This is a genomic window from Variovorax sp. JS1663 (assembly GCF_002157355.1).
Classification (GTDB): domain Bacteria; phylum Pseudomonadota; class Gammaproteobacteria; order Burkholderiales; family Burkholderiaceae_C; genus Variovorax.
The window spans coordinates 1-45,965 of sequence record NZ_LYMK01000051.1; the positions used below are offsets into that span (position 1 = coordinate 1).

Sequence of the window (45,965 nt, forward strand, 5' to 3'; positions counted from 1 at the left end):
GCGGCAAGAACGCCATCGCGATGGGCAACGGCGCGGAAGCCACCGGTGACAACTCCATCAGCATCGGCACGGGCAACAAGGTCAGTGGCAAGAACTCCGGCGCCATCGGCGACCCCAACGATATCAAGGCCGATGGGTCTTACTCCCTGGGTAACGACAACACGATCGGCACTGGAGCCGACGGCTCGTTCGTGGTCGGCAACGGCTCCACCGTGAACCTCGGCGCTGCCGGTGCGCTCGTGTTCGGCAGTGGCGTGGTGATCGGCGCTAACGTCACCAATGCGCTTGCATTCGGCAATGGCTCCAGTGTCAACGCCAACAACGGCGTGGCGATCGGCAATGGCGCCAGCGTCAGCACTGCCAACGGCGTGGCCCTGGGTTCGGGTGCCACCGCCACGGGCGCCACGCTGGGCAATCCGGCCTATCTGGTGGGCGGGGCGGCCACGGGTGAAGTAAGCGTCGGCGCCGCGGGTACCGAGCGCCGCATCACCAACGTGGCGGCCGGCTCGGGCGACACCGATGCAGTCAACGTCGCGCAGTTGAAGGCGGTGAACGCCCAGGCCAACGCCGGCTGGAACCTGAGCGCCAACGGCGGGGCTGCACAGAACATCGCGCCGGGCGGCACGGTGGACTTCGCCGAAGGCAGCAGCAACGTCGTGGTCACCCGCAACGGCAATCAGATCGTGGTGGACACGGCCAAGAATGTGGCTTTCGACACCGTGACCACCGGTCAGACAGTGATGGACAACACCGGCGTCACGGTCGGCGCGAACGTAAAGCTGGGCGACACCGGTCTGACCATCACAGGTGGTCCGAGCGTGACGACCGTCGGAATCGACGCAGGCAACAAAGCCATCACCAACGTGGCTGCTGGGGTGAACGCCACTGACGCCGTCAACGTGAGCCAGCTCAAGTCGGTGAGCGACGGCGCGGTGAAGTACGAGATCGTCAACGGCGCGGTCGACTACAAGAATGTCACGCTGCAGGGCGCGGGCGGCACGATCATCCACAACGTCGCAGACGGTGTGGCACCGACCGATGCCGTCAATTTCAGCCAGCTCACTGTGGCGGCCAACAAGTGGGTCACGGGCAGTCCGTCGGTGTACCGCGCACCTGAGTCGAAGGGGGTGGACAGCATGGCCGTCGGTTCGGGTGCGAAAAGCACCGGCAAGAATTCGGTGGCCTTGGGTGGCAACTCCGACGATGGTGGCCGCGACAACGTGGTCTCCGTCGGCTCCGGCCAAGGTGGTGAGCGTCAGATCACCAACGTGGCCGCTGGCTCGACTTACACCGATGCGGTGAACGTTGGCCAGTTACGCCCCTTCGCCGATGCGCTGGGCGGCGGCATGAAAGTGAATGCCGATGGCACGATCACCGGGCCGACCTTTAACATCAACCGGGTCGAGCAGGATGGCAAGCTCACGCAACAAACTTACAACAACGTGGGCGATGCACTGGGAGGTGTCAGCTACTCGCTGGAAAACCTCACCCAGGACATCAAGGGCGAACAGGCCAACACCAAGTACTTTCGAGCCAACTCGACGGCGGCCGGTGCGGCGGCCATCGGTGCTGAAAGCACGGCGATGGGCCCGCAGTCCACGGCGGGCGGCGCCAGCGCCGTGGCGGTCGGCGACCGGGCGAGCGCGGGCGGCGCGGGCAGCGTGGCGATCGGCCAGCAAAGCAACAGCTCGGGTGCGTCCTCGGTGGCGATCGGCCAGAACGCCCAGGCGACCAACGTCGGTTCCATCGCGCTGGGCCTCAACAGCGCGTCCAGCGGGCTCAACACCATTGCGATCGGCACGGGCGCGGTGGCGACCAACTCCGTGGCCGTCGGTGCCGGCGCGCAGGCCGGTGGCGGCAGTGCGGCTTTCGGTGACAACGCGATGGCGCTGAATGCCCTGCGCGGCACGGCGCTCGGCAATGCGGCGACGGTCACCAGTGCCGGCGGTGTTGCGCTCGGCGCGGGTGCCGTGGCAGACCGAGCCGGCATGAACGGCCAGCGCGAAGCGTTCTCTCGTACCGTGGTCGATTCAACGCAAGGGGCGGTGTCCGTGGGGAGTCCTGGCGGTGAGCGGCAGATCACCAACGTGGCGGGCGGTACGGCCGATACCGATGCGGTCAACGTACGGCAGCTGCGAGCGGTGGCAGTGGAAGGCAGTGTCCGCTACGACACCAACCAGGACGGCACCACCAACTACAGCAACGTGACCATGGGCAACGGCCAGGCGCCGAACGGTACCCGCATCTCGAACGTGGCGCCCGGTATCGCCGGCACCGATGCAGTCAACGTGAACCAGTTGAATCAGGTCCGGAGTGACCTCAATACGGTGAAGCGGAACGCCTACGCGGGTGTGGCCGCGGCGATGGCCACGCAGATGCCTGGCAGCAATGTGCCTGGCAAGACGGTCATGCGGGTCGGCGCAGCCGTCTACAAGGGCGAGACCGCCATGGGCGTGAGCCTCCGCCGCACGGCGGAAAACAACGCGTGGAGCCTCACCGGCGGCGTGGGCGTGAGCCGGGGCGGTGTGGCCGCCACGGTGGGCGCGGAATGGGTTTTCAACTGATTCGACGAGGGGTGTTGGCAATGACGAAAAAAGCACAAAAGACCACTGCCGGTCGCCGATTTCAGGCGCGTTTGGCCGGATTTCACGTCCTGGCATCGGTCCTGCTCCTGGCGGGCTGCGCGCCCGGCCGCCCCATCGATCCGCAGGCGCAGGCTCGCGCGATGGCGGCCAAGCCAGCGGAGCCGACGCCCAACGAGTTTCCGGCGATCGAGACGGCCAAATGGAAGGAGGGCGCCTTCCCGAACCTCGAGAACCTGCGCCTGATGAGCACCGGCATGGGGAAGGACCAGGTTCGGCAGCTCCTGGGCTGGCCGCACTTCAGCGAAGGGCTTTGGGGTGCGCAGGAATGGAACTACATCTTTCATCTCCGCACCGGCAAAGGGGCGGAGTTCATTACCTGCCAGTACATGGTGCGCTTTGACGATGCGATGCTGAGCACCGGTTCGTTCTGGAAGGTGCCGGGATGTGCGGATCTGCTGCGCGCAGCGGCCAAGCCGAAGATGCCAGAGCCGGCGGCGGCCAAGCCTCCGGTGGTGGTGCAACCCCTGCCATCGCCGGCGACCCCTCTCGCGCCGCAGAGGATCAGCCTGGGCACGGATGGCCTGTTCCGTTTTGACGGTGGGGCTTTGTCCGACTTGCAGCCACAAGGGCGGCAGAAGGTCGAGCAGCTCGCTCAGGAGATTCGTCGCAACTTCCGCACGATCCAGTCGATCTCCATCACCGGTCACACCGATCGCCTGGGCAGTACCGCCTACAACGACGCCCTGTCGATCAAGCGTGCGAGCACGGTGCGCGATCTCCTGGTCAGCGCGGGCATCGACGGAGCATTGATAAAGACCTCGGGTGCAGGCAAGAGCCGGCCGGTCGCAGACTGCTCTGGTGCAAAGAAGACGCCGGCGCTTGTGGCCTGTCTGCAGCCGAATCGCCGTGTGGAAGTCGAGGTGCGCGGGGCATCGTAGACCGCCCTGCATGTGATATAGGCAAAGCCGCTCGACGTCCTGCGTCGAGCGGCTTTTTCTTGGGGCTGTCTCAGCAGTAGCGGCTGAGCTCGCTGGTGTGGGCGCTGACGAGGTCGATCATCGGCTGCCAATTGTTCTCGAAGCGGGATTCAACGCCGATCATCGCGCCTTCCGCGTGACCCAGGGCCACGAAGACCCCATGCGCCAGGCTCATCGGCGTGGTGCGATGGTGACCCGCACGCTCGAGCAGGTGAGCCAGGCCCACTTGCTGCTCCAGCAGATGGGCTTCCATGTGAGCGAGCCATGCTTCGATGTCCGCCCGGTACGCCGGGAGATCGCTTTCCTTCGGCACATTGCAGAGCTGCTCCACCATGGCGTGATGAAAGCGCTCACTACGCTCGAACAGCGTTGACAGGAGGTCGGTCTTCGTGAGACCCGGTTCATGCAGGGCCGGGTGAGCGAGTAGAGCCGAGTGCGATGCGTGCTGCATCGGATACCGAGGCGTGCCGCCTCCGAGCACCGGTACATTTGCGTGATAGACGTTGAGGGACGCCTGGAGCAGGTGGCGGACGGTGCCCTCCGGCCTGGGGTCGCCGCGATCCAGGAATCTGTCAGGCACGCCGATCATGAGGCCCTGGAGGCTGCGGTAGGTTCGTTGCAGCTGGTGCAGCGAGCGCTGGATGCGCGTCGCCGATCCGCGGCGATGGCCGCTGATGGTATTACCGATGTGGATCAGATGTTCCTGGGTGTTGAGGGCCCGGTCGTGCAGCTCGACGAGCCCGCCACGACGGCGTGGATGGACATGCGAATCGTGGCTGTCAGGCAGCCGGGCCAGGGTGTCGCAGAAGCGTGCCACGCTGCGGGCCAGCGGCTTCATCGCGTTGTTCACGATGCGCGATGGGCGTTCGGCGCGGTAAGAAGCGAGCATTTTCAGCCCAGTTCGCCTGGTTGAGTCAGGTCGATCCAGCATGCGAAGAGAGGATGCCCGTTGATGATTTGGGGTGGACCGGCGCGGTAGGCCACGAAGTCCAGTTTTCGGAGCAGTCGTTCGACGCCAAGTGGGGACACAGTGATCAGGCGATTCACGCCATGCCGAAGCGCGCAGGACCGCACCGCGTCCAGCAAACCCACGGTCGTTGGCGATGAGAACTGGCCCGACGACACGTTGGAATGGAAGTCGATCGCCGCAAACCGCGACAGCTCCCAAACACCCTCAGAACTGGGTAGCGGCGCATCTCCCATCAGTTGCGGGAACACCTCGCTGAGCAGATAGGGCCGCACGGTCGGTAGCAACCGGGCGATGCCGACATACCTCTCCTCTTCGCGTGCGGCCACATAGATGGTGTCTGGCCGATCGAATTGATCGAGTTCCAGGCCGGCCTGCGTGGCCAAGTCCCACCCCAAGGTTTCGACAAACACCTCGTGTCGGTATCGGGCGAGGCCGACGAGAACTTCGTCGGACAAGTTTTTCGGTGTGCCGGCAATGATTTCCACCCTGACTCCATTTCATTTGAATGGAGTCATTTCACCCAACTCCGCGCTGGGCGGTAACTACCAAAGTTGGTAGTTTGAGAAAAGTTCAGAAACGGTGCGGCAGGACGGCGTATTGAAGGTGCAAGGCTCTGCAGGTGGACTCGGCCCACGCCATGACATCCACTCGGGCAGCAAGACATTCCAGGCTGCGCTGCCAAGGAAGATCCCGTTGGTCGTCACCGACGAGCAGCAGGTTGGTGAAAGGGAGGCCGACGCGATGCCAGCGCACCTGGCCGGGCACGCAGCGGATTTCCCAGTCCCAGCCCAGCGTTGCAGGTGATCCGGCTGCATCGATCCATTCCGTGTAGCCGGCGATCCTCGTTGGGCGACCACATGCTTGCAGCGTTGGCGAACTGTGCTCTTCGTAAATGCCCGATACCAGGTGCGTCAGCTGCAGCGTTTGCAGGGCTGGGGCGGAAAGCCGCAGAAGACCGTCGAGAGAACGTGGTGCACCAAAGGCGGGATGTCTCATGGATTGCGCCCGGTCCCCACGTCAATTGAGCAGTCCGAGTATCACGGCCCTCACGACGGCGGCAGTCTTGTTGGTCGCGCCAAGCTTGGCGGTGGCATTGCGGAGATGAAAGTTGACCGTGTCGACGGAGATGGCAAGTATCTGTCCGATCTCGGCTGCTGTTTTGCCGTCAGCGGTCCACTTCAGCGCTTCGATCTCGCGACCGGTCAGCAGGATGTTCTCGACTTCGAGAAGTTTGGGCATCAGTGTCTGAGTCAGTGCCTGGTGCGCAACGTTGACCAGCCATCGCATCCGGGGTTCATTGACCTTGAGCTCGTTCGCCGAAATCGCCTCGCTCGAACGCGACAAGCTCAGCATGCCGACGACGCCATTGGCGTCCAGGTTCGATTGGGCCCAGCCGACGCGCAGTCCGAAGGATTTCGCCTCTGCCCAGAGCTGCGGAGTCGGTGCGAACAGTCCATCGCTCCAGACCAGAGGCGTCCTGCTGCGCCGGGCGTGCAGGACTGTGGGATCGGTAGCGACATAGCCCGCCTCATGGTAGCGCCTGGCCCAGTCGAGCGGATAGTCGAACAGGGTGTGCACCTTGGGCTGTGATAGCGGAAACGGAAACTGGATCCCGTAGGCGCAGTACTCGAAGCCCAGGCCACGCGCTGCGGCCACGATCTCGTCGAAGATGTTCTGCTCGCCGGGAGCGACGGCGACGATGCGCAGCAGATCCTCCTGCCAGTTTTTCATGACGCGCCTCTCTTGGGGACTTCGGATCGAAAAGAGTCTGCCTGCCCCGTCGTTCTGCGCGGCTTCTCAAGCAGAAATAATCACCATTTTGGAGATCTAGTTTGCACATTCCCGATCTTGCGCCGCTGTCCCTCTTGCGCTTCGAAGCAGCCATCGTCGATCTCGACGGCACCATGGTCGACACGCTCGGCGACTTCGTGGTGGCGCTCAACCGCATGCTCGCCGAGCTTGCCTTGCCGCCGATCACCGCCGAGGCGATCGGCCAGATGATCGGCAAGGGCTCCGAGCACCTGATCCGCTCCGTGCTGGCCCATGTGCGCTGTGGCGAGACACCCGATGCCGCGCTCTTCGATGCCGCCTGGGCGCGCTACCAGCACCACTACCTGGCCATCAACGGCCAACACGCGTCGATCTACGCCGGCGTCGCCGAGGGCTTGGCCGCGCTGCGCGCACGTGGTTTGCGCCTGGCCTGCCTGACCAACAAGCCCACCGCCTTTGCGCGCCCGTTGCTGGCGATCAAGGGCCTGGACGTGCATTTCGAGCATCTGTTCGGCGGCGAGGCCTTCGAGCGCAAGAAGCCGGACCCGCTGCCGCTGCTGAAGACCTGCGAGGCCTTGGGCAGTGCGCCGGCACGTACGTTGATGATCGGCGACTCCAGCAACGACGCGCAGGCCGCGCGTGCCGCCGGCTGCCCGGTGGTGCTGGTGAGCTACGGCTACAACCACGGACAGCCCGTGAGCGAGGTGGATGCCGACGGCTATGTGGATTCCCTCGCCGACCTGGCCCGCATGCTTGGCCCGGGTTGACGATAGTTGACAGGCGAATTGATGAAAAGTAATGTAATAACAGGCCCGCTGACTTTCCGGCGGCCCGTGGCCCTCAACACTTTTCCTTACTATGAACATCGCGATCCTGGGCGGCGGCCATGGCTGCTATGCCGCTGCCGCTGACCTCTCCGAAGCCGGCCATTCGGTGCGCCTGTGGCGGCGTGACGCCGATGCGCTGGCGCCCGTGCGCCAGGCGGGATCGATCCGACTGAAGGACGCGAAGGGCGCGCGCGACGTGCCGATCGCGCTGGCCACGGCCGACATCGGCGAGGCGCTGCGTGGCGCGGCGCTGATCGTGATTCCCACGCCCGCGATCGCGCAGGAGGACATCGCCCGCGAGATGGCGCCGCACCTGGTCGACGGCCAGGTTGTATTTCTGCCGCCCGGCACCTTCGGCAGCTTCGTGATGGCCCGCATCGTGAAGGCGGCCGGCAACCATGCCGACGTGGCCTGGGCCGAGACGGGCACGTTGCCCTACCTGGCGCGCAAGCACGGCGACCGCGAGGTCAACGTGACGATCCGCGCGATCCGCCTGCCCACCGGCGTCTATCCGGCGCGCAAGGAGCGCGAGGCGCTCGAGGTGATCCGCCAGGCCTACCCGAGCGTGCACGGATGCGGCGATGCCCTCTCGGGTGCGCTGATGAATGCCGGGCCGGTCATCCATCCGCCGCTGATGGTGATGAACGCTGCGCCGCTGCAGCATTTCGAGCGCTGGGACATCCACAACGAAGGCACGCAGCGCGCCGTGCGCGACGTGACCGATCGGCTCGACCAGGAGCGCATCGCGGTACGCGAGGCCTTCGGCCAGGTTGCGCCGCACTACCCGCTGGCGGACCACTACAACAACGACCAGTGGATGTACGGCGATGCCCACAAGCAGCTGGTCAAGTCGGGCGATTGGCGCGAGAACATCGACCTCTATGCGCACCGCTACATCACGGAAGACACCGAGCTGGGCCTCGCCTTCCTGGCCTCGGCGGCGCGCTACGCGGGCGTGGATGCGCCGATCGCGCACGGGCTGCTGGCCATCGTGGGAGGCTTCCTCGGCCGCGATCTGCGCCAGGGGCCGCGCAGCTTCGAGGCCCTGGGACTCGCCGGCCTGGATCGCGACGCGCTGAAGAAGAGGCTGCACGATGGCGAATGAGGCCGCGCCCCCGCGCTTTGCCGCCGTCGGCGCGGGCCGCATGGGGCGGGGCATCGCGATCGCCTTCGCCTACGCGGGACACCGGATCGCGCTGGTCGACCTGCGCGTGCGCAGCGAGCAGGCCTGGCAGAAGCTGCGCAGCGAGGTGCTGGCCGAGATCGAGGGCAGCCTCGCCGGCCTGGCGCAGCTTGGCGTGCTCGATGCGGCGCAGGTGCCTGCGATCGCCGCGCGCGTCGAAGTCGTGCCGGTGTCCGGGGCGCCGCGCGCGCTGGCGGGCGCCGAACTGGTGTTCGAGGGGGTGCCCGAAACGATGGCGGCCAAGCGCGAAGCCTTCGAGCAGATCAACCGCCATTGCCGCGAGGACGCGATCCTCACCTCCACCACCAGCAGCATCCTGGTGACGCAGATCGCCGCACTGGTGAAGAAGCCGGAGCGCTTCCTCAACATGCACTGGCTCAACCCGGCCTACGTGATCCCGGTGGTGGAGCTCAGCACGCACCCGGGCACCGATGCCGCGGTGCTGGCGCGCACCAAGGGGCTGATGGAGCAGATCGGCAAGCTGCCGGTGGTGTGCGGCCCGACGCCCGGCTACATCGTGCCGCGACTGCAGGCACTGGTGATGAACGAGGCCGCGCGCATGGTGGAAGAGGGCGCCGCCACCGCCGAGGAGATCGACAAGGCCACGCGCTACGGCATGGGCCTGCGCTTCGCCGCGCTGGGCGTGGTGGAGTTCATCGACTTCGGCGGCGCGGACATCCTGCACCACGCGAGCCGCGAGATGTCGGGCTCGATCGATGCCGCGCGCTATGCCGCGCCAGCGGTGCTCGACCGCATGATGGCCGAGGGGCGGCTGGGACTGAAGAGCGGCAGCGGCTTCTACGACTATGCCGGCCGCGACGTCGGTGCCTACAGGCGCGACGTGCTGGCGCGCACGCTCGGCATGTTGAAGCACGCCGGGCTGTGGCGGCCGCCGGCCGACGAGACACGGCCATGAGCAGGATCCGCCGCGCCTTCGCGGACCTGTCGGTCGGGCAGGTCCACTACGCGAGTTGCGGCGATCCGCGCGCAGAGACCGTGCTGCTGCTGCACCAGTCGCCGCGCAGCTGGGCCGAATACCGGCATGTGCTGCCTCTCCTCGGCGAGCGCTTCCGCGCGGTCGCGATGGACACGGCCGGCTTCGGCGATTCCGAGGACGGCGGCGTGCCGGCCAGCATCGAGCAGTGGGCGCGCGTGGCCATCGAGCTGCTCGACGCGCTGGGCGTTGCCCGTGCGCATGTGGTCGGGCATCACACGGGCGGCGTGATCGCGATCGAGCTGGCCAGCGCCTTCGCGCAGCGCGTGCACGGGCTGGTGTTGTCGTCCACGCCGTACGCCGATGCGACCTTCCGGCGCGCGCGGGCCGAGCGCCCGCCGATCGACGAGGTGGCGATGAGCCAGGACGGCAGCCATCTCGCGGCGCTGTGGGACAAACGCCGGGGCTTCTACCCGCCGGGGCGGCCCGAGCTACTCGAGGCTTTCGTGCAGGACGCGCTCAAGGTCAGCGGCCGCATGGAGGAAGGCCACCGCGCCGTGGCCGCCTACCGCATGGAGGACCGCATCGCCAAGGTCCGGCAGCCTACGCTGATCCTGCGTGCGACCGACGATCCCTTCGCCGCGCCGCATGCGGTCGAATTGAAGGAACACATTCCGCAAGCACGTATCGTCGAGATCCCGGGCGGCATGGTGCCCTTGCCCGACCAGATGCCGGCGGCCTTCTCCGCAGCGGTGCTGGCCTTCCTGGAGGCGCTGCGGTGAAGGCGGTGCGCATCGCCGGCTTCGGCGCGGCACCGGTGCTGGAGGAGATGCCCGATCCGCAGCCGCGCGCCGGCCGCACGATCGTGCGCATGGCCGCCGCCACGGTGGGTCACATCGACCGCACGGTCTGGACCGGCGCCTTCCTGCGTCATCCGCCGCTGCCCTACGTGCCGGGCGTCGAGGCCGCGGGCATCGTGGTCGCGAGCGACCGCCATGCGCCCGGCCAGCGCGTGTGGGTGCGCGGCAGCGGGCTCGGCACCATGGAGAACGGCACCTGGTGCGAGCTGATCGATGCGCCCGACGAGGCGCTGGGCCTGTTGCCCGACGGGATCGACATGGCCCTGGGCTCGGCCTTCTTCTCGCCCTGCACCTCGGCTTGGGTCGCGCTGCACGAGGTGGCGAAGCTGCAGCCCGGCGAGCGGGTGCTGGTCACCGGCGCCACCGGCGCGGTCGGTTCCATGACGGTGCAACTGGCGCGCGATGCCGGTGCCATCGTGCTCGCCAGGATCGAAGACGCCGCGCTGCAGCCCGCGGACCTCCTCGTCGACACGGTGGGCGGCCCGGTGCTGGAAGCGGCGCTGCCCTGCATCGCGCCCGGTGGCCGCGCGGTGCTGGTGGGCTACACGGCCGGCAACGCGCTGCCGCTGAACCTCGCGCATTTCCTGCAGCGCGACGTGGCGCTGCTGCCGCTCAACATGTTCCGGCGCGAGGCCGCTGGTCGCGCGGCCGTGCCCGAACTGCTCGCGCGCCTTGCGGATGGAAGATTGAAGCTCGAGGTCCGGCGCTTCGGCCTGGCCGAAGCCGCCACCGCGCTCGAATGGATCGCGCAGCGCGGCCACCGCGGCCGGGCGGTGCTGGTGCCCTGAGGGTGGTGCCCGCCACCAGGATCTGAGATCCTTGCGCCCGGCGCCGCTGTCCGGCGCAGGAAGGCATCGACATGGAGACCCATCCCTGGCTGTCCCTGAGCACACCGGTGGCCGCCGCGCGCGCCGCCGGCCGGCCGCTGGTGGGGCTGGAGTCCACCATCATCGCGCACGGCATGCCGTACCCGGAGAACCTGCGCACCGCGCGCGAGGTGGAGGCGTTGATCCGCGGCATGGGCGCCGAGCCCGCCACCATCGCGGTGATCGGCGGACGCATCCGCATCGGGCTGTCCGACGAGGAACTGGAGCTGCTGGCGCAATCCGGCCGCGTGCACAAGGTCAGCCGGCGCGACCTGCCGGCCGTGCTGGCCAGCGGCGAGCCCGGCGCCACCACGGTGGCCGGCACGATGATCTGCGCGGCGCTGGCCGGCATCGAGGTCTTCGTCACCGGCGGCATCGGCGGCGTGCACCGCGGTGCGCCGCAGAGCTTCGACATCTCCGCCGACCTGCAGGAGCTGGCCAGGACCTCGGTCGCGGTGGTGTGCGCCGGCGCGAAGTCCATCCTCGACATCGGGCTCACGCTGGAGTACCTGGAGACGCATGGCGTGCCGGTGCTCAGTTGCGGGCAGGACAACTTCGCGGCCTTCTACACGCGCGACAGCGGCTTCCGCGCGGACTACCGGCTGGACGATGCCCAGGCGCAGGCACGCTTCATCCGCACCAAGTGGGACCTGGGCCTGGCCGGGGGCGTGGTGCTGAGCACGCCGGTACCGGAAAACGCGGCCATGCCGCGCGAGGAGATCGATGCAATCACGCAACTGGCGCTGACCGAGGCCGATGCGCGGGGCATCGCCGGCAAGGCCGTCACGCCCTTTCTGCTGGCGCGCATCCAGGCACTGACCGGCGGGCGCAGCCTGGCGACCAACATCGCGCTGATCAGGCACAACGCCGAAGTGGGTGCGCGGCTGGCGCTGGCCCTGGCGCGCGCGTAGCGGCCTACTCCTCCTCGCTCTCGTCGCTGTCCTGCGGCGCCCGCGCATGCAGCTCGATCATCTGCCGCAGGGTGGTCTTCAGCTCTTCGGCGCGCAGCAGGCCGAAGGGCTCCAGCACGCGCCGCTCGTGCTCGCGCGCCAGATCCATCAGGTGCTCCACCGTCTTGGCGCCCTTGCGCGTGATGCGCACCAGCGTGATGCGGCGATCACTGCCGTGGGGCAGGCGCTCGACCTGGCCCTTGGATTCCATGCGGTCCAGCAGGCGCGTCACCGTGGGCTGCTTGGTCACCGTCACCTGCGCCAGCTGGCCGATGCTGATGGGGTCGCCGCCCGCCAGCGAGGCCATGACCCGCCATTCCGACACCGAGAAGCCGTGCTGCCGCGCGACCACGTGGAACTCCGACGAGATCAGCTGGCTGGCCTGCGCGAGCAGGGCCGGCAGGTAGTCCTCGACGAAGCGAAGCGGCTTTCTAGACGCGGTCGATGCCATGAAGACTCCCCGGGGTTCTGGCAGGCACGCAGCTTGCGTATCTAGGGTTATTCATGATTGTGGATACATTCACTTGTCAACATTATAGGGACCGCACGATGAGGCGGCCCATCGCCGTCACGGGAAAGAAACGACATCATGGCTGAACGATCATTCGTTGAGGAGGTCAAGAAGCTCCGACTTTCGGAGGGGGAGCTGTTCCGGGGCGAGGGCATCCTGGCGGTGACCAAGGCGCTGCTCGAATCCGGCGTCTCCTACGTGGCCGGCTACCAGGGCGCGCCCATCTCGCACCTGATGGACGTGCTGGCCGATGCCCAGGACATCCTGGCTGAGCAGGGCATCCGTTTCGAGAACAGCGCCAGCGAGGCCACGGCGGCCGCCACCCTGGCCGCCTCGGTCAACTACCCGCTGCGAGGCGCCGTCACCTTCAAGGCGACCGTGGGCACCAACGTGGCCTCCGACGCGCTGGCCAACCTGGCTTCCGGCGGCGTGACAGGCGGCGCCCTGATCATCGTGGGCGAGGACTACGGCGAGGGCTCCTCGATCATGCAGGAGCGCAGCCATGCCTTCGCGATGAAGTCGCAGATCTGGCTGCTGGATCCGCGGCCCAACCTGCCTTCCATCGTGGAGGCGGTGAAGAAGGGCTTCGAGCTGTCCGAGGCCAGCCGCACGCCGGTCATGCTGCAGCTGCGCATCCGCGCCTGCCACGTGCACGGCCAGTTCGTCACCGGGGCCAACCGGCGCGCCGACTTCACGCTCAAGGACGCGCTGGAGAACCCGCAGCGCGACGTCAGCCGCATCGTGCTGCCGCCGGCCAGCTTCGTGCACGAGCAGGAGAAGGTGAAGGAGCGCTGGCCCGCCGCGCTGCGCTTCATCGAGGAACACCAGCTCAACGAGTTCTTCTCGGCCGATGCCGACGACATCGGCATCATCGTCCAGGGCGGCAGCTACAACACCCAACTGCGCGCGCTCGAGCGCCTGGGCCTGGCCGACGTGTACGGCAACACGCAGGTGCCGCTGTACGTGATGAACGTGGCCTACCCGCTGGTGGACAACGAGGTGCTGCGCTTCTGCGAGGGCAAGCGCGCGGTGCTGGTGGTCGAGGAGGGCCAGCCCAACTTCGTCGAGCAGAACCTCGCGACCATCCTGCGCCAGGCCGGCTCGACCACCGTCCTGCACGGCAAGGACATGCTGCCGGTCGCCGGCGAATACACCGCGGCCGAGCTGCTCAAGGGCACGCGCGCCTTCGCGGAGCGCTACGGCCGGTTGGCCCCGTTGCCGGTGCCCGCGCCGGTGCGCAAGGTGATCCCGCTCAAGGAAGTCGCCGAGATCGGCGTCGATGCCGCACCCGAGCCGGCCCTGCCGCTGGGCGACAGCGTCCACGCTCGCCCGCCGGGCTTCTGCACCGGCTGCCCCGAGCGCCCCATCTTCGCCGCGATGAAGCTCGTGGAGCGCGAACTCGGCCCGCACCACGTGAGCGCCGACATCGGCTGCCACCTGTTCTCCATCCTGCCGCCCTTCAACATAGGCAACACCACCATGGGCTACGGCCTGGGCGGTGCCGGCGCGGCCGCGCTCAATGCGCCGGCCGGCAAGCGCGCCATCTCGATGATGGGCGACGGCGGCTTCTGGCACAACGGCTTGACCAGCGGCGTCGCCAACGCGGTCTTCAACCGGAGCGACAACCTGACCATCGTGGTCGACAACAACTACACCTCGGCCACCGGCGGCCAGGACATCCTGTCGTCGAAGGCGCAGAACGCGACCCGCAGCACCGGCCATGCGATCGAGCGCGCGGTGCGCGGCGTCGGCGTGGAATGGGTGAGGACACTGCGCCGCACCTACGACGTGGCCGGCATGCGCGACGCCATCAAGGAGGCGCTCACCACGAAGCAGAAGGGCCCCAAGGTCCTGATCGCGCAGTCCGAGTGCATGCTCAACAAGCAGCGCCGCGAGAAGCCGCTGGTGCGCAAGGCCATCGCCGACGGCAAGCGCATGGTGCGCGACAAGTTCGGCGTCGACTCCGACACCTGCACCGGCGACCATTCCTGCATCCGGCTCTCCGGCTGCCCGTCGCTGTCGATCAAGGCCAACCCCGATCCGCTGCGGACGGACCCCGTCGCCACCGTGCTCGACAGCTGCGTGGGCTGCGGCAACTGCGGCGACGTCTCGCATGCCGCGGTGCTGTGCCCCTCCTTCTACAAGGCGCAGATCGTCAGCAACCCCACGGGCTGGGACCGCTTCCGCCAGTGGGTGCGCACGGCCGTGATCGGCTGGCTGCAGCGCGGCGAGGCCAGGCGCCGAGAAACCTATGCCTTCTGACCCGATGACCCAAGCACAACCGATCAAAGTTGCGATCCTCGCCATGGGCGGCGAGGGCGGCGGCGTGCTGGCCGACTGGATCGTCGACCTGGGCGAGGCCAACGGCTACGTGGCGCAGACCACCTCGGTGCCGGGTGTGGCCCAGCGCACTGGCGCCACCATCTACTACGTGGAGCTCTACCCGCTCGCCCAGGCGGAGGCCGACGGCGGCCGGCCGGTGCTGGCGCTGATGCCGCTGCCTGGCGACGTGGACGTGGTGCTCGCCTCCGAGCTCATGGAAGCCGGCCGCGCGGTGCAGCGCGGCCTGGTCACGGCCGACCGCACCACGCTGATCGCCTCCACCCACCGCGTCTATTCGATCGCCGAGAAGAGCGCGATGGGCGACGGCCGCGTCGACAGCGGCGAGCTGCTCGCCCATGCCGGCCGCGCGGCGAAGCGCTTCATCCGCTTCGACATGGCGCGTTCGGCCGAAGCGGCCGGCAGCGTGATCAGCGCGGTGATGTTCGGTGCGCTGGCCGGCGCCGGCGTGCTGCCCTTCAGCCGCGCGCAGTTCGAGGCGACCATCGAGCGCGGCGGCGTGGGCGTCAAGCCCAGCCTCAAGGCCTTCGATGCCGCCTTCTCGCGCGCCCAGGCTGGCACCGCCGACGAGCCCGCCGTTGCCGCGCCCATCGCCGCGCCGCAGCCGCGCCATCCGGCCGTGCGCGCCCTGGTCGAGCGCGTCCAGCGCGAGTTCGCGCCGGCGCTGCAGGGCGTGCTGCTCGAGGGCGTGCGCCGCCTCATCGACTACCAGGACCCGGACTACGCCGCCCTCTACCTGGACCGCATGGCTGCCGTCGCCGCGCTGCCGCAGGCCGGCGAGCACCGTCTGCAGCACGAGACCGCGCGTCACCTGGCGTTGTGGATGTCCTACGAGGACACGGCCCGCGTCGCCGCCCTCAAGACCCGCGCCACCCGCTTCGAGCGCGTGCGCGGCGAGGCCGGCGTGCAGGACGATCAGCTGCTCGCCATCCACGAGTACATGCATCCCCGGCTGCAGGAGATCTGCGAAACCCTGCCCGGCGGCATCGGCCGCTGGCTGATGAACTCCGGCGCGCCGCGCCGGCTGGTGGAACGCATGACCCGCAAGGGCCGCGTGATCCGCACCAGCTCGCTGCGCGGCTACCTGATGCTGCGCATGGTGTCCTCGGCCAGGCGCTGGCGCCGCAGCACCACCCGCTATGCCGACGAGAACCGCCGCATCGAGGAATGGCTGCAGCGCATCGCCCAGACCGCGGCGCAGCATCCGGAGTTGGCGGTCGAGCTTGCCCAGTGCCAGCGCCTGGTCAAGGGCTACAGCGACACCCACGAGCGCGGCCTGCGCAACTACGACACCCTGATGGCCGCCTTCCAGCGCGCCGGCACCCGCATCGCGCCGGCCACGCTGCGCGAACTGCGCGATGCCGCACTGGCCGACGAGCACGGCCACCAGCTGCGCGCGGCGCTGACGCGCCATGCTCTGGCCTGACTGAGAAACGGGAGACACGAAGGATGACCGCCACCCTGCAACTGCGCGTCGCCGAGGCGCACCAGCTCAACCCGCTGATCCGCCAGTTCCGCCTGCGCGCCGACGACGGCCGCGCGCTGCCCGGCTTCGCCGCCGGCGCGCACATCCGCATCCAGGTCGAGCTGCCCGGCGGCGGCAAGGACTGGCGGCACTACTCGCTCATCAATTTCGCCACCGCGCGCAACGCGACCGTGGCGCCCACCGAGTACGTGATCGCGGTGCGCAAGGAGGACGATGGCCGCGGCGGCTCGCGCTTCATGCACGAGCGGCTGCAGCAGGGCGACGAGGTCACCATTGAGCTGCCGAAGAACGACTTTCCCCTGCACACCGGCCCCGGCGGCACCGTGCTGCTGGCGGGTGGCATCGGCATCACGCCGCTGACCAGCATGGCCGCGCGCCGCCGCGCCGAGGGCGAGCGGGTGCGCCTGCACTACGCCGGCCGCAGCCGTGACCTGATGGCCTTTCTGCCCGAGCTGCAAGCGCTGCTGGCGGACGACCTGCGCGTGCATGCAGACGCGGAGGCCGGCGGCCCGCTGGACATCGACGGCGTACTGGACGCAGTGCCGGCCGGCGACCGGCTCTACGTCTGCGGCCCGAAGGTCATGCTCGACGCCGTGCTGGCCCGCACCCAGGCCCGCGGCTGGGAGCACGACCGCGTGCATTTCGAGCTCTTCACCGAGGCCGTCGTCGAAGAGGGCGACCAGGCCTTCGAAGTCGAGCTCGCGCAATCGGGCCAGCGCTTTACCGTGCCGGCGAATCAGAGCATCCTCGACTGCCTGATCGAGCATGGCTGCGACCCGATGTTCGACTGCAAGCGCGGCGAATGCGGCGTGTGCACGACGGCGGTGCTGGAAGGCGAGATCGACCACCGCGACTACGTGCTGAGCGCGCGCGAGAAGGCCGAGGGCAACGTCATGCAGATCTGCATCTCGCGCGCCAAGGGGGCACGCCTGGTGCTGGACATCTGAAGGAGAGCGACACGATGACTTCCTACAGAGGCAACCCCGACGCGGTGCGCGCCCTGGTGCAGAACGACCGCGTGCACCGCGACCTCTACATCAGCCAGGAGCTGTTCGAGCTGGAGCAGGAACACTTCTTCGCCAACACCTGGAACTACGTCGGCCACGAGAGCCAGATCCCCAAGCCGGGCGACTACCTGAGTGAGCAGGTCGCCGGCCGGCCGCTGATCGTGGTGCGCCACACCGACGGCACGGTGCGCGCGATGATGAACCGCTGCGCCCACAAGGGCTCGCGCCTGGTGAGCGCGCCCTGCGGCAACACCGGCAAATTCTTCCGCTGCCCCTACCACGCCTGGACCTTCAAGACCGACGGCTCGCTGCTCGCGATCCCGCTGAAGAACGGCTACGAGGGCACGCAGCTGCACGAGTGCGAGGCGTCCAAGGGACTCACCACCCTCCCGAACGTGCGCAGCTACCGCGGCTTCATCTTCGTCAAGATCAACGACGCAGGCCCCGGCTTCGAGGACTACTTCGGCGACTCGCTCAGCTCCATCGACAACATGGCCGACCGCTCGCCCGAGGGCGAGCTGGAGATCGCCGGCGGCTGCCTGCGCTTCATGCACCAGTGCAACTGGAAGATGTTCGTCGAGAACCTCAACGACACCATGCACCCCATGGTGGCGCACGAGTCCTCCGCCGGCACCGCCAAGCGCATGTGGGCCGACAAGCCGGCCGATGCGCCCAAGCCGATGGCGGTCGAGCAGTTCGCGCCCTTCATGTCGGACTACAAGTTCTTCGACGACATGGGCATCCGGACCTACGACAACGGCCACAGCTTCACCGGCGTCAATTTCAGCATCCACAGCGCCTACTCGGCCATCCCGGCCTATGACCAGGCAATGAAGGCGCGCTACGGCGAGGAGCGCAGCGCGCAGATCCTCGGCATGGCGCGGCACAACACCGTCTACTACCCCAATCTCACGATCAAGGGCGCGATCCAGGCGATCCGCGTGGTCAAGCCCATCTCCGCCGACAGGACGCTGATCGAGAGCTGGACCTTCCGCCTCAAGGGCGCGCCGCCCGAGCTGCTGCAGCGCACCGCCATGTACAACCGGCTCATCAACTCGCCCTTCTCGGTGGTGGGTCACGACGACCTGCAGGCCTACCGCGGCATCCAGGCCGGCCTGCATGCCACCGGCAACGAGTGGGTGAGCCTGCACCGCAACTACGATCCGGCGGAACTGAAGGGCGGCGAGATCACCACCGGTGGCACCAACGAGCTGCCCATGCGCAACCAGTACAGGTCGTGGGCGCGCTACATGACGGAGACCATGTGATGAGCCTCACCCGCCAGGACCTCATCGACTTCGTGGTGCAGGAGTCGCGCCTGCTCGATGCCAAGCGCTACGAGGAATGGAACGCGCTCTTCACCGACGACGCCTTCTACTGGGTGCCGGCCGCGCCGGACCAGGCGGACGGCATCAACCACTGCTCGCACATGTACGAGGACAAGCTGCTGCGCGAGCTGCGCATCGAGCGCCTGAAGAGCCCGCGCGCCTTCTCGCAGCAGCCGCCCAGCCGCTGCCACCATCTCCTGCAGACGCCCACCGTCGAGCAGTTCGACGACGCCGCCAACGCCTTCGTCGTGCGCACCGAGTTCCACTACACCGAGTCGCAGGGCGACGAGCTGCAGTTCTACGTGGGCACCTTCTTCCATCACCTGACGCAGGTGGACGGCGCGCTGCGCATCACGCTCAAGCGCGTCGACCTGCTCAACTGCGACGCGGCGCTGCCGGCGGTCCAACTCTTCATCTGACCCCCATGCCGCACCGCACCGTCCATCAATGCTTCAGCGCGACGGCGGCACGCACGCCTGACGCGGAGTTCCTGTTCACCGAGTCGGTGACGGCCAAGGCCTATGGCATTGCGCCCGGCGCGATCCGCTGGGGCGAGGCCGCAGCGCAGATCGAGCGCCTGCGCCAGGCCTACTCGGCCGCGGGCTACGGCCATGGCCACCGCGTCGGCCTGCTGCTGGAGAACCGGCCGGCCTTCCTCCTGCACTGGCTCGCGCTCAACGCCCTGGGCGTGAGCGTGGTGCCGATCAATGCCGAGATGCGCTCGGCCGAGCTGGTCTACCTGATCGGCCACAGCGAGATCGCGCTGGCCGTGACCCTGCCCGAGCGTGCTGCCGACCTGCGCGCCGCGGCGGCGCAGGCCGGCATCGCCTTCGAGACGATGGGACCGGACGATGCAGTGCCAACGGCGCAGACGCCAGCACCGCGCGCGCAGGAAGCGATCGGCCTCGACACCGAATGCGCGCTGCTCTACACCTCCGGCACAACCGGCCGGCCCAAGGGCTGCATCCTGGGCAACGACTACTTCCTGCGTGCCGGCGCGTGGTATGCCGCGCTCGACGGCGTCTGCGGCATCCGGCCCGATGCGGAGCGCGTGATCACGCCGCTGCCGCTGAACCACATGAACGCCATGGCCTTCTCCACCATGGTGGTGCTGACGGCCGGCGGCTGCCTGGTGCAGCTGGACCGCTTCCACCCGAAGAGCTGGCTGGCCAGCGCACGCGAGAGCCGCGCGACCATCGTCCACTACCTGGGCGTGATGCCCGCGATGCTGCTGGTCGCGCCCGAGTCTGGCGCCGATCGCGACCACGCGATCCGCTGGGGCTTCGGCGCCGGCGTGGACCGCAAGAACCACGCGCCCTTCGAGTCGCGCTTCGGCTTCCCGCTGGTCGAGGCCTGGGCCATGACCGAGACCGGCGCCGGCGCCTGCATCATGGCTCACCGCGAGCCGCGGCAGGTGGGCACCAGCTGCTTCGGCCGCGCGCAGGACTACGTCGAAGTGCGCCTGGTGGACGACGAGGGGCGCGAGGTGGCGGCCGATCAGCCGGGCGAGCTGCTGGTGCGCTCGGCCGGCACGGATCCGCGGCGCTATTTCTTCTCGGGCTACCTGAAGGACGAGGAAGCGACGCGCGAGGCCTGGGCCGATGGCTGGTTCCACACCGGCGACCTGGTGCGCCGCGATGCCGACGGCAACTTCTTCTTCGTCGACCGCAAGAAGAACGTGATCCGCCGCAGCGGCGAGAACATCTCGGCCGTGGAGGTGGAAAGCGTGCTCAACCAGCATCCGGCCGTGAAGGCCTCCGCCGTCGCCGCCACGCCCGACGCGGTGCGCGGCGACGAGGTGCTGGCCTGCATCGTGCTGCGCGAGGACGCCGACGCTTCCGACCGCACACGCGCCGCCGCGAGCATCGTCGAGCATGCGCTGGCCCAACTGGCCTACTACAAGGCGCCGGGCTACGTTGCCTTCGTCGATGCGCTGCCGCTGACGCCCTCGCAGAAGATCCAGCGCGGCCAGCTGCGCGAGCTGGCCCATGCGCTGCCGGGACAGGCCCATTGCATCGACACGCGGTCGATGAAGAAGAGGCAGCCATGACGAGGTCGTCGCGCCAGTCCTACGAAGGCGTCGCGGTCGCGGTGCCGGTGACCGTGCCCTACGTGCGCTATTCGACGCACAGCGCCCACTGGTTCATCGGCCAGGCCGTCGAGGCGCTGGTCAAGGCCAGCGGCGTCGCGAAGGAAGAGATCGATGGCCTGAGCCTCAGCAGCTTCTCGCTGGCGCCCGATACCGCCGTCGGCGTGACGCAGCACCTGGGCCTGAGCCCACGCTGGCTGGACCATGTGCCCACCGGCGGCGCTTCGGGCGTCATGTGCCTGCGCCGCGCGGCGCGCGCCGTGCAGGCCGGCGATGCCGACATCGTGGCCTGCGTGGGCGCCGACACCAACCATGTCGACTCCTTCCGCCTGACGCTCGGCAGCTTCAGCAACTTCGCGCGCGATGCGAGCTACCCCTACGGGTCCGGCGGGCCGAACTCCATCTTCGCGATGATCACTGCCAACTACATGCGGACCTTCGGCGCGAAGCGCGAAGACTTCGGCCGCATCGCGGTGGACCAGCGCACCAACGCGCTCGGCAATCCGAACGCGATGTTCAAGAAGCCGCTCACGCTCGACGAGTACATGGGCGCGCGGCCGATCTCCGACCCCATCCACCTGTTCGACTGCGTGATGCCCTGCGCGGGTGCCGAGGCCTTCCTCGTGATGAGCGAGGCGCGTGCCCGCGACCTGGGCCTGCCCCATGCCGTGATCCGCGGCGCCATCGAGCGCCACAACGCCTACGCAGAGGACCCGGTGATGGTGCGCGGCGGCTGGCGCAAGGACCGTGACGATCTCTATGCGCAGGCGGGCGTGAAGCCCGCCGAGCTCGACTTCGTCCAGACCTATGACGACTACCCGGTGATCGTGATGATGCATTTCGAAGACCTGGGCTTCTGCGAGAAGGGCGAGGGGCCGGACTTCGTGCGCGCGCACACCATGACCTTCGACGGCAGCTTTCCCAACAACACCAGCGGCGGCCAGCTCTCGGCGGGGCAGGCCGGCGCGGCGGGCGGATTCCTCGGCATGGTGGAGGCGATCCGCCAGCTCACGGACCAGGCCGGCGCGCGCACCGTGCCCGATGCGAAGCTGGGCCTGGTCGCCGGCTTCGGCATGGTGACCTACGACCGCTGCCTGTGCACTGGCGCCGTGATCCTGGGGAGACCGGAATGACGATGCCCCTGATGCGCCCCAAGCGCAAGAACCCGGTCCTGCGCACCCGGCAGATGAACCTGCCGCCGGGCTCCCGCGGCCGCGTCGCGCTGGGCATGACCGCGGCCGCCGCCGAAGGCCGCTTCGAACTGCAGACCTGCAAGGACTGCGGCACCGTGCAGTACCCGCCGCGCGAGGCCTGCCACAAGTGCCTGTCGCCGCGCCTGCATTGGCGCGAACAGACCGGCGAGGGCGAGCTGCTCGCCACCACCACCCTGCACCACAGCAACGACCTGTTCTTCCGCGAGCGCCTGCCCTGGCGGCTGGGCCTGGTGCACCTGGACAGCGGCCCGACGCTGATGGTGCACCTGCATGGCGAGGTCGGCGATGCGCCCGCGCCCGTCCGGGTGGGCGCACGCCTCGACCGCGCCGGACAGGCGGTATTGATCGGATTCCCGAAGGAAGGAAGTGCCCATATGGCCGACGACAAGATGCTGCGCGAGATGACCAGCGACCCCAAGTTCCGCAAGGCCCTGGTGACCGACGGCAAGACCGAGGTCGGGCAGGCCATCGTGCGTGCCCTGGTGAAGGCCGGTGCCGACATCGTCTGGGTCGGCCACGCCGAGCCCTGGAAGAAGCTCGGCGGCCTGGAGGACATCACCGCCCTGCCGCAGGTGACGCTGGTGCCACTGGACCTGACCAACGGCCGCTCCGTCACCGAGCTGGCCGGCGAGATCGGCGGCAAGGTGGACATCGTGATCAACAACGCCGAGGTGCACCGCGCCTTCGGCATAGGCGCGCGCCGCGGCACCGACGTGGCCAAGGCCGAGATGGACATCAACTACTTCGGCTTCCTGCGCCTGGCGCAGGAGTTCGGCCCGGCGCTCAAGGGCCGTTCTGCCGACGGCGTGACCGGCGCGACCGCGTGGGTCAACCTGCTGTCGATCTATGCACTGGCCAACTACCCGCCGCACGGCACCTTCAGCGCCTCCAAGGCGGCGGCCTACTCGCTCGCGCAATGCCTGCGCGCGGAGATGCGGCCGGCTGGCATCCGCGTGGTCAACGTGTTTCCGGGCCCGATCGACGACGAATGGAACCAGCACCAGCCGCCGCCCAAGCTGGCGCCTTCCGCGCTGGCCAATGCGATCGTGAAGGCGCTGCGCGACGGCGTGGAGGACGTGTATCCCGGCGACGTGGCGCAGGAGTGGCTGGAGCGCTGGCGCGACAACCCCAAGGTCCTGGAGCGCGAGCTCGCAGCTGGAGGCTGAAGACGATGACGACGACAACCGAACTGATGTCCACCGCCGAGATCCTCGGCGGCCTGGTGGGCGCGATGGCCAGCGGCCGCATCCGCGTGGTCGACCTCACGCAGACGCTCACGCCCGAGTTCCCTCAGATCGCGCTGCCGCCCGAGATGGGACAGTGCTGGCCCTTCCGCATCGAGGAAGTGTCGAAGTACGACGAGCGCGGGCCCGGCTGGTACTGGAACAACTTCTCCTGCGGCGAGCACACCGGCACGCACTTCGACGCGCCGATCCACTGGATCTCCGGCCGCGACCTGCCCAACAACTCGGTCGACACGATCCCCGTGCAGCACTTCGTCGCGCCGGCTTGCGTGATCGACTGCTCCGAGCAGGTGAAGGCCGATCCCGACTATCTGATGACGGTGGAAGACATCGAGCGCTTCGAGGCAAAGCACGGCCGCATCCCCAAGGGCGCGTGGGTGCTGATGCGCACCGACTGGTCCCAGCGCACCGACCCCGAGGCCTACCAGAACTTCGATGAGACCGGCCAGCACACGCCCGGCCCGAGTTCCGAGGCCGTGCGCTTCCTGGTCGAGCAGCGCGACGTGCTGGGCTTCGGCTCCGAGGCCATCGGCACCGATGCCGGCCAGGGCTACCACCTGCGGCCGCCCTATCCCTGCCACTACTTCATGCACGGGGCCGGCCGCTACGGCCTGCAGTGCCTGAGCAACCTGGATCTGCTGCCGCCCACTGGCGCGGTGCTGATCTGTCCGCCCCTGAAGATCGAGAAGGGCAGCGGCAGCCCGCTGCGGGTGCTCGCCCTGGTCGGAGTGCAGCCATGAACCTCACGCATCCCGTGGCCGCCGTCACCGGCGGCAGCGCCGGCATCGGCAAGGCGATCTGCGCGGACCTGCTCGCGCAGGGCTACGAAGTGGTGTCGCTGGCGCGGCGCCGCTGCGAGATCGACCATCCCAAGCTCCACAGTATCGAAGTCGACCTGATGGACCGCGCCGCCACGGCCGAGGCCGCGCAGGAGATGGCCAAGCGCTTCGAGGTGCGCACGCTGGTGCACAACGCCGGCGTGATCCGCCCGGCGCTGTTGGCCGATGTGAAGCTGGATGACCTCGACGCGCTGGTCGATCTTCACCTGGGCTGCGCCATCCAGCTGGTGCAGGCGGCCCTGCCTGCGATGCGGGCCGAGTGCTTCGGCCGCATCGTGCTGCTGTCCTCGCGCGCCGCGGTGGGGTTGGCCACGCGCACCATCTACTCGGCCACCAAGGCCGGCATGCTGGGCATGGCGCGCACCTGGGCGCTGGAGCTCGCGCCCCAGGGCATCACCGTGAACGTGGTGGCGCCCGGGCCCATCCGTACCGACATGTTTCACGAGGTGGTGGAGGCGGGCAGCGACAAGGAGCGCCAGCTCGCCGCGTCGGTGCCGGTCAAGCGCCTGGGCGAGGCGGCCGACGTGGCACGGGCCGTGCGCTTCTTTGCAGATCCGGCCAACAGCTTCGTCACGGGGCAGGTGCTGTACGTGTGCGGCGGCACCAGCGTGGGCAGTCTCGCGCTGTAGCGGTGCATCGGTGTGCATCGCGCCCGAGACACAGGAAAACCCTCTCGTTGTTTCCCTTGTCTTCGCCGCCTTGCCCCGCTAATATTGTTTAGACCTAAACATTTCATAAATCATGTTCATCGTCCGCCCGAGGACCCCGATCAACCAAGGAGCATCGTCATGAAAGTCACGACCCGGATCCGTGCCCTCGCGGGCATCGCCTTCGCCCTGAGCGCCGCGGGCGCCGCGTGGGCGGCCGACTACAAGGTCGGCTTCATCACCTCGCTGTCGGGGCCGGTGTCCTCGCTGGGCATCCCCTACGAGAAGGGCATGAAGGCCGCGCTGTCCTACAAGTCGGAGCTGAACGGCCGCAAGATCCAACTGGTCCAGCTCGACGACGCCTCCGATCCGTCCACCGCCGCGCGCAACGCACGCAAGATGATCGACGAGGACAAGGTCGACGTGATCATCGGCACCGCCGGCTCGCCCGGTGCGCTGGCCATCGCCGCGGTGGCGCGCGAAACCAAGACGCCGCTGATCTCCATCGCCAACGCCAACCTGCCCGGCGAGGAGGGCTCGTGGATGGTCACGCTCCCGCAGCCCGCGCCGCTGATGCTCAGCGCGGTGGTCGAGCAGATGAAGAAGTCCGGTGTGAAGACGGTGGGCTACATCGGCTTCTCCGACGCCTGGGGCGACCTGGTCTACGACGCGCTGACCAAGAGCGCGCCGGCCGCCGGCATCAAGGTGGTGAGCAACGAGCGCTATGCGCGTGCCGACGCCTCGGTCACCGGCCAGGTGCTGAAGATTGTGGCGCTCAAGCCCGATGCGGTGATCACCGGCACCTCGGGCACGCCGGGCGCGCTGCCCTACCTCGCGCTGCAGGAGCGCGGCTACAAGGGCCAGATCTACGGCATGCACGCGCTGATCAATCCCGACTTCGTGCGCGTTGGTGGCAACGCGGTCGAAGGCCTGCTGGCGCCCACGGGGCCGGTGATCGTGGCCGAGCAGCTGCCCGATTCGAACCCCATCCGCAAGACCTCGATGGACTTCCGCGCCGCCTACCAGAAGGCCAACGGCGCCGCGCCCACCGACGCCTTCTCGGCCTACACCTTCGACGCCTGGCTGCTGTTCCTCGACGCCGCCCAGCGCACCAAGGCCGAGCCGGGCACGCCCGCCTTCCGCGCGGCCCTGCGCGACTCGATCGTCAGCACCAAGGAGCTGGTGGGCACGCACAGCGTCTACAACTTCAAGCCGACCGACCGCTATGGCTCGGACGACCGTTCGCGCGTCGTCGTCAAGCTCGAAAAAGGCCAGTGGAAGCTGGTCCCCTGAAAGCAAAGCTCGCCCCCAGGCTTGCTCACTTCGTGTAGCCGCCAACCCCCTCACCGGGGGCAACACCAGCGGCCCGGCAAAGCCGGTTCCGCGGTGTTCCCCGAATGGCCCTGACCTATTGGAACAATGAGATGAAACGAACGCTCCTCCAGCTTGTCGGCCTCACGGCCATCGCCTTTGCAGCAGCCCAGGCCACCGCGGCCGACCTGAAGATCGGCTTCATCAGCTCGCTCTCGGGCCCGGTCTCGGCGCTCGGCATTCCCTACGAGAAGGGCATCCGCGCCGCGATCGCCGAGCATCCGCAGCTGGCCGGCCGCAAGGTCGAACTGATCGTGCTCGACGATGCCTCCGACCCGACCACTGCCGGGCGCAATGCCCGCAAGCTGGTGGTGGAGGACAAGGTGGACGTGCTGATCGGCAGCTCCGGCGTGCCCAACGCCATGGCCATCGCCGCCGTGGCGCGCGAGACCAACACGCCGCTGATCTCGCCCACGCCGGTCACCATTCCCGGCCCCGAGGGCGCGTGGACCGTGACCGTCTCGCAGCCCTTCCCGCTGATGGTGGCCGGCGTCGTCGAGCGCATGAAGACGTCGGGCGTGAAGACGGTCGCCTTCATCGGCTTCTCCGACGCGCTGGGCGACCTGGCCTACGACTCGCTGGTCAAGAGCGCGGAGCCGGCCGGCATCAAGGTCGTGGCCAACGAGCGCTATGCGCGCACCGATTCGTCGGTCGCGGGGCAGGTGCTGAAGATCATCTCGGCCCGGCCCGACGCGGTCTTTGCCGGCAACTCCGGAACGCCCGGCGCGCTGCCCTACCTGGGCCTGGCCGAGCGCGGCTACAAAGGCCGGATCTATGGCACGCACGGCCTGATCAACGCCGACTTCGTGCGCGTGGGCGGCGCCTCGATCGAGGGCCTGCAGGTGCCCAGCGGTCCGGTGCTGGTGGCCGACCAGCTGCCGGCCGACAACCCGATCAAGAAGGTGTCGATGAACTTCCGCGGCGCCTACCAGAAGGTGCACGGCGCGGTGCCCACCGATGCCTTCTCCTCCTACACCTACGACGCCTACCTGCTGCTGGCCGATGCGGCCTCGCGCACCAAGGGCGAGCCCGGCACGCCGGCCTACCGCACCGCGCTGCGCGATGCGATCGTGAGCACCAAGGAGCTGGTGGGCACGCACGGCGTCTACAACTTCAAGCCGGACAACCGCTACGGGTCGGACCAGCGCGCCGTGGTGGTGGTGCGCATGGAAAAGGGCCAGTGGAAGCTGGTGCCCTAGCAAGCGACTCACCGAGCGCGCCTTCGTCATCATGAGCCGCTACCGCGACCATCCCGACGCCATCCGCGCGCTGGTCCAGGAAGACCGCGTGCATCGCGACCTGTACCTGAGCGACGAGCTGTTCGCGCTGGAGCAGGAGCGCTTCTTCGCCGGCACCTGGCTCTACGTGGGCCACGCAAGCCAGGTGCCCAATCCGGGCGACTACTGGTCGCTCGAGCTGGCGGGCCGGCCGGTGATGATGGTGCGCCAGGCCGACGGCGCGGTGCGGGTGCTCTACAACCGCTGCGCCCACAAGGGCAGCCGGCTGGTCAGCGACGAGAGCGGCAACGTGGGCAAGTTCTTCCGCTGCCCCTACCACGCCTGGACCTACAAGCTCGACGGCGCGCCGCTCGCGCTGCCGCTCAAGGCCGGCTACGAAGGCACGCGGCTGAAGGAATGCGAGTCGGGCCAGGGCCTGGTCGAGCTGAAGAACACGGCCCTCTACCGTGACTTCGTGTTCGTGCGCCTCGCGGAGCAGGGGCCGGGCTTCGAGGAGTACTTCGGCGAGGTGCTGGGCGCGATCGACAACATGGTCGACCGCTCGCCCGAGGGCAAGCTCACGGTCGGCGGCGGGGTGCTGCGCAATGTCATCCATTGCAACTGGAAGATGTATCTGGAGAACATCAACGACACGGTGCATCCGATGTCCACCCACGAGTCGGCCACGCAGGCGGCGAACGGGCTGTGGCAGGGCCGCGCGCCGGACGAGCCCAAGCCGATGGCGATGGAGCAGATCCTGCCCTTCGGCGCCGGCTACGAGTTCTTCGACAAGATGGGCGGGCGCGTGTTCGCCAACGGCCACAGCGTGCTGGGCGTCAACTTCAGCATCCACTCCAACTACGCGCAGCTGCCCGACTACGAGGCGGCGATGCGCGAGGCGCACGGCGCCGAGCGCGCCATCGCGATCCTGCAGCGCTCGCCGCAGAACTCGGTGCTCTTCCCGAGCCTCTCGGTGAAGGGCTCGCCCCAGGCGATCCGCGTGATCCGCCCGCTGGCGGCCAACCGCACGCTGATCGAGGCCTGGAGCTTCCGCGCGGCCGGCGCGCCCGATCTCCTGTTCGAACGCGCGATGACCTACAACCGCCTGGTCTTCTCGCCCATGTCGGTGGTGGCGCACGACGACGTGCACCTGTTCGAGAGCATGCAGCGCGGGCTGGCGGCCGAGGGCAACGAGTGGGTGAGCCTGCACCGCAACTTCGATCCGGCCGAGCTGTCGCAGGACACGATCACCACCAACGGCACCAACGAGCTGCTGATGCGCAACCAGTTCCGCGCGTGGGCGAAGTTCATGACGGAGCCCGGCCCATGAGCGATGCGATCGACTTCGTCGTCGCCGAGGCCGCGCTGCTCGATGCGGGGCGCTTCGACGACTGGCTCGCGCTCTTCGCCGAGGATGGCCGCTACTGGATTCCCTTGCTGGGTGCGGCCCAGGCCGATCCGCAGTCGCACAACTCGCTCGCATACGAAGACCGCCTGCTTCTGCAATTGCGCATCGACCGCCTGAAGAACCCGCGGGCCCACTCGCAGCATCCGAAGAGCCATTGCCAGCATGTGCTGCAGCGCCCGGTGGTAGAGCGCGAGGGTGAGGCCGAAGTCGACCTGGCCACGCCCTTCGTCTACGTCGAATCGCGCGGCGAGGACCAGTTGCTGCTCGCCGGCACCTGCCGCCACCGCCTGATGCGCAGCGGCGAACGCTTCCTGATCCGCCAGAAGCGCGTCGACCTGCTCAACGCCGGCCGTGCGCTGCCGGCCATCCAGTTGTTCATCTGACCCATTCCACTTCCAGGAGCCACGACATGACGAAGAGCTTGATGCAGACCCTGGCGCGCAGCGCCCTGGCCGCGGCCGTTGCCGCCGGATTCGCGGTGACCGCGCTGGCGGCCGATCTGAAGGTGGGGCTGAGCGTCTCGCTCTCCGGCCCCAACTCCTCGCTGGGCGTGCCCTATGCCAAGGGCATGCAGGCCGCGCTGGCCTACAAGGGCGATGTCAACGGCCGCAAGATCCAGCTGATCGTGCTCGACGACGGCTCCGATCCCACCACCGCCGGCCGCAACGCGCGCAAGCTGGTGGACGAGGAGAAGGTGGACATCCTGATGGGCACCTCCGGCGTCCCCGCCGCCATCGCGATGGCGCAGGTGGGCCGCGATGCCAAGGTGCCGATGATCGGCCTCACGCCGATCCAGCTCGACCCGGCGGAGAACGGCTGGGTCTTCACCGTCGCCCAGCCCACGCAGCTGATGATCGACGCGGTGGTCGAGCGCATGAAGAAGGACGGCATCAAGACCGTCGGCTACATCGGCTTCTCCGACGCCTGGGGCGACCTGGTCTACAACGCGCTGATGAAGTCGGCGCCGGCGGCCGGCATCAAGGTGCTGGGCAACGAGCGCTATGCACGCGCCGATGCCTCCGTCACCGGCCAGGTGCTGAAGCTGCTCGCGCTGAAGCCTGACGCGGTGATGACCGGCGGTGCCGGCACGCCCGGCGCGCTGCCCTTCCTGGCCTTGCAGGAGCGCGGCTTCAAGGGGCCGGTGTACGGGCAGCACGGCCTGATCAATCCCGACTTCGTGCGCGTGGTCGGTGCAGCCGGGCAGGGCGCGCTGATGCCGACCGGCCCGGTGATCGTGGCCGAGCAGCTGCCGGCCGACTATCCGACCAAGAAGATCGCGATGGACTTCCGCGCTGCCTTCCAGAAGGTCAACAACGCGCCCACCAGCGATGCCTTCTCGGCCTATTCTTTCGACGGCTGGCTGGTCTTCCTCAATGCGGCGGCGCGCGCCAAGGGCGAGCCCGGCACACCCGAGTTCCGGCAATCGCTGCGCGACGCGATCGCCAGCACCAAGGAAGTGGTGGGCACGCACGGCGTCTACAACTTCAAGCCCGGCGATCTCTATGGCGTGGACGAACGTGCCCGCGTCATCGTGAAGCTGGAGAACGGCCAGTGGAAGCTGGCCAACTGAGGCCGCGCTGGCGGCAATCCCACGGGAACTGAGCGGAGGAATTCTTCATGACACCGGACGTGGCACTAATCCTGGGCATCGACGGCCTGGCGAACGGCGCTGTTTATCTTCTGGCCGGGCTGGGACTGGTGCTGATCTTCTCGGTCACGCGCGTGGTCTTCGTGCCCTTCGGCGATGTCGCGGCCTTCGCGGCGTTGACGCTGGCCGCCTTCGAGACCGGCCGCGTGCCGCCGACCATCGGCCTGGTGATGGTGCTCACGCTGCTGGCGCTGCTGACCGAGATCGGCAGTCTGCTGCGGCGCGGCGAGACCGCGCGCATCCCCAAGGCCCTGCTGGGCTGGGGCGTGCTGCCGCTCGTGCCCTGCCTGCTGGCGTGGCTGGCCAGCCGCCCCGGCGTGCCGGCCCCCGTGCACATCGCCACCGCGGTGCTGCTGGTGGTGCCGATTGCGCCGCTGCTGGCCCGCGTGGTGTTCCAGCCGATCGCCGATGCCTCGGTGCTGGTGCTGCTGATCGTCTCGCTGGCGCTGCACTTCCTGCTGTCGGGCCTGGGCTTGCTGTTCTTCGGCCCCGAGGGCTCGCGCACGCAGCCGCTGGCCAGCGGCTCGCTGCCGCTGGGCGACGGCTTCACGGTGAGCGGGCAGGTGATCCTGATGGTGAGCGCGGCGATCGTGCTGAGCGGCCTGTTCTTCCTGGTCTTCGAACGCACGGTGGCCGGCAAGGCGCTGCGTGCCACCGCCGTCAACCGCGTCGGCGCGCGGCTGGTCGGCATCCGGCCGGCGCGCACGGCGCTCTTGGCCTACGGCTGCGCCTCGCTGCTCGCGGGACTGATCGGCGTGCTGATCGCGCCGGTCACCACCATGTACTACGACTCCGGCTTCATCATCGGCCTCAAGGCCTTCGTGGCGGCCATCATCGGCGGGCTGGTCAGCTACCCGATGACGGCCATCGGCGCGCTGGCGGTCGGCGTGGTCGAGAGCTTCGCCTCCTTCTGGAGCGGGGCGTTGAAGGATGTGATCGTCTTCAGTCTGCTGATCCCGGTGCTGATGCTGCGCTCGTTCATGAGCGTGCATTCGGAAGAGGAAGAAGAGGAGGTGGACCAATGAGCGCCGCACCCACACCCGGCGTGTTCGCCGAGTCGGCGGCGCCGGCCGTCGCACCTGCCCGCCGCGGGTCCAGGCGCCTGCTCTGGATCGGTCTGCTGGTCGTCGTGCTGGCGCTGGTGCCGCTCCTGGCCGGCAACTTCACCGTCTCGCTGCTCAACGACATCGGCATCGGCGCGCTGGTCGCGCTGGGGCTGGTGCTGCTGACCGGCATCGGCGGCGCCACCTCCTTCGGGCAGGCGGCCTTCGTCGGCATCGCGGCCTATGCGACGGCCTGGCTCAGCACCACCCAAGGCTTCTCGCCGTGGATCGGCCTGTTCTTCGCGCTGGCGCTGACGGGCCTGTCGGCGCTTGCCATCGGGCTGCTGACGCTGCGCCTGGGTGGGCACTTCCTGCCGCTGTCCACCATCGCCTGGGGGCTGTCGATCGCGATGCTGTTCGGCAACGTCGACGCGCTGGGGCGCCATACCGGCCTGTCGAACATCCCGCCACTCACCATCGGCGGACTGTCGCTGGCCGATCCGCGCGCGATCTTCTACCTGATCTGGGCCTTGGTCGGCCTGGCACTCCTGTTCAGCCACAACCTGCTGCAGTCGCGGCCGGGCCGCGCGATCCGCAGCCTGCGCGGCGGTGCGATCCTGCTGGCCAGCGTGGGCGAGGATGCCTACCGCGTGCGGCTCACGCTGTTCGTGACGGCGGCGCTGTTCGCCGGGCTCGCCGGCTGGCTCTATGCGCACATGAACCGCTTCGTCAGCCCCTCGCCCTTCGACGTGCGCGCCAGCATCGAGTACCTGCTGATGGCGGTGGCCGGCGGGCTCGGCAACCTCGCGGGCGCGCTGGTCGGCTCGGCGCTGGTGCTGATCCTCAAGAACGGCCTGCAGGACGTGCTGCCCCTGCTGACCCAGCGCGCCGGCCAGCTCGAGGCGGTGGCCTTCGCGGTGCTCTTCATCCTGCTGCTGCACTTCGCGCGCGGCGGCGTGATGGGCTTCGTGCGGCGCTTCACCCGCGGCCGTGTCGCGCCCCCGCCGCGCGAGCTGGCGATGCCGGCCGAGCCGCTGCCGCACCGCACGCTGCCCGAGCGTGGCACGCCGATCCTGTCGGTGACCGGCGCGGTCAAGCGCTTCGGCGGGCTGGTGGCCGTCAACGACGTCAGCTTCGAGGTCAAGGCCGGCGAGATCATGGGCCTGATCGGCCCCAACGGCGCCGGCAAGTCCACCATGTTCAACCTGCTGACCTGCACGCTGCCGATGACGGCCGGCCAGGTGCGCTTCCTCGGCCACGACATCGCCGGCATGCCGCAGCGCAAGGTGGCGCGGCTGGGGCTGGCGCGCACCTTCCAGCACGTGAAACTGCGGCCGCACATGACGCTGCTGGACAACGTGGCGCTGGGCGCGCATTCGCGCACCACCTCGGGCGTGCTGAAGGCGGGCCTCAGGCTGGACCGCGCCGAGGAGCGCCAGATCCTGCAGGAGGCCCAGCGCCAGCTCGACCGCATCGGCCTGGGCGATCGCGCGCACGAGCTCGCGGGCAGCCTGCCGCTGGGCACCCAACGCATCCTGGAGATCGCGCGCGCGCTGGCCGCCGACCCGGTGCTGCTGGTGCTCGACGAGCCTGCCGCAGGCCTGCGGCGCAAGGAGAAGATGGCCCTGGGCGACCTGCTGCGCAAGCTGCGCGAGGAGGGCGTGACCATCCTGATCGTCGAGCACGACATGGACTTCGTGATGAAACTGGTGGATCGCTTGGTGGTGATGAACTTCGGATCCAAGCTGGTCGAGGGCGTGCCCTCGGCGGTGCGGGCGGACGAGCGCGTGCAGGCCGCGTACCTGGGGAGCGTGGTATGACGGCGATGCTGGAGATCGGCGACCTGCACGTCTCGTATGGGCAGGTCGACGCCGTGCGCGGCGTCTCGCTCAACCTGGAGCATGGCCAGATCATCTCGGTCATCGGTCCCAATGGCGCCGGCAAGACCACGCTGCTTGCAGCCGCCATGGGCCTGCTGCCCTGCAAGGGCACGCTGCGCTTCGAGGGCGAGGACCTGCATGGCCTGGACGTGGAGGCGCGCGTGGAGCGCGGCCTGTGCCTGGTGCCGGAGAAGCGCGAGCTCTTCGGCGAGCTCAGCGTGCTCGACAACCTGCAGCTCGGCGCCTTCGGCAGCAAGCTGCGCAGCGATGCCCTGAAGAAGCGCCTGCAGTCGGTCTACGACCGCTTCCCGCGCCTGGCGGAACGCCGTGCCCAGCGCGCCGACACGCTCTCGGGCGGCGAGCGCCAGATGCTGGCGGTGGGCCGCGCGCTGATGTCCGCGCCACGCCTGCTGATGCTGGACGAGCCCAGCCTGGGCCTGGCGCCGCTGATCGTGCGCGACATCCTCGCCATCGTGCGCAAGCTGCGCGAGGACGGTGTCTCGATCCTGCTGGTGGAGCAGAACGCGCGTGCTGCGCTGGAAAGCTCGGACCACGGCTACGTGCTGGAGACCGGCGAGATCGCGCTCACCGGCGCCTCGCAGGAACTGGCCAGCGATCCGCGCGTGCAGGCCACCTACCTCGGCGGGGGCACGCACGATGACGACTGAGCGCCAGGCGAGCCCGCTGCCGCCGGCGCAGCGCACGCTGCCCGCGATGCTGGCGCGCCAGGCCGAGCGCTTCGGGGCGCGGCCGCTGCTGCGCATCGCGGGGCGGTCTTGGACGCATGCCGATGCGCGGCAGGCCGCGGCCGGTCGTGCCGCGGCGCTGGCCCGGGCCGGCGTGCAGCGCGGCGACCGGGTCGCGGTGATGAGCGGCAACCGCATCGAGTTCCTGGAAGTCTTCCTGGGCTGCGGCTGGCTGGGCGCGGCGACAGTGCCCATCAACACCGCCTCGATGGGGCCGCAGATCGCCTACTTCCTGCGCAACAGCGAGGCGAAGCTGCTGGTGATCGAGGATGCCTTCCTCGAGCGGCTGCAGGCGGCCGATCTCTCCGGCACGGGGCTGCGCGAGATCTGGGTGCTGGATGGCGCGGCAGGCACGATCGCGGAGGTGCGCGCGGTGCCGTATCCCGCGCCGGGCGAGGCGCTGCCGCCGGCCGCGGTGCAGCCCGGCGATCCCATCGCCATGCTCTACACCTCCGGCACCACCGGCCCGGCCAAGGGCGTTGTGTGCCCGCATGCGCAGTACTACTGGTGGGGCGTCAACAGCGCCGACGTGCTGGGCGTGGGCGCGGACGACGTGCTGTGCACGACGCTGCCGCTGTTCCACATCAATGCGCTCAACACCTTCGCGCAGGCCGCGGTCACGGGTTGCGAAGTGGTCTTCGAGTCGCGCTTCTCGGCCTCCGGCTTCTGGGCCTCGATGCGGGCCTCGGGCGCGACGGTGGTCTACCTGCTGGGTGCGATGGTGCCCATCCTGCTGGCGCAGCCCGAGGGGCCGGGCGAGCGCGACCATCGCGTGCGTGTCGGCCTCGGGCCCGGTGTGCCGGAGTCGGCGGGCCGTGCCTTCCTGGCGCGCACCGGCGTGCGGCTGCTGGAAGGCTACGGCTCCACCGAGACCAACTTCGCCATCGCGACCGCGCCCGATTCGCCGCGCGGTGGCGTCATGGGCTGGCTGCGCCCGGGCTTCCAGGCGCGCGTGGCGGACGAGGACGACGCCGCGCTGCCCGACGGCGAGGCGGGCGAGCTGCTGCTGCGCGCCGACGAGCCCCATGCCTTCGCGAGCGGCTACTTCAACATGCCCGAGAAGACGGTGGAGGCCTGGCGCAACCTGTGGTTCCACACCGGCGACCGGGTGGTGCGCGACGCGGACGGGGCCTTCCGCTTCGTCGACCGCATCAAGGATGCGATCCGTCGCCGCGGCGAGAACATTTCGTCCTTCGAGGTGGAACAGGTGCTGCTGAGTCATCCCGCGGTGGCCGCCTGTGCGGTCTATCCGGTGCGCTCCGAGCTGGCCGAGGACGAGGTGATGACCGCGCTGGTGATGCGCGAGGGCCAGCGGGTGGAGCCGGCGGAGCTGCTCGCCTTCTGCGAGAGCCGGTTGCCCTATTTCGCGCTGCCGCGCTATGTGGACGTGCTGGACGACCTGCCGCGCACCGAGAACGGCAAGGTGCAGAAATACAAGCTGCGCGAGCGCGGCGTGACCACACTCACCTGGGACCGCGGGCCGGGCGGGCGGTCGCCGGCCCAGGGCTGAGGCCATGGCGACGGGGCCGGATCTGTTCTCGCTGGCCGGTCGCGCGGCCTTCGTGACCGGCGCCGGCCAGGGGCTGGGCGCGGCCATTGGGCGCGGCCTGGCAAAGGCCGGTGCAAAGGTGACGCTGGTCGACGTGGATGGCGCGAAAGCCGAAACCGTCGCAGTCGGCCTTCGGGATGCCGGCCACGAGGCCATTGCCATGCCACTGGACGTGCGCGACGAGGCGGCCTTCAAGCTGTGCTTCGACGCCGCCGTCGAGCGCGTCGGAGGGATCGACGTGATGGTGAACAACGCCGCCCGCACGCCGTCCACCTCCCTCTGGGACATCACGGCCGAGGAATGGGACGACGTACTGGCCATCAACCTGCGCGGCAGCTTCTTCGGCTGCCGTATCGCCGGGCGCCACATGCGCGAGCGCGGTGCCGGGCGCATCGTCAACCTGGCTTCCATCGCCGGCCAGCAGGCCAGCGCGGCGACCGGGGCCCATTACGCGGCCTCCAAGGCCGGGCTGGTCGCGCTGACACGCGCCTTCGCGCAGGAGCTCGCGCCCCATGGCGTCACGGTCAACGCGCTGGCGCCGGCGGCGGTGCGCAGCCCGGTGCTCGATGCGATGGAGGCCGATCAGCGGCGCCGGCTGGCGGCCGGCATTCCGGTCGGCCGCTTCGGCGAGCCGGAAGAAGTGGCGGCAGCGGTGCTTTACCTGGCCTCGCCGGCCGCGGCCTTCGTGACTGGCGCCACGCTGGACCTCAACGGCGGCCGGTTGATGCGCTGAGCTCCGAGTGGCCCTTAAAATGATTCAGTACTAAACAATTCAGGTATGCAAGCAAATCCACTGACTGGCCGCCATGCGCTCGTGACCGGCGCGGCGCGCGGCATCGGGGCCGAGATCGCCCGCACCCTGGCGGCCGAGGGGGCTGTGCTGACCCTGCTCGGGCGCGATCGCGCGGCCCTGCTGCGGGTGGCTGACTCGCTGCCCGGCAGCGGGCACGGCGTGGTGACGGCCGACGTGGCCAGCCCGGAAGCCGTCCCTGCGGCCTTCGCCCAGGCGCGCGCGGAGCGTGGGCCGGTCGCGATCCTGGTCAACAACGCCGGCGCCGCGGAGAGCTCCCCGTTCCAGAAGACCTCGGCCGAGCTGTGGCAGCGCATGCTGTCCGTCAACCTGACCGGCAGCTTCCTCTGTGCCCAGGCCGCCCTGCCGGGCATGCTGGAGGCGGGCTGGGGCCGCATCGTCAACATCGCCAGCACCGCGGGTCAGAAGGGCTATGCGTATGTCAGTGCCTACTGCGCGGCCAAGCACGGCGTGATCGGGCTGACGCGCTCGCTGGCGCTGGAGGTGGCGCGCAAGGGCGTGACGGTGAACGCGGTCTGCCCCGGCTATACCGACACCGACATCCTGCGCGACAGCGTGGCCAACGTGGTCGGCAAGACCGGCCGCAGCGAGGAAGAGGCGCTGGCCGAATTTGCCGCCGTCAACCCGCAGCGGCGGATCGTGCAGCCCTCGGAAGTGGCCGATGCAGTGCGCTGGCTGTGCGGCGAGGGCGCGGCCTCGGTCACGGGGCAGTCGGTCTCGGTGTCGGGGGGCGAGGTCACATGAAGCAGCACGACGACTCCCACGCGGTGCTCAGCGACGCCGAGGAACTGGGCCACGAGGCGCGCGCCGGCACCGGCGACCACGCGGTGCTGAAGCTGTGGCTGCGCATGCTGGCCAGCACCGCCCAGGTCGAGTCCGAGATCCGCAAGCGGCTGCGCGAGAACTTCGACATCTCGTTGGCCCGCTTCGACTACATGGCCCAGCTCTACCGCTACCGCGAGGGGCTCAAGATGCGGGTGCTGTCGCGCTACCTCATGGTGACCGGCGGCAACGTCACCGGCCTGACCGACGAGCTGGAGCGCGATGGCATGGTGCAGCGCTCGCCCAGCCCGGAAGACCGGCGGGCCTGGATCGTGAGCCTCACGCCCAAGGGCCGCCGCAGCTTCGAGGCGATGGCCAAGGCGCACGAGGAATGGCTGCTGGAGCTGTTCGCGGGGCTGGACGAGAAGGCGGTTCAGCAGCTCTACATGCACCTGGGCGCGCTGCGCGTGCACCTGGTGCGCTGATCAGCCGGCCTTTCCGAGCAGCGCGTCTTTCAGCTTCCAGTCGGCCGGCGTGGGGCCAAGCCAGATGCGCATCAACGCGTTGAAGAAGGCCTGTTCCCGGATCGGCTCGCCCTGTGCGACGCCCTTGACCGAGATCACGGTGCCGGTGCCGGGCAGCCAGTCGATGGTGAAGCTGTCGCCGGGCTTCAGCTGCTTCTGGTCCGAGAAGATCTGGCTCATGCGCAGCAGGCCGGGGATCAGCGGTGACATCTCGTTGCGGGGCGAGTTGTCTTCCACGCCGCGGGTGAAGAGCTTGCCCAGTTCGTTGGCGTCGATGTCGCGCAGCATGGTGATGGTCATGCGCTTGGCGCCTGGTGCGGCCAGCACCTCGTCGGGGGTCGAGGCCTTCCGGCCCAGATACAGCCCGGCCGCGTACACCTTGAACACAGCCTTGTAGCGCACGCCGGCACCGTTGAGCTGCAGCTGGCTGCCCTTGAGATCGAGCGTGTCCTCGAGCTTGACGCCGGCCACATCGACAGGCGCGGCCGAGGCGGCGACCGAGGCTAGGGCCAGGACGGTCGGGACGAACAGGCGCAGCAGGGCAGGATGGCGTACTGGAATACCTTCGCCTGCGGCTGCGGTACTTGCCTTCGGAACGGCCGTGCGGCTCATAGGGTGTCTCCTCGTTCGAAAAATAAAAGTGCCTGAATGTATCTTTTAGATAAACGCGTGTCGTGGGCTAAACTTCACGCTTCCATGTTCATTCATCACGTCATTCAGACAGGTCAAGGCGGCCGGGGAGCCTGGCCTTGGCGCACGCCATCGTTGCAGCCTGTTTGAATGCACGGCGCACGCCGTGCGCCCACGGCCGAGGTCCATGCCGACCCGGCCACCTCTCATGTGAATGACACCGGCGACCAGATGGCGTCGTCGGCCGACGGAGACCCCACCCGTGATCACCGAACTCGAATTCAAGAGCCTCAGCGCGCAGGGTTACAACCGCATCCCGCTGATGGTTGAAGCCTTTGCCGACCTCGAGACGCCCCTGTCCCTTTACCTCAAGCTGGCCCACACCAAGGAGGGCGGCCGTCACAGTTTCCTGCTGGAGTCGGTGGTGGGCGGCGAGCGCTTCGGCCGCTACAGCTTCATCGGCCTGCCGGCGCGCACCCTGCTGCGTGCGAGCGGCTTCGGCGCCGAGGCCCTGACCCAGGTCGTGACCGCCGGCAAGGTGGTCGAGGAGGTCCGCGGTAATCCGCTGGACTTCGTCGCCGTCTACCAGAAGCGCTTCAAGGTGGCGCTGCGGCCCGGCCTGCCGCGCTTCTGCGGCGGCCTGGCCGGCTACTTCGGCTACGACACGGTGCGCCACATCGAGAAGAAGCTGGAGAAGACCTGTCCACAAGACACCCTGGGCTGTCCCGACATTCTCCTGCTGCAGTGCGAGGAGCTGGCGGTGATCGACAACCTCTCCGGCAAGCTCTACCTGATCGTCTATGCCGACCCGGCCCAGCCCGAGGCCTACGCCAACGCCAAGCGGCGGCTGCGCGAACTGCGCGAGCAGCTCAAGTACTCGGTGAGCGCGCCGCAGGTGCGGCCCACCCAGGCGCATCCGCCGGAGCGCAGCTTTGCCAAGGCCGACTACCTCGCCGCGGTCGAGCGTGCCAAGGAGCTGATCGCCGCCGGTGATTTCATGCAGGTGCAGGTGGGCCAGCGCATCAGCAAGCGCTACACCGAGTCGCCGCTGTCGCTCTACCGCGCGCTGCGCTCGCTCAATCCCTCGCCCTACATGTACTACTACGACATGGGCGACCACCACGTGGTGGGCGCTTCGCCCGAGATCCTGGTGCGGCAGGAGCACACCGGCGAGGGCGAGCAGAAGATCACCATCCGCCCCCTGGCCGGCACCCGTCCGCGCGGCGCCTCGCCCGAACTGGACAAGGCCGCGGAGGTCGAGCTGATCAACGACCCGAAGGAGCGCGCCGAGCACGTGATGCTGATCGACCTGGCGCGCAACGACATCGGCCGCATCGCCAAGACCGGCAGCGTGAAGGTGACGGAGGCCTTCGCCATCGAGCGCTACAGCCACGTGATGCACATCGTCAGCAACGTCGAAGGCACGCTGAAGGACGGCATGACGGCGATCGACGTGCTCAAGGCCACCTTCCCGGCCGGCACCCTGACCGGTGCGCCCAAGGTGCATGCGATGGAGCTGATCGACCAGCTGGAGCCGACCAAGCGCGGCCTCTACGGTGGTGCCTGCGGCTACATCAGCTACGCCGGCGACATGGATGTGGCGATCGCGATCCGTACCGGCATCGTCAAGGACCAGATGCTCCACGTGCAGGCCGCCGCCGGGGTGGTGGCCGATTCGGTGCCGGAGCTGGAGTGGAAGGAAACGGAGGCCAAGGCGCGCGCCCTGCTGCGCGCGGCCGAACTGGTCGAGGAAGGCCTGGAGTGAGCGCCGCCCCCGACATCCAGAACGACTTCTCGCACGAGATCATCGGCGCGGCGGTCGAGGTACAGCGCGTACTCGGCACGGGGCTCGATGAAGGGGCCTATGCCGCGGCGCTGGCGATCGAACTCGCCGAGCGCGAGATCGGCTTCGCGCGCGACGTGGCGCTGTCGGCCAGCTACAAGGGCCGTTCGCTCGGCGAGGTGTCCCGTGCTGGCTTCGTGATCGAGCAGTCGGTCATCGTCGAACTCAAGGCGGTCGACGTGCTCACCGACCTGCACCGCGCGCAGGTGCTGGCCGCGCTGCGCCTGTCGGGCCTCAAGCTGGGCCTCTTGATCAACTTCAACGTGTTCCCCGTCGTCAAGGGCGTGCACCGGATTGCGAGCAAGCCATGAAACTGCTGATGATCGACAACTACGACAGCTTCACCTACAACATCGTCCAGTATTTCGGCGAGTTGGGTGCGGATGTGCAGGTACATCGCAATGATGAGATCACGGTGGCGCAGATCGGCGAGCTGATCGCTTCCGGCGTGACCCGGCTCGTGGTGTCGCCCGGCCCATGCTCGCCGGCGGAAGCGGGTGTTTCGGTGGCCGCCATCGAGACCTTTGCGGGCAAGCTGCCGATCCTCGGCGTGTGTCTCGGCCACCAGGCCATCGGCGCCGCCTTCGGCGGCAAGATCATCCGTGCGCGGCAGCTGATGCACGGCAAGACCAGCGAGATCACGACCACGCAGGAAGGCGTCTTTGCGGGGCTGCCCCGGAAGTTCATCGTCAACCGGTACCACTCGCTGGCCATCGAGCGCGAGAGCTGCCCGGAGGCCTTGGCTGTCACGGCCTGGACGGACGACGGAGAGATCATGGGGGTGCGTCACACCGGATTCGCGCACGAGGTGCGCATCGAAGGCGTGCAGTTCCACCCCGAATCGATCTTGACGGAACATGGCCATGCCATGCTCAAGAACTTCCTGGACTGATCCACCATGACCGACCGCTCTTCCCTCGTCGACCTGCGCAGCGACACCGTCACGCAACCCACGCCGGCCATGCGCGAGGCCATGATGGCCGCGCCACTGGGCGACGACGTCTTCGGTACCGACCCCAGCGTCAACGCGCTGCAGGAAAAGATCGCCGCGCTGCTGGGCTTCGAGGCCGCGCTGTTCGTGCCGACCGGCACCCAGAGCAATCTCTGCGGCATCCTCTCGCACTGCGGCCGCGGTGACGAATACATCGTGGGCCAGCAGGCGCACTGCTACCGCTGGGAAGGCGGCGGCGCGGCGGTGTTCGGCAGCGTGCAGCCGCAGCCGCTCGACCATGCGCCGGACGGCACGCTGCCGCTCGCGCAGATCGAGGCCTCGATCAAACCCGACGACGCGCACTTCGCGCGCACGCGGCTGCTGGCGCTCGAGAACACGCTGGGCGGCAAGCTGTTGCCCTTCGACTACGTGCAGGCGGCCACGGAGCTTGCGAAGCGCAAGGGGGTCCAGCGGCATCTGGATGGCGCGCGGCTCTTCAATGCGGCGACCGCGCAGGCGGCGCTGAACAAGAACGGCGACATCCGCGCCGAGGCGCGTCGCATCGCGCAGTGCTTCGACAGTGTGTCGGTGTGCTTCAGCAAGGGGCTCGGCGCACCGGTCGGCTCGGCGCTGGTGGGCTCACGCGACTTCATCGCACGTGCCCACCGCATCCGCAAGATGGCGGGCGGTGGCATGCGGCAGGCCGGCCTGCTCGCGGCGGCGGCTTCGTACGCGCTCGATCACCACGTCGATCGCCTCGCGGACGACCATGCGCTGGCGAAGCGGCTCGCGCAGGGGCTCGAGGGCATCGAGGGGCTGACGGTCGAAGCGCCGCACACGAACATCGTGTTCGTCGATCTCACGGGCGCGGCGCAATCGCGCTCGGCCGAGCTGCTGGCGCAACTCAATGCGCAGGGCATCCTGGCGACCGGGCTGTACCGCCTGCGCTTCGTGACGCATCTCGATGTCGATGCGGCGGGCGTCGATCGCGCCGTGGCGGCGATCCGCGCTTTCTTCAAGGCCTGACAGGAGCGCATCCGCCATGCCCGATCTGCCGCACCTGCTTGCGTTCATCGCGGCAGGCTGGTTGCTCAACCTGACGCCGGGGCCCGACGTGCTCTACGTCGTGACGATCTCTCTGCGTTCCGGCACGCGCGCCGGCATCGTCGCTGGACTCGGGATCACGACGGGCTGCTTCGTCCACATCTTCGCTGCAGCGGCGGGAGTGGGCGCCTTGTTGTCCGCTTCCGTGACCGCGTTCACGGTCCTCAAGTACGTCGGCGCGGCGTACCTGCTCTACCTGGGCGTGCGCATGCTGCTGTCGCGCCCGGCCTCGCCGACCCACCTGGGCGAAGCGGTCGCCGCGGGCCCGGAGCGCAGCCTCAAGGCGATCTTTCTCGGCGGCTTGTGGAGCAACGTGCTCAATCCCAAGGTCGCCCTGTTCTTCCTGGCCTTCGTGCCGCAATTCATCGCACCCGGGACCGGCAGCAAGGCGCTGGCCTTCGTGATGCTGGGCATGCTGTTCAATTTCAATGCGATCCCGGTCAATGTGGCATGGGCCCTGGCCGCGGGCTGGATGGCGCGCCACAGTGCTGTTCAGAAGGGCATGCAATGGTTCGAGCGCGTCGCCGGCGTGCTGTTCATCGGCTTCGGCCTCAAGCTCGCGCTCACGGACGCGCCGGGCGCGGTCCGCGTCGACCGTTGATTCACGACACACCCCCACACCGAGGAGACTCCCCATGATCACCCCGCAAGAAGCGCTGCAGCGCACCATCGAGCACCGCGAGGTGTTCCACGACGAGATGCTGCACATCGTGCGCCTCATCATGAGCGGCGAATGCTCGCCGGTGATGATGGCGGCGCTGATCACCGGCCTGCGCGTCAAGAAGGAGACCATCGGCGAGATCACCGCCGCCGCGCAGGTGATGCGCGAGGTCTCGACCAAGGTGCCGGTGGCCGACACCCGCAACCTGGTCGACATCGTGGGCACCGGTGGCGACGGCTCGCACACCTTCAACATCTCGACCTGCTCGATGTTCGTGGCGGCGGCGGCAGGCGCCAAGGTCAGCAAGCACGGCGGGCGCAGCGTGAGCAGCAAGTCGGGAAGCGCCGACGTGCTGGAATCGCTGGGTGTCAACATCAACCTGAAGCCCGAGCAGATCGCGAAGTGCATCGCCGACGTCGGCATCGGCTTCATGTTCGCGCCCAACCATCATCCGGCGATGAAGAACGTCGCGCCGGTGCGCAAGGAGCTGGGCATCAAGACCATCTTCAACATCCTGGGGCCGCTCACCAACCCGGCCGGCGCGCCGAACATCCTGATGGGGGTGTTCCATCCGGACCTGGTCGGCATCCAGGTGCGGGCGCTGCAGCGGCTGGGCGCACAGCATGCGCTGGTGGTCTATGGGCGCGACGGGATGGACGAGATCTCGCTCGGCGCGGCCACCATGGTCGGCGAGCTGAAGAATGGCGAGGTGCGGGAGTACGAGCTGCATCCCGAGGATTTCGGCTTCGCCATGTCCAGCAACCGCACGTTGCGGGTCGAGACGCCCGAGCAGTCCAAGGCCATGTTGCTGGGTGTGCTGGACAACCAGCCGGGACCGGCGCGCGACATCGTCATCCTGAATGCGGGCGCGGCGCTTTACGCGGCGGACTTGGTGGATTCGATGACTGCCGGCATCGACCGCGCCCGCGTCGCGCTCGAATCCGGGGCTGCCAAGGCCAAGCTGACCGAGCTGATCGCCTTCACCAGCGCGGCCTGACCGGGAGAGCCAAGGCATGTCCGACATCCTCGAGAAGATCGTCGCCGTCAAGCGGGAGGAGGTGGCTGCAGCCCGCAGGAAGACCTCCCTGGAAGCCATGCGCCTCGACGCCGAGAGCCGGGTGCTCACGCGCGACTTTGTCGGCGCTCTGCGCACCAAGGTCGCTGCCGGGCAGGCGGCGGTGATCGCCGAGATCAAGAAGGCCAGTCCGAGCAAGGGCGTGCTGCGCGCGGATTTCGTTCCCGCCGACATCGCACAAAGCTATGCCGAGGGCGATGGCATCGTCAGCGCGGCCTGCCTCTCGGTGCTGACCGACCGGCAGTTCTTCCAGGGTGGCATCGACTATCTAAAGCAGGCGCGTGCCTCGTGCGAGCTGCCGGTGCTGCGCAAGGATTTCATCGTTGATGCCTACCAGGTTTACGAATCGCGCGCGATCGGCGCCGATGCCATCCTCCTGATCGCGGCCAGCCTGGACGACGCGCAGATGCGTGAGTTCGAGGCGATCGCAGTGGGGCTGGGCATGGCGGTGCTGGTCGAGGTGCACGACGCACGCGAGCTCGAGCGGGCGCTGAAGCTGCGCACGCCGCTCATCGGCGTGAACAACCGGAACCTGCGGACCTTCGAGGTCTCGGTGCAGACCACCCTCGACCTGCTGCCGGGGCTGCCCGACGGTCGGCTGCTGGTCACCGAATCGGGCATCACGCTGCGCGAGGACGTCGCCCGGCTGCGCGCCGCGGGCGTCCACGCCTTCCTGGTGGGCGAGGCCTTCATGCGTGCCGACGAACCGGGCGAGGCGCTCGCCACCCTGTTCCGATGAGCGCGCTGTCCACCCAGTTGCAGAGCAGCGATCCGGCCGACTGGCCGGTGGCGCCGGGCTGGCAGCCGCTGGTCGACGAGTTCTTCGGATCGGCAGCCGGCCTGAAACTGGTCGATTTCCTGCATGAGCGGCTGAAGGCCAATGCGTCGGTCTTCCCGCCGCGGCCGCTGCGTGCGCTGGAGCTGACGCCGCCTGAGGCGGTGCGCGTCGTGATTCTCGGGCAAGACCCTTACCATGGGCGCGGCCAGGCCGAGGGGCTGGCCTTTTCAGTGGCGCCCGGCGTGGCGCTGCCGCCCTCGCTGCGCAACATCTTCAAGGAGCTGGAGCGCGACCTGGGGACGCCGCCGCCGCGCTTCCCCGATCCCGGCGGCAGCCTGGTCAAGTGGGCCACGCATGGCGTCCTGCTGCTCAACACCTGCCTAACGGTCGAGGAAGGGCAGCCGGCCAGCCATGCGGGCCGGGGCTGGGAGGTGCTGACCGACGCAGTGATCCGGCACGTCGCCCAGGGGGAGCGGCCGGCCGTGTTCATGTTGTGGGGCTCGCATGCGCAGAGCAAGCGGGCGCTGATCGACAGCCGCCGCCACAAGGTGCTGACCGCGAACCATCCCTCGCCGCTGTCCGCGCTGCGGCCGCCCGTGCCCTTCATCGGCTGCGGCCACTTCGGCCAGGCGCGCGCGTGGCGCGAAGCGCAAGGGCTTTGATTCACCCGGGAAAAATTGAAAGGACTGGGGGTTTCTGGGAAGGGCAGGAGGCACCAGCAGGGCGGGTGATGCTGCAACTTTCAGTGGCCCCGTCATCGACCTGCCCCTCCAACCGTGCTATATTTCGAGGTTCGCCGGAGAGGTGGCCGAGTGGTTAATGGCAGCAGACTGTAAATCTGCCCTCTTACGAGTACGCTGGTTCGAATCCAGCCCTCTCCACCAGCGAAGAATGGATTTTTCGGAGCGTTTGAATGGCGGGTTTTGGTGCGAGGCTGGAAGGCGAAGCGCAGGACCCGGACCGTGCTACGGCTCGACCCGAGTCAGAAGGGTTGCGCCGCGATGCGGGAGTAGTTCAATGGTAGAACCCTAGCCTTCCAAGCTAATGACGCGGGTTCGATTCCCGTCTCCCGCTCCAGAATCCGGTTCGACGCAAGGCGCCAGTTTTGAAGAATTTCGCCCATTTGGCTCAGTGGTAGAGCACTCCCTTGGTAAGGGAGAGGTCGCGGGTCCGATTCCCGCAATGGGCACCAGTCTTGGGGTTGCAGTCTGCCGGCTGCAACCCCATGTCAGTGTGTTGATCTAGTTATTTTTCGGAGTCGAGAAAATGGCAAAAGGAAAATTCACCCGCACGAAGCCGCACGTGAACGTCGGCACGATCGGTCACGTGGACCACGGCAAGACCACCCTGACGGCGG

At 68.4% G+C, this 45,965-nt stretch carries 45 protein-coding genes and 3 tRNA genes; 42 read left to right on the forward strand and 6 right to left on the reverse strand.

Annotated features, from left to right (window positions below):
- Positions 1–2,564 (forward strand): YadA family autotransporter adhesin (locus A8M77_RS29380; protein WP_086925008.1); only part of this gene is annotated, 2,564 nt, incomplete at its 5' end.
- A 20-nt stretch (positions 2,565–2,584) separates the two neighbouring features.
- Positions 2,585–3,523: an OmpA family protein gene (locus tag A8M77_RS29385; protein ID WP_086925009.1), complete on the forward strand. Its 939-nt coding sequence runs from the start codon at positions 2,585–2,587 to the stop codon at positions 3,521–3,523.
- Positions 3,524–3,593: 70 nt separating this feature from the next.
- Here the strand turns inward: A8M77_RS29385 and A8M77_RS29390 are convergent, their stop codons facing one another.
- The 4 genes from A8M77_RS29390 to A8M77_RS29405 form a co-directional block, all read right to left on the reverse strand.
- Positions 3,594–4,451 (reverse strand): hypothetical protein, encoded by an 858-nt coding sequence (locus A8M77_RS29390; RefSeq protein WP_086925010.1) that lies wholly within the window; start codon positions 4,449–4,451, stop codon positions 3,594–3,596.
- 2 nt (positions 4,452–4,453) lie between these two features.
- Positions 4,454–5,017, reverse strand: a complete 564-nt coding sequence (locus tag A8M77_RS29395) for an acyl-homoserine-lactone synthase (protein ID WP_086925011.1) — start codon at positions 5,015–5,017, stop codon at positions 4,454–4,456.
- Between the two features lie 85 nt (positions 5,018–5,102).
- Positions 5,103–5,528, reverse strand: a complete 426-nt coding sequence (locus A8M77_RS29400; RefSeq protein ID WP_086925012.1) for a DUF4902 domain-containing protein — start codon at positions 5,526–5,528, stop codon at positions 5,103–5,105.
- Between the two features lie 21 nt (positions 5,529–5,549).
- On the reverse strand, positions 5,550–6,263 hold the full coding sequence (locus A8M77_RS29405) for an autoinducer binding domain-containing protein (protein ID WP_086925013.1): 714 nt from the start codon (positions 6,261–6,263) through the stop codon (positions 5,550–5,552).
- Positions 6,264–6,364: 101 nt separating this feature from the next.
- On the opposite strand from A8M77_RS29405, the gene A8M77_RS29410 reads away from it, so the two are divergent.
- From A8M77_RS29410 to A8M77_RS29435, 6 genes are all read left to right on the forward strand, one after another.
- Complete coding sequence (locus tag A8M77_RS29410; RefSeq protein WP_443272978.1) at positions 6,365–7,069, forward strand: phosphoglycolate phosphatase; 705 nt, start codon at positions 6,365–6,367, stop codon at positions 7,067–7,069.
- Between the two features lie 91 nt (positions 7,070–7,160).
- Positions 7,161–8,234, forward strand: coding sequence for an NAD/NADP-dependent octopine/nopaline dehydrogenase family protein (locus A8M77_RS29415; protein ID WP_086925014.1), 1,074 nt, complete (start codon positions 7,161–7,163; stop codon positions 8,232–8,234).
- Complete coding sequence (locus A8M77_RS29420; RefSeq protein WP_086925015.1) at positions 8,224–9,228, forward strand: 3-hydroxybutyryl-CoA dehydrogenase; 1,005 nt, start codon at positions 8,224–8,226, stop codon at positions 9,226–9,228. The genes A8M77_RS29415 and A8M77_RS29420 overlap by 11 nt, the downstream gene beginning before the upstream one ends.
- Positions 9,225–10,028 (forward strand): alpha/beta fold hydrolase, encoded by an 804-nt coding sequence (locus A8M77_RS29425; RefSeq protein ID WP_086925016.1) that lies wholly within the window; start codon positions 9,225–9,227, stop codon positions 10,026–10,028. The genes A8M77_RS29420 and A8M77_RS29425 overlap by 4 nt, the downstream gene beginning before the upstream one ends.
- Positions 10,025–10,894 carry a quinone oxidoreductase family protein gene (locus A8M77_RS29430; protein ID WP_086925017.1) on the forward strand — a complete coding sequence of 290 codons (870 nt, stop codon included), beginning with the start codon at positions 10,025–10,027 and terminating at the stop codon, positions 10,892–10,894. Before A8M77_RS29425 ends, A8M77_RS29430 begins: the two co-directional genes overlap by 4 nt.
- 71 nt (positions 10,895–10,965) lie before the next feature.
- A complete protein-coding gene (locus A8M77_RS29435; RefSeq protein ID WP_086925018.1) occupies positions 10,966–11,883 on the forward strand; it encodes a pseudouridine-5'-phosphate glycosidase in 918 nt (305 codons plus the stop codon).
- Positions 11,884–11,887: 4 nt separating this feature from the next.
- Here A8M77_RS29435 and A8M77_RS29440 read toward each other — a convergent pair whose 3' ends face one another.
- The gene (locus A8M77_RS29440; RefSeq protein ID WP_086925019.1) at positions 11,888–12,373 is read right to left on the reverse strand and encodes a MarR family winged helix-turn-helix transcriptional regulator; all 486 of its coding nucleotides are present in this window, start codon (positions 12,371–12,373) and stop codon (positions 11,888–11,890) included.
- Between the two features lie 138 nt (positions 12,374–12,511).
- Between A8M77_RS29440 and A8M77_RS29445 the strand changes: the two genes are divergently transcribed.
- The 22 genes from A8M77_RS29445 to A8M77_RS29550 all read left to right on the forward strand — a co-directional run bounded on the left by A8M77_RS29445 (position 12,512) and on the right by A8M77_RS29550 (position 37,547).
- The gene (locus A8M77_RS29445) at positions 12,512–14,695 is read left to right on the forward strand and encodes a thiamine pyrophosphate-dependent enzyme (protein WP_086925020.1); all 2,184 of its coding nucleotides are present in this window, start codon (positions 12,512–12,514) and stop codon (positions 14,693–14,695) included.
- Between the two features lie 4 nt (positions 14,696–14,699).
- Entirely contained in the window at positions 14,700–16,199 is a 1,500-nt protein-coding gene (locus tag A8M77_RS29450) for an indolepyruvate oxidoreductase subunit beta family protein (protein ID WP_086925021.1), read from the forward strand.
- Positions 16,200–16,222: 23 nt separating this feature from the next.
- A complete protein-coding gene (locus A8M77_RS29455) occupies positions 16,223–17,206 on the forward strand; it encodes a PDR/VanB family oxidoreductase (RefSeq protein WP_086925022.1) in 984 nt (327 codons plus the stop codon).
- A 14-nt stretch (positions 17,207–17,220) separates the two neighbouring features.
- Entirely contained in the window at positions 17,221–18,534 is a 1,314-nt protein-coding gene (locus A8M77_RS29460) for an aromatic ring-hydroxylating dioxygenase subunit alpha (protein ID WP_086925023.1), read from the forward strand.
- The gene (locus tag A8M77_RS29465; protein ID WP_086925024.1) at positions 18,534–19,013 is read left to right on the forward strand and encodes an aromatic-ring-hydroxylating dioxygenase subunit beta; all 480 of its coding nucleotides are present in this window, start codon (positions 18,534–18,536) and stop codon (positions 19,011–19,013) included. Before A8M77_RS29460 ends, A8M77_RS29465 begins: the two co-directional genes overlap by 1 nt.
- A 5-nt stretch (positions 19,014–19,018) precedes the next feature.
- Positions 19,019–20,644: an AMP-binding protein gene (locus A8M77_RS29470; RefSeq protein WP_086925025.1), complete on the forward strand. Its 1,626-nt coding sequence runs from the start codon at positions 19,019–19,021 to the stop codon at positions 20,642–20,644.
- Complete coding sequence (locus tag A8M77_RS29475; RefSeq protein ID WP_086925026.1) at positions 20,641–21,816, forward strand: thiolase family protein; 1,176 nt, start codon at positions 20,641–20,643, stop codon at positions 21,814–21,816. Before A8M77_RS29470 ends, A8M77_RS29475 begins: the two co-directional genes overlap by 4 nt.
- Positions 21,813–23,063 (forward strand): SDR family NAD(P)-dependent oxidoreductase, encoded by a 1,251-nt coding sequence (locus A8M77_RS29480; RefSeq protein WP_086925027.1) that lies wholly within the window; start codon positions 21,813–21,815, stop codon positions 23,061–23,063. Before A8M77_RS29475 ends, A8M77_RS29480 begins: the two co-directional genes overlap by 4 nt.
- A 5-nt stretch (positions 23,064–23,068) precedes the next feature.
- Positions 23,069–23,881 carry a cyclase family protein gene (locus A8M77_RS29485; protein WP_086925028.1) on the forward strand — a complete coding sequence of 271 codons (813 nt, stop codon included), beginning with the start codon at positions 23,069–23,071 and terminating at the stop codon, positions 23,879–23,881.
- Positions 23,878–24,609, forward strand: a complete 732-nt coding sequence (locus A8M77_RS29490) for an SDR family NAD(P)-dependent oxidoreductase (RefSeq protein ID WP_086925029.1) — start codon at positions 23,878–23,880, stop codon at positions 24,607–24,609. The genes A8M77_RS29485 and A8M77_RS29490 overlap by 4 nt, the downstream gene beginning before the upstream one ends.
- A gap of 159 nt (positions 24,610–24,768) precedes the next feature.
- Positions 24,769–25,920 (forward strand): ABC transporter substrate-binding protein, encoded by a 1,152-nt coding sequence (locus A8M77_RS29495; protein WP_086925030.1) that lies wholly within the window; start codon positions 24,769–24,771, stop codon positions 25,918–25,920.
- Positions 25,921–26,051: 131 nt separating this feature from the next.
- Complete coding sequence (locus A8M77_RS29500) at positions 26,052–27,197, forward strand: ABC transporter substrate-binding protein (protein WP_086925051.1); 1,146 nt, start codon at positions 26,052–26,054, stop codon at positions 27,195–27,197.
- A 31-nt stretch (positions 27,198–27,228) separates the two neighbouring features.
- A complete protein-coding gene (locus A8M77_RS29505) occupies positions 27,229–28,545 on the forward strand; it encodes an aromatic ring-hydroxylating dioxygenase subunit alpha (RefSeq protein ID WP_086925031.1) in 1,317 nt (438 codons plus the stop codon).
- The gene (locus A8M77_RS29510) at positions 28,542–29,006 is read left to right on the forward strand and encodes an aromatic-ring-hydroxylating dioxygenase subunit beta (protein ID WP_086925032.1); all 465 of its coding nucleotides are present in this window, start codon (positions 28,542–28,544) and stop codon (positions 29,004–29,006) included. The genes A8M77_RS29505 and A8M77_RS29510 overlap by 4 nt, the downstream gene beginning before the upstream one ends.
- 26 nt (positions 29,007–29,032) lie before the next feature.
- Positions 29,033–30,193 (forward strand): ABC transporter substrate-binding protein, encoded by a 1,161-nt coding sequence (locus A8M77_RS29515; protein WP_086925033.1) that lies wholly within the window; start codon positions 29,033–29,035, stop codon positions 30,191–30,193.
- Positions 30,194–30,240: 47 nt separating this feature from the next.
- Positions 30,241–31,296: a branched-chain amino acid ABC transporter permease gene (locus tag A8M77_RS29520; RefSeq protein WP_086925034.1), complete on the forward strand. Its 1,056-nt coding sequence runs from the start codon at positions 30,241–30,243 to the stop codon at positions 31,294–31,296.
- Positions 31,293–33,134, forward strand: coding sequence for a branched-chain amino acid ABC transporter ATP-binding protein/permease (locus A8M77_RS29525; RefSeq protein WP_086925035.1), 1,842 nt, complete (start codon positions 31,293–31,295; stop codon positions 33,132–33,134). The genes A8M77_RS29520 and A8M77_RS29525 overlap by 4 nt, the downstream gene beginning before the upstream one ends.
- Complete coding sequence (locus tag A8M77_RS29530) at positions 33,131–33,862, forward strand: ABC transporter ATP-binding protein (RefSeq protein WP_086925036.1); 732 nt, start codon at positions 33,131–33,133, stop codon at positions 33,860–33,862. The genes A8M77_RS29525 and A8M77_RS29530 overlap by 4 nt, the downstream gene beginning before the upstream one ends.
- Complete coding sequence (locus A8M77_RS29535; protein ID WP_086925037.1) at positions 33,852–35,450, forward strand: ATP-dependent acyl-CoA ligase; 1,599 nt, start codon at positions 33,852–33,854, stop codon at positions 35,448–35,450. Before A8M77_RS29530 ends, A8M77_RS29535 begins: the two co-directional genes overlap by 11 nt.
- Before the next feature lie 4 nt (positions 35,451–35,454).
- The gene (locus A8M77_RS29540) at positions 35,455–36,222 is read left to right on the forward strand and encodes an SDR family NAD(P)-dependent oxidoreductase (protein WP_086925038.1); all 768 of its coding nucleotides are present in this window, start codon (positions 35,455–35,457) and stop codon (positions 36,220–36,222) included.
- A 45-nt stretch (positions 36,223–36,267) separates the two neighbouring features.
- Positions 36,268–37,044: an SDR family NAD(P)-dependent oxidoreductase gene (locus A8M77_RS29545; protein ID WP_086925039.1), complete on the forward strand. Its 777-nt coding sequence runs from the start codon at positions 36,268–36,270 to the stop codon at positions 37,042–37,044.
- Positions 37,041–37,547 carry a MarR family winged helix-turn-helix transcriptional regulator gene (locus tag A8M77_RS29550; RefSeq protein WP_086925040.1) on the forward strand — a complete coding sequence of 169 codons (507 nt, stop codon included), beginning with the start codon at positions 37,041–37,043 and terminating at the stop codon, positions 37,545–37,547. Before A8M77_RS29545 ends, A8M77_RS29550 begins: the two co-directional genes overlap by 4 nt.
- Here A8M77_RS29550 and A8M77_RS29555 read toward each other — a convergent pair whose 3' ends face one another.
- On the reverse strand, positions 37,548–38,198 hold the full coding sequence (locus A8M77_RS29555) for a chalcone isomerase family protein (protein ID WP_086925041.1): 651 nt from the start codon (positions 38,196–38,198) through the stop codon (positions 37,548–37,550). It abuts the gene before it with no gap.
- Between the two features lie 280 nt (positions 38,199–38,478).
- Here A8M77_RS29555 and trpE point away from each other — a divergent pair, with 280 nt between their 5' ends.
- From trpE to A8M77_RS29615, 12 genes are all read left to right on the forward strand, one after another.
- Positions 38,479–39,981 carry an anthranilate synthase component I gene (trpE, locus tag A8M77_RS29560; protein WP_086925042.1) on the forward strand — a complete coding sequence of 501 codons (1,503 nt, stop codon included), beginning with the start codon at positions 38,479–38,481 and terminating at the stop codon, positions 39,979–39,981.
- Positions 39,978–40,370: a GxxExxY protein gene (locus tag A8M77_RS29565; RefSeq protein WP_086925043.1), complete on the forward strand. Its 393-nt coding sequence runs from the start codon at positions 39,978–39,980 to the stop codon at positions 40,368–40,370. Before trpE ends, A8M77_RS29565 begins: the two co-directional genes overlap by 4 nt.
- Positions 40,367–40,951, forward strand: a complete 585-nt coding sequence (locus A8M77_RS29570) for an aminodeoxychorismate/anthranilate synthase component II (protein WP_086925044.1) — start codon at positions 40,367–40,369, stop codon at positions 40,949–40,951. The genes A8M77_RS29565 and A8M77_RS29570 overlap by 4 nt, the downstream gene beginning before the upstream one ends.
- A 6-nt stretch (positions 40,952–40,957) precedes the next feature.
- Entirely contained in the window at positions 40,958–42,016 is a 1,059-nt protein-coding gene (gene ltaE, locus A8M77_RS29575; RefSeq protein ID WP_086925045.1) for a low-specificity L-threonine aldolase, read from the forward strand.
- 16 nt (positions 42,017–42,032) lie between these two features.
- A complete protein-coding gene (locus A8M77_RS29580) occupies positions 42,033–42,695 on the forward strand; it encodes a LysE family translocator (RefSeq protein ID WP_086925046.1) in 663 nt (220 codons plus the stop codon).
- 34 nt (positions 42,696–42,729) lie between these two features.
- Entirely contained in the window at positions 42,730–43,752 is a 1,023-nt protein-coding gene (trpD, locus tag A8M77_RS29585) for an anthranilate phosphoribosyltransferase (RefSeq protein WP_086925047.1), read from the forward strand.
- Between the two features lie 16 nt (positions 43,753–43,768).
- Positions 43,769–44,569, forward strand: a complete 801-nt coding sequence (trpC, locus tag A8M77_RS29590) for an indole-3-glycerol phosphate synthase TrpC (protein ID WP_086925048.1) — start codon at positions 43,769–43,771, stop codon at positions 44,567–44,569.
- Positions 44,566–45,270 carry a uracil-DNA glycosylase gene (locus tag A8M77_RS29595; RefSeq protein ID WP_086925049.1) on the forward strand — a complete coding sequence of 235 codons (705 nt, stop codon included), beginning with the start codon at positions 44,566–44,568 and terminating at the stop codon, positions 45,268–45,270. Before trpC ends, A8M77_RS29595 begins: the two co-directional genes overlap by 4 nt.
- Positions 45,271–45,406: 136 nt before the next feature.
- Positions 45,407–45,492, forward strand: a tRNA-Tyr gene (locus A8M77_RS29600).
- Positions 45,493–45,611: 119 nt separating this feature from the next.
- Positions 45,612–45,685: transfer RNA gene (locus A8M77_RS29605), tRNA-Gly, on the forward strand.
- Between the two features lie 40 nt (positions 45,686–45,725).
- Positions 45,726–45,800: transfer RNA gene (locus A8M77_RS29610), tRNA-Thr, on the forward strand.
- 74 nt (positions 45,801–45,874) lie between these two features.
- On the forward strand, positions 45,875–45,965 hold a 91-nt coding region (locus A8M77_RS29615), incomplete at its 3' end, for a GTP-binding protein (protein WP_038111923.1).

Bases quoted from the DNA above. Each gene is read 5' to 3' on its own strand.
- A8M77_RS29550 (WP_086925040.1), top strand. From the start codon at position 37,041: ATGAAGCAGCACGACGACTCCCACGCGGTGCTCAGCGACGCCGAGGAA.
- A8M77_RS29420 (WP_086925015.1), top strand. From the start codon at position 8,224: ATGGCGAATGAGGCCGCGCCCCCGCGCTTTGCCGCCGTCGGCGCGGGC.
- A8M77_RS29415 (WP_086925014.1), top strand. From the start codon at position 7,161: ATGAACATCGCGATCCTGGGCGGCGGCCATGGCTGCTATGCCGCTGCC.
- A8M77_RS29525 (WP_086925035.1), top strand. From the start codon at position 31,293: ATGAGCGCCGCACCCACACCCGGCGTGTTCGCCGAGTCGGCGGCGCCG.
- A8M77_RS29515 (WP_086925033.1), top strand. From the start codon at position 29,033: ATGACGAAGAGCTTGATGCAGACCCTGGCGCGCAGCGCCCTGGCCGCG.
- A8M77_RS29475 (WP_086925026.1), top strand. From the start codon at position 20,641: ATGACGAGGTCGTCGCGCCAGTCCTACGAAGGCGTCGCGGTCGCGGTG.
- A8M77_RS29545 (WP_086925039.1), top strand. From the start codon at position 36,268: ATGCAAGCAAATCCACTGACTGGCCGCCATGCGCTCGTGACCGGCGCG.
- A8M77_RS29465 (WP_086925024.1), top strand. From the start codon at position 18,534: ATGAGCCTCACCCGCCAGGACCTCATCGACTTCGTGGTGCAGGAGTCG.
- ltaE (WP_086925045.1), top strand. From the start codon at position 40,958: ATGACCGACCGCTCTTCCCTCGTCGACCTGCGCAGCGACACCGTCACG.
- A8M77_RS29480 (WP_086925027.1), top strand. From the start codon at position 21,813: ATGACGATGCCCCTGATGCGCCCCAAGCGCAAGAACCCGGTCCTGCGC.
- A8M77_RS29495 (WP_086925030.1), top strand. From the start codon at position 24,769: ATGAAAGTCACGACCCGGATCCGTGCCCTCGCGGGCATCGCCTTCGCC.
- A8M77_RS29540 (WP_086925038.1), top strand. From the start codon at position 35,455: ATGGCGACGGGGCCGGATCTGTTCTCGCTGGCCGGTCGCGCGGCCTTC.
- A8M77_RS29470 (WP_086925025.1), top strand. From the start codon at position 19,019: ATGCCGCACCGCACCGTCCATCAATGCTTCAGCGCGACGGCGGCACGC.
- A8M77_RS29485 (WP_086925028.1), top strand. From the start codon at position 23,069: ATGACGACGACAACCGAACTGATGTCCACCGCCGAGATCCTCGGCGGC.
- A8M77_RS29400 (WP_086925012.1), bottom strand. From the start codon at position 5,528: ATGAGACATCCCGCCTTTGGTGCACCACGTTCTCTCGACGGTCTTCTG.
- A8M77_RS29425 (WP_086925016.1), top strand. From the start codon at position 9,225: ATGAGCAGGATCCGCCGCGCCTTCGCGGACCTGTCGGTCGGGCAGGTC.
- A8M77_RS29435 (WP_086925018.1), top strand. From the start codon at position 10,966: ATGGAGACCCATCCCTGGCTGTCCCTGAGCACACCGGTGGCCGCCGCG.
- A8M77_RS29530 (WP_086925036.1), top strand. From the start codon at position 33,131: ATGACGGCGATGCTGGAGATCGGCGACCTGCACGTCTCGTATGGGCAG.
- A8M77_RS29490 (WP_086925029.1), top strand. From the start codon at position 23,878: ATGAACCTCACGCATCCCGTGGCCGCCGTCACCGGCGGCAGCGCCGGC.
- trpD (WP_086925047.1), top strand. From the start codon at position 42,730: ATGATCACCCCGCAAGAAGCGCTGCAGCGCACCATCGAGCACCGCGAG.
- A8M77_RS29580 (WP_086925046.1), top strand. From the start codon at position 42,033: ATGCCCGATCTGCCGCACCTGCTTGCGTTCATCGCGGCAGGCTGGTTG.
- A8M77_RS29595 (WP_086925049.1), top strand. From the start codon at position 44,566: ATGAGCGCGCTGTCCACCCAGTTGCAGAGCAGCGATCCGGCCGACTGG.
- A8M77_RS29535 (WP_086925037.1), top strand. From the start codon at position 33,852: ATGACGACTGAGCGCCAGGCGAGCCCGCTGCCGCCGGCGCAGCGCACG.
- A8M77_RS29555 (WP_086925041.1), bottom strand. From the start codon at position 38,198: ATGAGCCGCACGGCCGTTCCGAAGGCAAGTACCGCAGCCGCAGGCGAA.
- A8M77_RS29385 (WP_086925009.1), top strand. From the start codon at position 2,585: ATGACGAAAAAAGCACAAAAGACCACTGCCGGTCGCCGATTTCAGGCG.
- trpC (WP_086925048.1), top strand. From the start codon at position 43,769: ATGTCCGACATCCTCGAGAAGATCGTCGCCGTCAAGCGGGAGGAGGTG.
- A8M77_RS29520 (WP_086925034.1), top strand. From the start codon at position 30,241: ATGACACCGGACGTGGCACTAATCCTGGGCATCGACGGCCTGGCGAAC.
- A8M77_RS29390 (WP_086925010.1), bottom strand. From the start codon at position 4,451: ATGCTCGCTTCTTACCGCGCCGAACGCCCATCGCGCATCGTGAACAAC.
- A8M77_RS29445 (WP_086925020.1), top strand. From the start codon at position 12,512: ATGGCTGAACGATCATTCGTTGAGGAGGTCAAGAAGCTCCGACTTTCG.
- A8M77_RS29440 (WP_086925019.1), bottom strand. From the start codon at position 12,373: ATGGCATCGACCGCGTCTAGAAAGCCGCTTCGCTTCGTCGAGGACTAC.
- A8M77_RS29500 (WP_086925051.1), top strand. From the start codon at position 26,052: ATGAAACGAACGCTCCTCCAGCTTGTCGGCCTCACGGCCATCGCCTTT.
- A8M77_RS29450 (WP_086925021.1), top strand. From the start codon at position 14,700: ATGACCCAAGCACAACCGATCAAAGTTGCGATCCTCGCCATGGGCGGC.
- A8M77_RS29510 (WP_086925032.1), top strand. From the start codon at position 28,542: ATGAGCGATGCGATCGACTTCGTCGTCGCCGAGGCCGCGCTGCTCGAT.
- A8M77_RS29570 (WP_086925044.1), top strand. From the start codon at position 40,367: ATGAAACTGCTGATGATCGACAACTACGACAGCTTCACCTACAACATC.
- A8M77_RS29455 (WP_086925022.1), top strand. From the start codon at position 16,223: ATGACCGCCACCCTGCAACTGCGCGTCGCCGAGGCGCACCAGCTCAAC.
- A8M77_RS29405 (WP_086925013.1), bottom strand. From the start codon at position 6,263: ATGAAAAACTGGCAGGAGGATCTGCTGCGCATCGTCGCCGTCGCTCCC.
- A8M77_RS29460 (WP_086925023.1), top strand. From the start codon at position 17,221: ATGACTTCCTACAGAGGCAACCCCGACGCGGTGCGCGCCCTGGTGCAG.
- A8M77_RS29505 (WP_086925031.1), top strand. From the start codon at position 27,229: ATGAGCCGCTACCGCGACCATCCCGACGCCATCCGCGCGCTGGTCCAG.